Raw genomic sequence first — 57,671 nt, 5'->3', positions numbered from 1 at the left:
TTCCCGATGGCGTCAGCGGTCGGTCGGATATGTTCTATTTCATTGGAAAGTATAAGATTCTCAATACGGTGTTCCAGTTCATCCGGCAATTTCATCCCGTCATTCGAGAAAAACTTTATGCCATTATCCTGATAGGGATTGTGAGAAGCAGAAATCATCACCCCGGCATCGGCTCTCAAGCTACGGGTCATGAACGCAATCGCTGGAGTGGGTAAGGGTCCCACTAATAAGACATCCACACCCATAGAGCACAGTCCCGCAGTTAAGGCAGACTCCAGCATATACCCGGACACACGAGTATCTTTGCCAATGATGATTTTATGTCGTCCATCACGTTTACGAAAAACATGGGCTGCCGCCCGTCCTAATTTCATGGCCATTTCGCTAGTCATCGGATCCAGGTTCGCGACCCCACGCACCCCATCCGTACCGAATAGTTTCCCCATGTGGTTCCCTTTTTTTTTAGTATGAACTCAGACCATAAAACAAAATGAGTGACGGGAAATATATGTTATCGCACCAGTCAAAAGCGCATCAAAGGCCTGGAAAGAGAATTCAAACAATCCAGTCCAAGCAATTGTCGTAAATCGGACAAAGCGGTGAAAACGCCGCGAGGGGAGATCTTACCACCGACCCTATTACTTGTCGCACAAATTTTGTAAAGCTTGAGCCACCTGAATAGCATCGTGCATGGCCCCCACCTCATGAACTCGTACAATATGTGCTCCCTGCCAGACAGCAGCGGCCACCGCAACAGCATTCCCGAATTCCCGCTTTCCAACCGGCTTTCCTATTAATGTGCCTATAAAAGCTTTCCGTGACACCCCAATTAAAATAGGGTGTCCCAATGGAAGGAATTCCCCAATGTTACCAAGAATTTTTAAATTATGATCAAGGGTTTTCCCAAACCCGATTCCCGGATCAATCATAATATGATCGGCCGGAATCCCCATCGATCGAGCCATGGAGACCCGCTCAGATAAAAAGTCTTTAATTTCAACTACGACATCTTTATATTGTGGGGCACGCTGCATATTTATACTATGCCCTTGCCGGTGCATGAGGACCAACCCCGCTCCGGTTTCTTGAATTAATTGAGCCATTCGAGGATCATCTTGAAGAGCGCTCACATCATTGATGATATCGGCTCCTAGATCCAATGCGGTTCGAGCCACAGCAGCTTTGCGTGTATCAATAGAAATCGGGATATTGGTGAGTTTTCTCAACACGGTCAGAATGGGAGCAATGCGATTTATTTCCTCATCCTTGTCCACATATAACGCTCCAGGCCTCGTCGATTCTCCCCCGATATCAATTAAGTCTGCTCCCTCGGCAATCATCTGTTGTGCCCGTTCAATGGCTGCCTCAGGGTTGAGGAAATGTCCATCATCAGAAAAAGAATCCGGGGTCATGTTCAAGATACCCATGATTAAGACCTTTGACCCAATGGGCATTGTCTTTTCCCGGCATCGGATTACAGGAAAAGTAGGACCTGCGACAGCTGCGGATTTCATGCGCTTATGCCGTTAACCAACTCATTGACAGATGGGTTGTAAAGATCAAATAGGACTTTCTGCTCTATAAATTTCAACGAATTGAACAATTAGAAAAGCCGCGAATAGACAAAGAAAAGAATAGTGGGGGGTAAGGTTTGGTAGATAAATTCTTAAGGGGGAAGCCCTCACAATAGTGATGGGCCCAATTAACATGCTCTAAACCCACGGTGGATAAAGAATCATGATCTCAATGGAAACAAGGGGTTCAAACATTTGATTTTTTCATAAGGGGGTGTATAAAAAATAAACCAGCTCAACTGGGAACGAAAATTCCCTGGCTATTCCAATTGGTGAAAAAGCCTGGAAATCTCTCTTACACTGCTGCAGCTTGCTCAAGCGAAGATGACTGTTGAACAATTTTTTCAATTTCGATGCCGTCTAACACCTCTTTCTCCAACAAGGCTTCAGCGATTGCCCGTAATGTATGAATGTGTTCGGTTAGCATCCTGGTCGTTCGTTCATAAGATTCAACTACAAGCCGTTTGACTTCTTTGTCAATTTCTAAAGCCACTTGATCACTAAAATCTCGACGAGAACCAAAATCACGTCCCAGGAAAACTTCTTCATCTTTTTTTCCAAATGTCAACGGACCTAATTTTTCACTCATACCCCATTCGCAAACCATTTTTCTCGCCAAATCAGTAGCCCGCTCAATATCGTTCCCAGCCCCAGTCGTCACGCTTTTAAAGATCAATTCTTCTGCCACGCGTCCTCCAAACAGAATGGAGAGTGTGTTGTACAAAAAGTCCTTCGAGTAACTATGACGGTCATCGATGGGCAGTTGCATCGTCATGCCCAAAGCCCGCCCCCGAGGGATAATGGTGACCTTATGAACAGGATCCGTTCCTGGTAAGAGTTTCGCCATCAAAGCGTGGCCAGCCTCATGAAACGCCGTCGTGCGCTTTTCTTCCTCAGTCAGAACCATGCTCTTACGTTCGACACCCATTAAGACCTTATCTTTGGCGTTTTCAAAGTCTATTTGGTCAACAGTTTTTTTATCCAGGCGAGCAGCCCACAAGGCGGCTTCGTTAACCAGATTTTCCAAATCAGCCCCTGAAAAACCTGGAGTCCCTCTGGCAATTTGTTCCAAATCCACATCTGACGAGACAGGGACTTTTTTAGTATGAACCTTGAGAATTTCCCCTCTCCCACGAACATCAGGGCGATTCACGACAACTTGCCGATCAAACCGGCCTGGTCGTAACAAGGCAGGGTCCAGCACATCAGGTCTATTGGTCGCCGCAATCAGGATCACGCCTTCCGTGGTATCAAACCCATCCATTTCAACTAATAATTGATTGAGTGTTTGCTCCCGTTCATCATGCCCTCCCCCAAGACCGGCGCCACGCAATCGGCCTACCGCATCGATTTCATCAATAAAAATGATACATGGCGCATGCTTTTTCCCCTGCTCAAAGAGATCTCGAACCCGGGAAGCCCCAACTCCGACAAACATTTCTACAAAATCCGATCCACTAATGCTAAAAAACGGCACACCGGCCTCGCCAGCAATCGCTTTGGCTAACAAAGTTTTTCCCGTACCTGGAGGCCCAACGATCAGGACTCCCTTGGGAATACGCCCGCCTAATTTTTGGAATTTTGCAGGGTCCTTCAGAAAATCAATGATTTCTACCACTTCCTCTTTTGCCTCATCCACCCCCGCAACATCCGCAAACGTGATTTTTTTCTTCTCCTCGGTTAGGAGGCGGGCACGGCTTTTCCCAAATGACAGAGCCCGATTGCCGCCCATCTGCATTTGACGCATCAGGAAAAACCACAATCCCAAAAAGAGTACAAATGGTCCCCAGGAGAGCAGGAAGGTGATATACCAGGGATTATCTTCAGGTGGTTTGGCTTCAATTTGTACGGATTTTTCCTGCAAAACCTTAACCAGGTCTGGATATTCAACCGAATAGGTTTGAATGCGGGTACCATCTTTCAAAATCGCACTGATATTATTGTTCTTGATGATAACTCGTTCAACATCCCCTTTTTCCAAGTGAGCCATGAAATCACTAAAGATGACGGGATCTTCCGGGTGCTGATTAGGCACCGTAAAGAGATTGAACAACAAAATCATGAACAAACACACAAACACCCAAAACAGTAAGTTTTTCACCCGAGAATTCATACCGAGGGTAACCCCCTTAGCAATTCAAATGTCATAAAGAGCCGAACCGTCCAGCCATTAGCTTAACCAATTGATTCTATCACGCACTTTTTAGAACTGACAACCGCATCAAGACTGCGAGTCTTCTCGAACCAACTTTGGGTCGAGTTTAGCCAGGTAAGGAAGATTTCGATATTTTTGCTTAAAATCCAGCCCATACCCCACAACATAGGTCGAAGGCACTTCAAACCCCACATACCGCAAATCAACCTCCACCTTGCGATTGGCAGGCTTACTAATCAACGCGCAGACAGCCACAGAGGCTGGCTTCTTCTTCATCAACGTTTTGACTAAAAACTGAGCAGTTACTCCAGAGTCCACAATATCTTCTACCAGCAACACATGGCGATTATTAATCTTTTCTGTCAACTCTGACCACACTTTCACCTTTTTGGCCGAACTACCGATGGTTTTGTGACTTTTGGCAATCAGAAAATCAATTTGTATAGGCAATCGGATGACTCGAACCAAATCGGCAAAAAACACATAGGCCCCTTTGAGCACCCCGACAACCAAAAGATCCTTGTCTTGATAATCCTGAGAAATTTGCTTTCCCAGTTCCTTAATGCGCGCCCTCATGGCTTCTTGCGTAACCAGGGGTTTTCCAAAGATTTGATCCATAGAGACTTCCATATTACATGATCATCCTGGCCACGACGACCGAGGTCGTAGATGATGAAACCTGGAAACGTTCATCTGCTCGTAATCCAGCAACCCAGACAATTCCCTCAGGCGCAACCAATAAAGGTACCTTGTTCCGCTGGGAACGGGGTAATTTAAGATCCGAAAAAAAATCCTGGATTTTTTTTTGTCGGCCACCAAGTCCCTTGGGACAAAAAATATCTCCAGGCATCCAACTTCGTAACATTAATTCAGGAGTAAATCTCGCCGGATCAAGATAAATCTCTGAGTGGTTCGCATGGCCATTCATTACTGGAGATAATGTTCTTGAAACCGAAAAATGGTGCCCCGTGGGGAGCCAAACCACCTCACCAGGAATGGATAAAGGCATCGCGCTCACCCTGGAATAATCCTTTTCAGGTTGATGCATTTCCTCACAGGAGCAAATCACCAGACGATCATATTCCTGTCCAACCCGCACGCCGTGATATTCGATCGTCCAACCCGACTGCCCATGCTCTAACCGATCTAATACCCGTTCCACAAAGTCGAACCTCGGACTCTGCTGGTGTCCGACAATGATCTGAAGACTCTGGCGGACCACCCTCCGACGAATAGGTAACGGTACGTTTAAAAGCGCCATACGGTCAAATTTCCGTTCTCCCATGGTGTCTGACACACACGTGCGCTGGAACGCTTCATCCGCTAATGTCTCCAGGTATGCATGATCATCCCGTAATATATGTGCCTGCCGGGTCAACACATTCACAATTCCTGGCGAGTACTGTTTCAATTGAGGAATCAGGTGCTGACGAATGCGATTCCGGAGGTACACCGGTTGAACATTGGAGGAATCCAATCTGTATTCCTCCTCCCTCTCCTTCAGATACGCCACAATCTCACTTCGATGGAAATCAAGCAAGGGACGAACGACATACATTCCTCGCTTGGGAGGAATGCCGCCTAATCCACCGGTTCCACACCCGCGTAGCATCCACATAAGAACCGTCTCGGCTTGATCGTCTGCCGTATGACCAAGCACTAACTTTGTCGCCTTTCGGTCAAGGACCATTTGCTCTAATGCCCGGTACCGCGCTCTTCTCGCATATTCCTGAAGTGATTCCTTCTTCAATTTTGCGTCATCTTTGTTCAGATGGAGCCGGCGAACCATAACGGGCACCCCAAATCTCTCACCTAAATCCTGCACAAATTTTGCATCCCCTTCACCTTCAGCTCCGCGAAATCCATGGTCCACATGTCCAATACAGATGTCCCAATGCCACTGGGTGCACAACTCCACCAAACACCTAAAAAGGGCCACAGAATCAGGGCCCCCGGAAACCGCCGCCACGATCCGATCTCCTGACGCCAATAACTCCTTAGCCCGAATAGCCTGGTCAACTTTTCCTTCCATTCCAACAAAGGGACCTAAACGATTCATCTATACACTTTCCCCCTGGACGACCGCAGGAATTCGGGGTCTTCCTGAATAGTTCCGCAAGATCTCCCTGGCTCGCCGACCATCCTGGTCCATTTGACTCACAAGGTCCTGAGAATTGGCAAACATCATATCTCCTCGCACTTTTTCAATAAAATGCACTGAAATGCTTTCCCCATATAGCTGGAGAGTCTTATCAAACATATGCACTTCCAATAAACGTTCCTCTTCAGAAAATGTCGGCCGCGTGCCGATATAGGCAATGGAATCCAGACATTCTCCTTTCAACACTGTCAGAGTGGCATACACGCCATCCGCAGGAAGAACACGATGCCCGGGGAGTCGAAGATTGGCCGTCGGCCATCCAAACTGTTTCCCTCGCTTCTCCCCGGAAATTACAATACCCTCTAGCATATAGGGGCGCCCCAAACATTGTGCACCCTGCCCAACGTCCCCAACGGTCAGGCATTGGCGAATGCGCGTCGAACTCACCACCTTCTGTCCCACAATTACGGGCGCTATCGGCTCAACCGAAAAATCTGCTTGTGTCCCCAATTCAATCAGATCCTTCACTCCTCCACTTCGTCCCTTACCGAATACAAAATTTTCTCCAACAAACAGCTTTCGGATCCCAAGCCCGTCATGGAGAACCTGACGAACAAACTCATCCGGCCGAAGACCGGCTAACTCCTTGGTAAAATGGAGAATCACCAGCTCCCCGACTCCTAGACGTTCAAAGAACGCAATCTTTTCATGGTCATCAGATAAAAATTTATGGACAGATCCGGGACGCAACACCTCGACAGGATGCGGAGCAAAGGACAACACCATAGGATATCCATTGACCTGCCGGGCGCAATCCACGACAGCCTGTACAAGAGCACGATGTCCCAAATGCTGGCCATCGAAATTGCCAATGGTGAGAACAGGACAGGGAGCGGGACGAACCGTCGGTAATCCTCGAGAAATTTTCATACACCGTCACGGGTGAGGAGACATGCAGCCTCTTTGGCAAAATACGTGAGGATCAGGTCCGCCCCTGCGCGTTTAATCGCGAGTAAACTTTCCATCATCACCGAAGCTTCATCGACCCAGCCTAACTGCGCACCGGCCTTGATCATGCTGTATTCCCCACTAACTTGATACGCCGCCACGGGAACGGCCGCAAGTTCGCGAACTCGCCGCAGAATATCCAAATAAAACAAGGCTGGCTTCACCATCACGATATCGGCCCCCTCCTGAATGTCCAGTTCCACCTCACGCAACGCTTCCCTCGCATTGGCTGCATCCATTTGGTAGGACCGTCGGTCCCCAAAAGATGGGCTCGAAAAGGCCGCATCACGAAACGGGGCATACAACGCCGAAGCATACTTGGCAGAATAGGCCATGATGGGCATTTCAGAAAATCCCTGTTGGTCCAATGCCTGTCGAATCGCGGCAACCCGGCCATCCATCATATCGGAAGGAGCAACCATATCCACACCCGCTTCCACATGACTCAGCGCCATTGCCTGAAGGCACTCCAGCGTTTCATCATTGAGAATCCGGCCGTCTCGAACAATTCCGCAATGACCATGCGAAGTATATTCATCAATACACACATCGGTGATCACCATTAAATCGGGCAAATGGTCTTTAAGCGCCCGAACTGCACGCTGAACAATCCCATCCTTCTCATAGGCGGAAGATCCACGCTCGTCTTTGTGTTCAGGAATCCCAAATAAGATGACGGCCGGAACCCCTAATCCCCAGGCATCTTTGGCTTCCTGAACGACCCGATCCACAGACCACCGCCATTGACCAGGCATCGAGGCAATCGGTTCTTGCTTATTCTCCCCAAAGGTCACAAACAAGGGATAGATGAAATCAGCCGGACTCAGGTGCGTCTCCCTGACCATGCGGCGAAGGGATTCATGTTGCCGCAAACGACGTAAACGATGAACGGGAAATCCCATACTCGTCCTTACTTTCGAGGAAGATTTGTTAAAAAGACCACTAGATCCCGAACAGAGATCATCCCCACCATGGTTCCAGCCTGTGTAACTCCCAGATGCCGAATATGTTCTTTAGCCATTAAATCATTTGCATCTAACAGGGTTCGATCGGCCTCGATACTGACAATTGGAGCGGACATAATTTTTTCGACCGTCGTCCGCATCGGGTCCGCACCCGCGGCGACCACCCTTCGAACCAAATCCGTATCAGTTAAAATGCCGATAATTTCCTCTCCACTGGTCACAATCACACTCCCGATTCCATTATCCCGCATCATTTCTGCAGCGGTCTTGACTAAAATATCCCGGTCAACTTTGACAATTTTGTCTACCGGAACCATACAAGATTTTACAGGAACCATGACGCTACTCCTCCCATCTATCGGTTAACAAAACGTGGTGTCTAGAACCTCCTCCACCATAGAATATTTATGAAGAATTTATGAAGACGATACCAATCGCGTATCCTTCGGATTTTGCTGGGCGTGAATGATCATGGCATCGACCAACGCCGGAACTGTATTCTCCAACGCCATGACATCCACCGACAGCCCTTCTTCCTGAACGGTTTGAGCGGTGATCGGGCCAATAACGGCCACGATCAAATGCCGCGTTAATTCCTGCAATTCCTGGCGATTCTCAAACAACTGACAAAAATTTTTCACTGTTGAAGAACTGGTAAAGGTCACATACTGAATTTCCCTGTTGCGCAGTCGATCACGAAGAGGGCCCATATCGACGATAGGAGGAAGAGCTTGATAGACATGAACGACATCAACGGTGGCACCCATGGCTTTCAACTGGTCAGGAAGAATTTCGCGTGCCACTTTGGCTCGAGGAATCAATATCCGTTGACTTGCGACCCCTAACCCACCGAGGGCCTGCAAAATCCCCTCTGCCTGAAAATCTTGGGGAACCAGATCCGAGGCAATTCCCCAACGAGCAGCCTCTTCCCGGGTGCGAGGACCTATGCAACATACACGGATTCCGGCCAAGCTCCGCACATCTTTGTGATGAAACCAGAGACGCTCCATGAAGGATTGCACGCCATTTACACTTGTGAAAATCACCCAGTCGTATGTCGAAATCGCAGCAATCGCCTCATCCACAGGTGCCCACCTATCAGGAGGATGAATCTCCAACGTAGGACATTCCACCGGTTCCGCACCCTGCGCCGCCAGCAAATTTGAAAGAGCCGGCGCCTGGGCACGAGGTCTAGTCACTAACACCCCTTGTCCAAACAGAGGACGTGATTCATGCCAGTTCAGTCGTTCACGTAACCGAACAACTTCACCCACGACAATCACTGATGGCGGACTCATGTCTGCCTGAAAGGCTAATTCCACAATGTCGGATAACGTTCCCACCACTGTTCGTTGACGTGCATAGGTCCCCCATCGGATCACCGCAACGGGAGTCGTTGCAGGCTTGCCTTCCTGAATGAGCCGGCCCACAATCTGCGGAAGATTTTTCATGCCCATTAAAAAGACAAGGGTCCCTTCAGCCGAAGCGAAACGCGGCCATTCCATGGCACTCGATGGTTTGGTCGGATCTTCATGGCCGGTCACAAATGCGACCGTCGAGGCGAGAGTCCGGTGTGTCACGGGAATACCAGCATACGCCGGCACTGCTACGGCAGCCGTCACTCCAGGTACCACTTCAAAGGGGATCCCTGCGTCAGCGATCACTTCGGCTTCTTCACCTCCACGGCCAAACACAAAAGGATCCCCCCCCTTGAGTCGCACGACACATTTGCCTTCTTGAGCTTTGGTAACCAACAAGGCGTGAATCTCTGCCTGATCCCGATAAGCACCACGCCCTTTTCTGCCGACGTAAATACACTCGGCGTGAGAAGGGGAAAATTTCAACAATTCTGGATTAGCCAAGTGATCGTAGAGCACCACGTCAGCCTGCTCGAGACACTCTTTCCCTCGTAAAGTCAGCAACTTGGCATCGCCGGGCCCGGCTCCAACCAAAAACACCCGACCATGAATTGCAACTAACTTGGTCATGCCATCCCATAAATTTCCTGGAGAATGGGCTGCGCCCCACCGTCCAACAATTGTTCAGCCACCTGCGTGCCTATCGATTCGGCTTCCCCCGCTGGTCCCGATACCACTTGACGGATATATCGTTTCCCATCAAGGCTTGTGACTAACCCATCCAGAGTCAGGGTGTCCCCTTGGAGAGTCGCATACCCTGCAATAGGAACCTGGCATCCGCCTTCTAACCCTGCAAGCAACGCCCGTTCGGCAGTGACCGCAATCCGAGTTGGCCGATGTTCAAACTGAGCCACCAGATCTCGAATCCAGGAATCATCTTTCCGTCCTTCCAGACCCAACGAACCTTGCCCAATTGCCGGCAGACTCACATCCACGGGCAAATACTCCGTCACTTCCTGATCCCATCCTAAGCGCTTGAGCCCGGAGGCGGCCAGAATAATGGCATCATACTGACCCTCTCGAACCTTGCGAAGTCGTGTATCAACATTCCCACGCAACATCGCAATCTCAAGATCCGGCCGAGCATGTAACAACTGCGCTTGTCTTCGCAAACTACTGGTTCCGACTCGTGCACCAATCGGCAATGTCGCCAAGGTATGGCCTTCACGGGCAATCAACGCATCCCTGGGATCCTCCCGCTCGGGAACACAAACAATTCCCAGTCCTTCAGGCAATTCTGACGGTACGTCTTTCATGCTATGCACGGCCAGATCAATATCTCGTCTGAGCAACGCTTCTTCGATTTCTTTGACAAACAGGCCTTTTCCTCCAATTTTGGCCAAAGGCACATCTTGAATTTTATCTCCGCTGGTTTGAATGCGCTTCAGAATGACAGAGATATCCGGAACAAGGGCTTTGAGCTGACCTTGCACCCATTCGGCCTGCCATATAGCCAACTGGCTACCTCGTGTTCCCACAATGAGCGTAGACCGTGTTCGACTCCCCTGATTCATACGCCATCCCTCTGCGGCAGGGGCTCCTCGCTCACGCCATCACCTGTCTCATCTTCCAGGAGTGGGATCTCTCCGGAGTGAATCTCCCGCTCGCGAAGTTCAAAAAACCGGCGGGCGGCTTCAATAAACGCAAATCCATTTTGAGATTGCGCTTCCGATTTTAAGGTCACAACCGGGCCATGGAGTAATTTATTCACAATCGCCGAGGCCAGTCCTTCGATAGCAGCTCGCTCCTTTGGCGACAATTCTCCCAGACGACCGAAAACTTTCTCCAACTCGCCTTGTTTGATCTCTTCCGCTTTTTTTCTCAAGGCCACAATTGTTGGCGTTGCTTCCAGGCCACGAACCCAGGCGACCATACTTCCGACTTCTTCCCTGACCATGTGCTCGGCGGTTTCGGCTTCTTTCAATCGTTCTTCCTGATTATGCCCCACATGGGCTTTGAGATCATCAATGTCAAACACATAGGCGTTATCAACATCCTTGACCGCCGGATCAATATTTCGAGGCACCGTGATATCAATCAAAAACATGGGACGGTTCATTCGATGATACACCGCCATTTCGATATCATCCTTGGTAATAACATAGTGGGGAGCCCCCGTGGCGCAAATCACAATATCCACCTTGGGTAGCGTGCTTCGAAGCTGTTCATAGGGAACCGCCTGTCCATGAAAGCGCTCGGCCAGAGTGAAAGCACGATGATGATTCCGATTGGCAATGAGAACCTCCTTTACACCCTGATTCACCAGGTGTTGCGCCGCCAACTTTCCCATCTCCCCGGCACCGACTAACAACACGACTCGTTGCTTCAGATTCGAAAAAACTTTTTTGGCTAATTCCACAGCGGCATAGCTGACAGAAACCGCATATTCCCCAATCCGCGTGTTCGTCCGGACACTTTTTCCTACCGAAATAGCTTTCTTGACGACCTTATTAAGAATGACTCCTGACGAACGATGGGTCAGAGCCAGCTCATAGGCCTCCTTAACTTGCCCAAGGACCTGTGGTTCTCCCACGACCATGGAATCTAAACTAGCCGATACACGAAATAAATGCGCGATGGCTTCGTCATCACTATATCGATACAGGTGAGGGAGTAAATCCTCAGAAGATAAGGAGAAATGTGTTGAGACCAAAAAATCTTCCAATTGACGAAAACCCCATTCTCCCTTTTCCACGACGGCATACACTTCAACACGGTTGCAGGTCCCCAGATACATGGCCTCTTTAATTCCGGAATACGCCATGAGCCGACCCAACGCTTCTCCCATCCGGCTATCCTGGATGGCCAGTAATTCACGAAGTTCAACGGAAGCCGTCCGATGATTGAGGCCTAACACGATAATATTCATAACGGTGACATCGGTTGAGGACTTTTGATAAGGATGCCGACAAAAGTCAAAATTACTCCGGCAAATCCCACAATGGTTAGATAGGCAGCTTTTTTCGCCCTCCATCCGGCCGTCACCCTTCCCATCAGGACAGCAAAATAAAAGAACCAGGTAATTAACGCCCAAATTTGCTCAGAGTTCCAACTCAAATACGACCCAATCGTTAATTGGGCTGAAACGGCCCCCGTCAGAATTCCTAAGGTCAATAGGGGAAACCCAAAAAGGATAGATCGTTGATTGAGAGAATCTAAAAAATCCAGCGGTGGGAGCTTGAAAGCTAACACATTAAATTGTTTGGACTTCAAGAGACGCTCCTGCATCACATACATCAGCCCGGCCACAAAGGCAACAGCAAATCCGATGGTACCCAGGATACTCAGGGTCACATGAACCCAGACCGTCTGAAAGACCGGGGCAAGGGTGCCGGCTGACTGAGGGGCCAGGGTTGCCGAAACGAGAGACAGAAAGGCCAGTGGGAGGATAAAGGCGCCCAACACTTCTAAACCCCGTTTCAGGCCAACAACCAAAAAGACCAGCACTAACCCCCAAGCAAAAAATGACATCGCGTCCTTAAATGTCATGATAGGAACATGCCCCGTCGATACCATAGCCATTATGAGCGCCGTGGTATGAGAAACAAACCCCAAACCTGTGGCCATAAGAGAAATTTTTGAGATGGCATCAGAACGGTGCCAGAGATACAGAAGAAAAAGGAGCGTGCCTCCAAAATAAAGGCCCATGGTGAGATATGACAGTAATTCAGACATTGAACAACCTAGTAAAGGAACATGCACAATGACCCATTGTCGAGTATAGATCTGGACACAGAGAAGGTCAAGAAAATCAATGAGTTACCAGCATTCCTTAGTTGCCAAGACTAGGAAAATCACACCCCATATCCGCCTATACAGTGCCTGCGGTAGTTCCACCACAAACAAAAGCTTGACCAGTTATTGCACTAGCCGCATGTGAACAAAGATACAGGACGAAACTGGCCACTTCCTCGGCTTCCGCCATCCTTTTTATCGGAATCGTACTTATCGCGATTTCACGAAATTCATCCGGTGAAACCCCAAGGCTGGCGGCAGTTTCTTCGATACCCTGCCTGGCCATGGCGGTATCCACCAACGTTGGGAAAATGGCATTCACCGTTATGCCCTGGGAGGGGACTTCCAGTGCCAGAGCTTTTGTGAACCCTAAAATGCCATGTTTGGCTGTACAATAGGCTAAATACCCTGCCACGCCAAATCGTGTCCCAAGACGGAGGAGATATTAACGACTCGTCCATAGTGGTGTGTGAGCATATGTAAATAGCGAGCTTGGAAACCAAGTAGCTGCCTGTTAAATTCACCTCAAGAATATTCTGCCATTTGGAATCATCCGGGTCATGTATCGATGTTTGACCTGAGGCTCCTGCGTTATTAACAAGAATGTCCAGCCTTCCAAACTTCTGGATCACCCTCTTCATGGTACGCCCAACATCGAGCCGTTGGGTCACATCGCATGGTACCGAAACCACTTGGCAATGGCACGTCCAATGCCCAATCCACCTCCCGTAACCAGAGCCACCTGACCTTGCAAACTATGGATGTCACCCATCCTTCATATCCTTATCATTTGGCAACTGAGTGAGGAGGCGGGTACGACTGAAACCTCCTGGACAATGGCAGGCTCACGCAGTACCATCTCCAACCTTGCCCTACATCATTTTCCCTCAATAGGCCATGACCGGAACGCTCTATATTGTCAGCACACCTATCGGAAATCTGGAAGATATGACCTTCCGGGCTATCCGCATTCTACAAGAGGTAGCCATTATTGCAGCTGAGGACACACGTCGCACACAAAAACTCTGCACCTATTATCACATCGGCACACCACTCACCAGCTATCACGATTTCAACAAGGAGGAGAAAACCGACATTCTCCTCCATCGGCTCCAGGAAGGAAGCTCCGTTGCCTTGGTTTGCGATGCGGGGACCCCTCTTATTTCGGATCCGGGGTTTTATCTGGTTCGCCAGGCGATCAAGTCCAATATTCCACTTATCCCAATTCCAGGACCATCCTCCGTTCTTACGGCATTATGCGTGTCAGGTTTGGCAACGGATCGATTTATTTTTGAGGGATTTGTGCCCAGAAAACCAGGGGCCAGAGAAAAGTTTTTCCAAAATCTTAAAGAAGAAAAAGGTACCATTATTGTCTTTGAAACCCAGCATCGGATTCTCAAAACATTACAAGTCATCACTACCGTCATGGGAAACAGACACATCGTAGTGACACGGGAACTGACAAAACTCAACGAAGAAATTCTACGGGGAGAAAGTGAAGAAGTGGTTCAACAGTTAAAAGGCAAATCGATTAAAGGAGAAATAACGCTTTTAATACAAGGCTTACCTCAAAGGAGTAAAAGGCAATTGGAACCATTACCTGAAAGCTCCAGGCCGACCTCCATCACACACTTACCTTCTGAATAACCACACGGTAATATTGGTCAACTTTTTCTTGTTTAAGGATCTGGTGACCCTCATTGGTAATGCTTTGCGGGACATTTCGAATTGGTTCGCCTTCATCCAACAACACCCTCAACTGATCACCGCTTTCTAAAGATTCCAGCTTAAGCTTCGTCTTCACAAAGTTATAGGGACAAATTACACCTCGCAGATCCAATTCCTCCATGGTCTCTCAATCTTCTCCCGCCGACGGCTTATTAACAGATAAAATTTACTTTCTTTAATCCTTATTGATTTCATGGGCCAAATAACAAAAGAGCGTACCGGACATTGACCGGCACGCTCTTTTACACTACAAAAATGGCTTGTTATCAATAACCTATTGAACGGTACCCTTGTTAAAGTTCTTGCGATCATCCCCGTAGTCAGTGGCAACGGTCTTATCTGTCCGTTCATTGACTGTGGTCGGTTGAGGGGCACATTGCCAGCAAGGCGCGGCACCAGTCATCATACCAACGTCGCTGGTAATTCCTGACTTGACTTCACCTGGCTGTACTGCACCCTCAGGCATTCCAGTATAAGATCCACTCTTAACGGTGAGACCCCTTGAAGCGTATGGGTCTGGTTTTTGACCAAATCCGCCACCAAAGCCTGGATTATCGGCTCCTCCCAACAATTGACTTCCCTTTAACACATACACATCACGAACCAACTTCCGCCCAGTTCCAAACTTTTGATCCTCGGAGGTTTCATTCGCTGCTTGGATCGTAACGTAATCACCCTTGCCAATAGCTTTGAGATTCGCCATGTTGGTTTTGTTGTCAAAATACAGCTCTTTTAAGTTCAAGGCACCTCGAAGGGTTTGCCGTTCATCGTGGGAACTTCCTCCCATATCAAGCCACAGCCTTCCCCCTGCGTAATCAATACCGACAACTTCACCCTGAATCGTTTCATCTGCTGAAAGGTACCGCAACATGTCGTCTTGGTCCATCACCCGTGACCTGTCTCCTACACCTTGAGAATCTCCGACACCAGTCCCATACCCTACATGCTGAGGTGGACGCTCTTGCGCCACCGCCACGCTCACCGAGCCTGCAAAAATCATTGCTAATCCAAAATACCCTACCTTCCGCATGTGGCTCCTCCTTGGAAGTGTGAGTGAATAATCAAAAAAACAAACGAATACAAATATACGATTTTATTTCATGATCAAGGGCACCAACTATAGTCAAGGCCGTAGCCCCTGTCAAGTCAATTCTTGCCATTAAATCCTTGTTTAACATATCAGAAATTTCACTTAAAGGCTTACACTGTTTTTTTCCATTTTCTCAATTTAAATTGAACCACAAAGACCATAATGGTGCCCGGAGGGAGGGTCGAACTCCCACTCTCGTGAAAGAACCGGATTTTGAGTCCGGCGCGTCTGCCAGTTCCGCCATCCGGGCAAGGCCATTTTCTCATGCGATATCTACCATGAACCTCTATGCAGGTCAAACAGGAAAAGCTGACCCCCCTTCTCCTATTATAAATAAACCATAGCGGGGCTATTCTCATTTATTCCCCATTAAGACCAGTCCCAAATTTTATCCAATGGAACCCAGTGCGAACTTTTCACCCCATTTTCGAAACAATGTTTCCTTGAGGATGCGATGATCAGGCAGCGTCAACCGTGGATCACATTCCAATATTCTTCCTGCCATTTGTTTCGCTTTTATTAACAACACGGTATCTCGAGCCAAATCCGCTACACGAAAATCCATTTCCCCCCATTGTTTGACCCCTAAGACATGCCCAGGCCCACGAATTTTCAAATCTTCTTCCGCCAGTGCAAACCCGTCTTCACATTGTGCAAATACCCCAAGGCGTCGCCTCGCCGTAGAAGGGGAAAACGCTTCTCCGTGGGGACGCCTCCCGATCTCATCGAGCGACATTCGATTGGACTCAAGCTTCAAGGGTATTTGCTGGGAATAGGGAGGAATTTTCCCCAGGCCATGAATCAGCATACAATAGCCTTGAGAAAGACCTCGCCCGACCCGGCCCCGCAATTGATGCAATTGCGCCAACCCAAACCGTTCCGCATGTTCAATGAGCATGACCGTCGCATTGTGAACATCCAAGCCGACCTCGACGACAGTGGTGGCCACCAACACATCAATCTCTTTCTTTTTAAACTGGGCCATGACCACTTGTTTTTCGCGGGATGGCAATCGGCCATGCAGCAAACCGACCCGAAATGGAGCACATTCTTCCCGTAATTGCTCGGCAGCCTCAATGGCTGCCTGCAAATCAATTTTTTCTGATGGTTCAACGAGCGGATACACCACATAGGCCTGCCGCCCCGCTTCTAATTCTTTTCGCATCAAACGATGCGCGTCTTTCCGTTGACCGGTCGGGAACAACATTGTCTTTACGGGTTTTTTCCCTGGAGGAAACTGATCAATCACCGACACATCCAAGTCCCCATACAACGTCATCGCTAAGGTCCTGGGGATAGGCGTGGCGGTCATCACCAACACATCGGGATGCCATGGCGCTTTCCCCCGAAGCTGCGCGCGCTGCAGCACACCGAATTTGTGTTGCTCATCCACAATTACCAACCCAAGCTTGGCAAAGTGCACATCCGGCTGTAACAACGCGTGTGTACCCACCACCACCTGCACCTGACCTGACTGCATTCCAGCAAGTATCTTCCCGCGCTCGCGTCCTGTCTGCCCGCCCTTCAACAAAAGGCACCGGACACCCAGAGCATCGAATAGGGGAAGCAACGACAGATAGTGCTGTTCGCTCAACACTTCCGTGGGTGCCATCAAGGCCGCTTGATATCCGGACCCACAGGCCATCACGATGGCATGAAGAGCCACCACGGTCTTCCCACACCCTACATCTCCTTGCAGCAAGCGGTTCATACTGATTGGCCGTCCCATATCATGGCTAATTTCCTTGATCACCCGCTCTTGCGCCGAAGTGAGCGAAAAGGGCAATACGGTTTTCAGCTGTTCAACCAACGGGTTGCGAACAGCAAATGTGATGCCTTCAAGGTCCTGAGTCTGCCCTTGGCGCCGCATGGCGAGTGCTAATTGCAGGAGAAACAATTCTTCAAACGCCAGGCGTTGGTGCTCTGGCGTCGCGTAGGCATTTAAGGCCTCCACCGAACGCTCCTGACTGGGAAAGTGTAAGACGGGTAATGCCTCCGGAAGGGTTGGCACTCCAAGTTGTGTTCGCATGGTTAAGGGCAACATTTCTTGTAACTGACCGGCATAATGGTCAAAAATTGATCGAATAATTCGTCGAATCTGCTTGGAGCTCAACCCATTCGTTTCATGATAGACGGGAACAATCCGGCCCCCACACATGTCCGGCAATTCGTCCTCATCCAACAATTCATACTCCGGCCCACGCATGGTCATCGGTGAACTTCCAGACGAATTGGACAAGACTGGGCCGGTCAATAACAGAGAGGCACCAGGCACAAAGGTTTTCTCCAAATAGGGCTGGTTGAAAAACACGCATTCGATAAGACCCGTCTCATCCCTCACCGTCACCGTGACCACGACCAGACGTCTTCGATAGGTTGTTTTTACCCACACTTTCTGCACTCTGCCTTTAATGGTGGCCTTCATGCCAGGGAGAAGGTTCCCGATGGGCAACACTTCCAATCGGTTTTCGTATCGCCAGGGTAAGAACCAGAAAGCATCCTCTAATGTTTGCACCTCTAATTTTTCCAGCAGGCGGGCTCTCCGAGGCCCCACCCCTTTGGCAAATTGAATGGGAATCTCAGAAAGAGAGGAAGGAGTCGGCATGATGATTACAAAAAGCCTCTTTCACAAGAACCGGAAGACTTCCACCGAACAACCGTGGATGAATACTCAAACCGGCCCAATCTACTTTAAAGGCATACGAGGCAATGTGAGGGCGAAAAACGAACAGTCCAAGCAACACAGACTACCTGTGAAACGTATGACTGTGAATGAATTGGTGTCAAGAGAAAATGGGCCTGAGTCATCTTTGGTCAGACGTGTTGTTCCGTGCTTCAGGCGGGGTAGCGACAACTGGCCCTCCCATAAGGAACATCAGCCAACCGATTAAGTTCCTCCTTGTTATAGGGGGTTTTCTTGCCTCCTCATCTCATCCCTAGACACTCGCAGACAATGGACAATATTTTCGCATTGCCTCTTTCCAATTTAATGAGCCTAGCAGGGGCTGATTTTACTGAAAAAGGAAATATGTTGAGCCTGCTATGTATCCGCGTGGATTTTCACTGGAAATTCCCGGCTATCTGAAACGAGGACTTGTGCGTGGATTGTTTCTGCGATTCCGTTGATCTTCTTCCGGAACCCGATTCCGGTGATCAGCAACAGTTAATCCTGTAAGGAATTGGTGGAATTTTCCTCTTCAAATCACCATTGGCACGTTAGTTCAAGAATATCTGTAACTGGTGTAATCGACACAATCACACTTAGTAGTTTACATATCATGAATATACTGTATGCCCCCACATTCTGTGAGATGGTGGGGGCATCAAAAAAAGGTTTCACAAAGACCTAACCAAAGAAGGGGAAGAAACTACTTCGCGCCTCGCAGAGGCTCCAAGAGTTTGGAACGATACACCTTCGCCGGATGGCCCGGAGCGGTTTCTTTCGCGGTGAAATTATCAAGAATGTCATCGAAACGTTGGGCACAACCCTTCACATCATTTGGGTCGACTCGGCAGGAGACACAGGCGGCATAACTTAATGCATAAATGCGATTGACATCTCCAGCGTCCGGATAATTTTCTTTGAGTGCGCTTTGCAAATCGGTATCCAGCTTGCCTCCAGCCAGGCTAGACATGAGACCTGATATCTCCGCACCAAATTTCTTAACCTTATGTTGATCTTCTGTCGACAAGTCTTCCGGAAGCGGGCAGGTATTGGGTTTAATGACAACCGAATCGACTCTGTGCTGCTGCTGGCATCCGAAGAGCATGGTCAGCATGCTCACCATCGCAAGACCCATCATAAACGAATAACGCCGATCCCTTACAGGAAACTTCAGATTCATCATGAATCCTCCTTTGTCGACATAGGTTGAGTAGCACACGTTCAAAGAGTCGCATTATGAGTAGAGGCATCCGGATTGGCAATTGTCTTCCTGATGACATATTGAAAAGATCCGTAAGGATATCGATGAGATATTAAAGAGTCACTCTCCATGGGCGTATTAATTGGGGCATTCCAATGTTGATTCACCGGGTTCAATGATCGTCACCACATGCGACACATCAAAATCATCGTAGTATTCCGTGATGACCGAACAGGTGTGATGCACCGTCTTGAAACAATTTTTTACAGACTCCACCTTGGCGGTTAAATCATGCTTTTCAGATCCGAACGCCGCGACTTCGGTGATCACGTCGACATGGCTAAAGCACGCATTGTGACTATCAGGCAGGGTTTGCCCTTTTTGCAGAGTGATCAATAGATGAAAATCCTTGGTATCCCTTCCGAAAGCAGGCACCCCCTGTTTATGCGTAAAAATTTTCGGCTCGGCGCCAGGCTGGATTTCCTGGTCATTCACATACATGCCTTTTCCTTCCCACAGCGTCGCATACACTGGAGTTGAGGTTTTATTGTGCACATAAAATAAGACTTCGTCATCGCCCATTGCTAACGAGGTGGAGGCCAAGAGCAACAACAGGGATACCGGTATGGCGAAACAATTCATGGACATACCTCCTCATCAGAGATCAAACGAATAAACCAACACAGGATAATTTGAAATGGGAAGGGAATCAAATGGCTGTAAATACTCCCTCCTCCCTTTTGCATGTATGTTGCCCAATGATCTGCAGATCACTCAAAAATTCTAAAAAATGAAGATCCCTTCAGGAATGAGTTGCACTTCCTTTGTATCAGGTTTAACCTAAAATTCTTTCTAGAACAGGAATTTGGACTTGGAAACTGGCCAACCTACCAGTAATAGAAAGTTGGGAGCATAATCGGCGATCGCTCATCAGCAGGATGATCTGGGCTTTTGGTATTGAACGCTCGATTAGCTATCACTCAGCCACTCTGCAAAAAAGAACACAAGGAGGTGTCCTGATGATCCCATCACAAACAACGCGAATTCGGCATTTGCTCGGCAAAGCCATCGTTACAAGCGTTGTGGCCTTGATGATGGTAGCGGTGACGTTTGAGGGTCAGGTAGGCCGAACCCTTGCCACAGAAGAGGTGAAGAACGGCCTTACCTTAGGAACGTCATACGCTCAAGAAGGTGAGGGGCTCGATATTGGTACTGTATTTGATATTGCCGGTGCCGTCGATACCTTATTTTCGGCTTTGTATACCGGTTTTGATTCCTCATACATCGATAAATATTATGGCGGGAGCGTCGCGGGGTATTTATTCGCGATGCTGATCGACCCTGATGCGGCAGAATTTGACTATATTGATAATCAGTTGGAAGTAGTCAACCAGAAACTCAACCACCTCATTGCCCTTGATGGTGAAATCATCACGGCAATCGGGAAGCTGGAAAAAGAACTGGCCATCGATACCACCAAAATTCAGGAAGCGGTGGAGGCCGCGGATCTAGTGACTGCTGAATCGGCTATCAGGAGCCTTTCTCGTGATCAACTTTTAACCAGATATCAAAATATGTCGATGAAAAATATCACGCCCGCCAATCGCAGTTATATCTCCAGTACATGTCAGACCCTATTAAATGGGACCAGTACTCTTGGCAATTCAGGGAACATCGATATTTGGTTGCGCACCATCGATAACCATATGACCGAAGCGGGTCCATTCAATGTAGGACTCCTTCAACTCATGGCCAATCAAGTCCAAGAGTCCCTGGGTTCTAATTCCACGAACGCCTACCAATACTACCAATGGATAGAGTCAATGTTTATGCGATATGTCTTGCTGCAATCAAAGGGCATAAATTTATACGTGAACTGTGCCCATGTCCTACCAGTGCCGTTGGAGACACAATCCATCAAATCTCAGTACCTGAACTATTTAAAGTATATCCTGGACCAATTTGAATCCTTCCGGGATGTAGTGGAGGGAACGGTAATAGGAACCAACTATGCCATTGCGCGGGACGCCTTCAATGCCACAAACGCCAGCACCACAGACCTAGGGTTACAATTGGAGAATAGCACCAGACTTATTTTGCCACGGGTGGATTTCATCACGCATCGCGTTCTAGGGAGGAGTAGTCTCTCATCGGTCAATGCTTCCCCTGATCCAAACGCCCCCCCCCCAGGGAGCTCTGACGGCCAGGGTTTTGTCAGCCAAGAATCAAAACAAAACGGGATTCGAACTTGACTTCACCTATTCCGGACCGTATGTACCTGCCCCCACGATTGCCGATTGTCCCGCAGGGTTACAGAGGACCAAAGTCTGGACGATTGCAAATGCAGGGTCCGATCGATTCATCATTACGTCCCTAGCCGGTTACCAGGGGAAGCCAACGCCTTGGGCAGAAAATCCGGCCAAAGCCAACACCTATCTTGGGAGCTCCAGTTATCAACTCGCCGTCTCTACCATTAATCTGAACCCAGGAGAAGTGGGATCAGTAGGACTATGCGCCAGCACATTTGGCGCGAAAGAGAAGGATGGCTCCCTATACCTGGCCTACCATTTGCTGCCTCCCGGCACACAAACCCCAGGACCCACGGAAACGATAGGATGGGCCGGGACAGGAACCGTTGGAACGTCAAAGTATACACCAGACCGATTTACGGTCGATGAAAAAACCAACACCATCACGATCAAGGGACAACCCTATAATAGTTCTGGCACGGGTACGGCCAGCACGCCTTACGGACTTCCTTATATCAACTGGAAGGAGTCCAGCGATACTTCGACCATTATCGGAAATGATATTAAATACCGACTCATTCGGTATGGTTTCAGCAACGTGCCATTGGGTAGTTATGAGGTGACTGGTGGTCCCAAGGGTGTCCAATTATTGCCAAATCAAAAGGTCAACGTAGTCTTGAGAGATCGGAATTTTAACCAAATCACATTCGTATCAAAGAGAAAAGATGTCGTGATGGCGAATAGTCGGACTTTAGGCGCATGGGAGACGTTTACATTTGAATATGCCGGACTTTCAGCAGACAAAAATGCTCTAGGTTACTTGCGTGGGGCTAATGGCCAATATGTCGTCAGGCAGGGAGACACATTGATTGTTCAGGCCGACGAGGGCCAACCAATCGAGTTTGTCGGATGGAACTCTACTGCAAACGACTCTAAGTTTATTACCAATTGGGGACGGCTGGCTTTCGATGGCAGTTATGTCACCATTGATCCTTTGACCTTTGACCTCACGTTCACGAAGGATAGTGACAAGGGGACCAACTTTGCGAACACCTTTATCGACAAAGGGAAGAAAGCCCTAACAAAAGGGAGCACGTACACTGTAAGTCTGACCTATGGGATTGCCGATGATTCATCTCAGGTCACCTGTTCTCATCTTGGGGCGGATCCACCTGCCCCCTGTTATCAATATTACTTGTATGCCAATCTGGGCTATCCCTACGGCTATTTTAGCTATTCCCCAGTCACCGTGGCGGGCGGGTTTGGCAAAACACTTGGCATTCCGGTAGAGCAAGGAGGCAGCCCGTTTAGCTTATGGAAGTTTGAGGCCAAAAATTCTCAACCCACACCTCCAACATGTGACAAAATCAATGCCGCTGTTCCTTCCTCCCGGTCAATTGAAGCACGTGCTGGCAAGGATGCCGGAATAGATGTGAAAATTAAGTTTGACGACAATTTATTTTCGGTTTGCTTTAAAGGCAAGGCCGAGGGGTACGCGACCACCACGTTACAGCTATTAGATTCCGCGTGCGAGTATCATTTTACGTTAGCAATGGAAGGGACTGAGGCGTCCGTTGCAAATTTTGTACAGGAGTGGGATCAAATGGATCACAGTGATCTGAAGGCGGCGAATGCATTTTTGCATTTTGACCGGATAGAGGATGAGGGGACCGAGAAACTGGTTGGAAATGTCACCAATGATTGGAACGCCAAATCCCACAAACCCTATACTATGGACATTACGTATTCGGCAGGGACATCCGACAAATGGGATTCCGACAACACGGCCTATATTCGGTATGGAGGATTCATCGATTTCAATGCCCCGATAAAGGTCTTTTCGGTACGGCGGTCTTCAATGTTTTCCGTCACCATGGTTCCCGATACTTTAGAATTTAATTTGAGGGGAATCACGTGTTCCTCTGATCAAAAGGGTTCAAGTAGTTAGTAATTTCAGTTGTCAAGATGCCGTTTGAATTATGTATTTTATTATTAATAAATGGCCCATTCTCCTTTTCATGTAAGAAATTATCCAAGATAAAATATTGTCTCTTGCCCGTAACTTAGTAGTCGGTCGATCTTATGATTTCCACTTGCATTTGACCGTCGAGGATACTCACGCAGTTTTCTGGAAAGATGTGCGATGTATATAAGGATACGATACGTGATTCTCGTTATTCGATGCCATTAGCCCGTTTGAATGCCAGGGCAACACCAATTGCCAAGCACACAAGACAAGATCGTTATCCCAACTTTTTTGTGGGATTTGGTGGAGGGAGCATCGCCTCAAAGTTGCTCAGCGATATTGAGATGACAAACCGGATAGCCGGTTTCGGCGAATTCCCAGCACGAGTGAGAGACCGGTTAATTCCCAATTAAGGTCACCTACATAGGTTTACTCAAGGTATCGCCTATCGTCTCAGGCACTGGACTGAAAAGGGCCTGCACCAATTCCTCAGGTTCTCTGAATGGAAAGAGTTTTCCCTTCTTAACCTTCAATTATCCTGTGCAACTGTCATCCGTCCCAAAAAATTCCAACCAGATAAGGATATCCTGGATGCCACTCACCAAACTTCTATGATATTCTGGGACTTGTGTGTACAACAGCACCTGTGGTAACAAACAGATTCTAATCGACAGTTCGGTCATTTTAAATATCAGGGAGAAGACAATGGCTTTTTCATGTGACGTGTGCGGAAAAAACCGCTTAGTGGGAAATAATGTAAGTCACGCGAATAATAGGACAAAACGGATCTTCCGGCCGAATCTCCGGACGGTTCGCGCGCTCGTGAAGGGTGCGGCACAACGCATTAAAGTCTGCACCCGTTGCCTGCGGTCCGGATTGGTTCAAAAAGCCGTCTAGTCGTTTCTCAGGCCGTTCATGCGAGGTGAACGGTATGTCCCATTTGATGTTCGTGTAGCCCTGAATCGTATTCACCTATTCGACTGTCATCATTACTTCATTCCTTTCCAGCCGATTTTCCAACTGATCCTTGGGTGTCATTCTGAAATACGCCCACTTCTGATGAATCAGCAGGGCTCGACCCTGGAAACGACCGCTGGTCCCTATTAACGTGGGGCAGACCATTCCACCTTCATCCTTTCCCACTCGCAGGACCGCCGCCCTTTTTTTTGCTTTCGCCTTAATCGGGATTCTTCATCCCCTGAGTTTCCCCCCATTTGATCTTGGATGGCTGGCCTGGTTGGTGTTGATTCCCCTCCACATGATCATTCATGACCTCCCGCCAAGCCGGGCCTTGTATTTTGGATGGCTGGCCGGAACCATCGCCTTTGCGGGAACCGTGACGTGGGTCATCACAGCCATGCATCAATTTGGTCAAGTCCCGTTCATCATGAGTGCCTTGTTGATGCTCCTTTTGGCTGCTTATCTTGGCCTATATATGGGCATCTATAGCTGGGGGTATGCCAAGTTCCAACACACATGTCCCAACCTCGTGTGGCTGGCAGCTCCCGCCTTGTGGGTTGCCCTGGAATTTGTCCGAACCCATGCGTTGAGCGGGTTCCCCTGGGCGCTCTTGGGCTATTCCCAATACGAATGGCTCCCGCTTATTCAATTTGCCGACGTGACCGGAGTCTATGGGGTTTCATTTTTACTCGTCATGGGAAATGTTGCTCTGACCTCTCTCCTGTTATGGATCTACGGCAAAAGACGGGGCCTGGCCCTACCAGGGCCCTGGGTGTCGGTGACAGGCTTTGGGTGCGCACTGACTCTCGTCCTCGCCTATGGAACCTGGAGGGTGCAGGAACAGGCCCACCTTGACGCCTCGGCACGCACTTTGTCCATTGGGTTAGTCCAAGCCAATATCGATCAAGCCGTTAAATGGAACGAGGCCTACCGGGATGAGACACTTCGACGCTACGCCTCACTCAGCCAAGAAGCCGGGAAGAATACCGACCTGCTCATTTGGCCGGAGGCGGCCACACCCTTTCTCTTCGAGCAAGAGCCCGCCTACCAGAAACAGGTCCTTGATATTGCGAAAGACACACACAACTCGTTGCTATTTGGCAGCCCCACACTTCGATTTCAACAGGACGGCCGTCCGTATTTGTATAACAGTGCCTTTCTAGTGACGGCTGAAGGACGGGCCTCAGACCGGTATGACAAACGTCATCTTGTGCCATTTGGGGAATACATACCCTTGCGATCAATTCTCTTTTTTCTGGATAAGCTCGTGGTAGGGATCGGCGACTTCAGATCCGGCCAGGGAGTCATGACCATGCAAGTCCCAACGGTGCCATCCGGCAGTGGTCCGAGATTCGGGGTGGCTATTTGTTTCGAAGTGATTTTCCCTGATCTGGTTCGCCGGATGGCCCAGGAGGGCGCGAATTTTCTCGTCACGATTACCAATGATGCCTGGTTCGGGGATTCTGCTGCCCCGTATCAACATTTCGGTATGGTCGTTTTTCGTGCCGTGGAAAATCACTTAGGGTTTGCCCGGGCCGCCAACACCGGCATTTCCGGCTTCATTGCCCCGGACGGACACATTCTTTCCCAGACATCAATTTTCTCGGAACAGGCGGTGACAGGATTACTCCCACTCCGTTCCTCATCACCCACCTTTTACACGCAATTTGGGGATGTCTTTAGTTGGGGTTGTGTTATAATGACAGGTATTTTGTTCACCTGGTGTCGGTTTACCACACCGCTTTCCACCCCCAAGCCACGGTCTTCACCGATATAGCCGCGAGAGGAGTGCTGCCCATGCTCGAAGATATTCGCATTCGAATGGACAAAATCAACGACTACATTCTGGAATTCCGGAGGTATCTTTGACGTTCCTCGGCTAACAACTGAACTGGAAGAACTCGAGCGGGAGACCTCCCAACCGGATTTTTGGAACAATCCCCGTCGGGCCGCCAAAGCCGGACGACGTCAAGCCGAGATCGAACGCCAACTCGCACGCCTTCACCAACTCGACCAGCAACGGGATGACCTTCTCGCCATTCTGGATCTGATTGGCCAACAGGGGGATCCGGAATTAGAAGCCGAATGGAGCAAGGGCATCAAAGACATTGAGGCCACGCTGGAAGCCTGGCGATTGGAACAATTGTTATCGGGCGAACATGACCAGAACAATGCCATTCTCAGTATTAATCCCGGAGCAGGCGGAACCGAATCCCAGGACTGGGCACAGATGCTCATGCGCATGTATCTTCGGTGGGCTCAGGAACGGGGATACAAAGTGGAAACCATCGATCTGCAACCCGGCGATGAAGCCGGCATCAAAAGCGTGACCTTGGCCATTGCCGGGCCATTGGCTTATGGATACCTGCACTCAGAGGCGGGCGTGCACCGACTGGTTCGCATCTCCCCCTTTGATGCCAACAAGCGTCGGCATACCTCGTTCGCCGCAGTGGGTGTCTATCCGGAATTGGACGACGACATTGACATTGTGATTGATGATAAGGATCTGAAAGTCGATACCTTTCGCGCGGGTGGCGCGGGCGGGCAAAATGTAAACAAGGTGGAAACCGCAATTCGCATGACCCATCTTCCCACAGGAACCGTGGTGCAATGCCAAAATGAACGGTCGCAATTGCAAAACCGGATCGGCGCCATGCGGGTGTTAAAAGCGAAGCTGTATGAGCTGGAACAGCAAAAGAAAGACGCTGAATTTCAAAATATTGTTGGGGAAAAGAAAGATATCGCCTGGGGTAGCCAAATTCGTTCCTATGTGTTCCAACCGTATCAAATGGTCAAGGATCACCGGACCAACTACGAATCAGGCAATGTCGCCGCGGTCATGGATGGAGGGTTGGACCCTTTTATTGAAGCGTATTTAACCATGAAGGCCTCGAAGGCTTCACATATGCCGGCCCATTAACACGCATCCACATTCGAGACTCGGCCTTCATGAATTATCACCGTCATACTCGTGTTTCCTGTGCTGACCAGACGACCATCGAGATATTCACCCCTTTGAATCCAGTAGAGTCATGTAAGTTATGGAAGAATTGAACGAACAACAACAACAACGGCTGGAAAAACTCCACGCGCTTCAGGATGGAGGTCTCCATCCCTTTGGTACACGTTTTCCCACCTCCCACACGCTTGAGGCCATTCTTCAATCGTATACGGCCTCGACCAAAGAAGACCTTGAAGGCACACCGATTTCGTGCACGGTGGCCGGACGCATTGTGGCCATGCGCCGTTTTGGAAAGGCCGCTTTTGCGGCCTTACAGGAAGAAGGCCATCGTCTCCAGGTCTACCTCAAGAAAGATCTGCTTGGGGATCAGTCCTACGAACTTTCGCAGTCGTTCGATTTAGGGGATTGGATCGGAGTCGAAGGCAAGCTATTTCGCACCAAAACCGACGAACTCACGGTAGAAGTCCATCGCCTCAACTTTCTCACAAAGGGGTTACGGCCGCTTCCGGAAAAATGGCACGGGCTCACCGACATTGAAACCCGGTATCGGCAACGTTATGTGGATTTGATTGCGAATCCATCGGTACACCAGGTATTCCGCACGCGCAGTCGGATCATTAATATCATTCGTTCGTTTCTCACGGAACGAGAATACCTCGAAGTGGAAACGCCGATGATGCATTCCATTCCTGGAGGAGCCACGGCACGCCCGTTTGTGACCCATCATAACACCCTCGACGTAGACTTATATTTGCGCGTGGCACCGGAATTATACCTCAAGCGCCTCATTGTCGGGGGATTCCGGCGCGTCTTTGAAATCAACCGCAATTTCCGCAATGAAGGCATTTCCACCATTCACAATCCTGAATTTACCATGTTGGAATTTTATCAGGCCTATGCAGATTATCATGATCTGATGGACCTGACCGAACAGTTGTTTCACACTTTGAGTCTGGAAGTATGCGGAGGCCCGATGGTGGAATACCAGGGTCAAAGCATTTCTCTGGCGCCACCCTGGCGCCGGGTGCCGTACTTGGATTCGATCGTAGAGGTCAACCAGTTGGACCCTGAGGTCCTATCCGACCAAAAGAAAGCCATAGACGCGGCAAAACGGTTAGGCGTTGATTATGTGCCGCAAGCCAGCCATGTCGACATCCTTGTCAACCTTTTTGAAGCCACAGTCGAGCCAACCTTGATTCAACCAACATTCATTACCGATTTCCCCATTGAGATCTCTCCCTTGGCCAGGAAAAAAGAATCCAACCCGGCCTTGACCGACCGATTTGAACTCTTCATTGGTGGACGGGAATTAGCCAATGGATTCTCTGAGTTAAACGACCCATTAGACCAGCGACAACGCTTTGAGGCCCAAGTGGCGTTGCGGGATGCGGGAGACGACGAAGCCCATTATCTGGATGAGGACTTTATTCGAGCCCTCGAATATGGCATGCCTCCCACAGCAGGAGAAGGTATTGGGATTGATCGACTCGTCATGCTACTCACCAATCAGGCCTCAATTCGCGATGTCATTCTTTTCCCCCAACTTCGACCGGATCGGCCTTTGTGACCCTCCCATATGAGATATTAGTCGGACTGCGGTATCTTCGGGCCAAGCGTCGGCAGCGAACGATTTCGCTGAACACGTTTATCTCCATCACCGGGATCACGCTTGGTGTCGCAGCACTCATTGGCACACTTGGCATCATGACCGGCTTCAAGGAAGATCTCCAGGCGAAAATCCTTGGTACCACTGCGCATGTGATCGTCCAGGAACGAGGCAGCAATGACATGAAAGGCTATGCGGACCTGGTCGATCAGATTGAAGCCGTTCCCGATGTGGTAGCCGCTGCCCCGTTTATTTTCAAACAAGTGCTCGTCACCTCCAAAACGGCCGTGCAAGGGATCATCCTCCGGGGCATTCAGCCCTCGCAGGAAACACGCGTGACCGATATAGAAGCCAACATGAAATTTGGGGATTTGGCTGACCTGACCCGCCCTTTTGCCCCACCCACACCGACATCTCCTGATTCCGGTCGGGACAACCCCAATCCTGCGCCCTCCAACCCGCCCGGCATTATTTTGGGGAAGGAATTGGCCTTTCGGCTTGGCGTGTTTATCGGCGATACCATCAACGTCGTCTCACCTGTCGGTCCAATGACCTCGTTGACCATGACACCGAAAATTCGGCCCTACACCGTTGTCGGCGTGTTCGAATCCGGCATGTTTGAATATGATTCTTCATTGTCGTACATCAGCCTGGAAGAGGCCCAGAAATTTTTTAATCTCGGTGAGACGGTCACCGGGATTCAAGTCAAAGTCAATGACGTATTTTTGGCCCAGCAAATTGCCCAACGTTTGGAAGCCACACTCGGTCACATCTTTATCGCCCGTGATTGGATGCAGCTAAATCGAAATTTGTTTTCGGCATTGAAACTTGAAAAGACCATGATGTTTCTTCTGCTGGTCTTGATCACCCTGGTCGCCTCGTTCAATATCGTGGGGACCTTGACGATGATTGTCAACGAAAAACAACGGGAAATTGCCATCCTCAAAGCCATGGGCGCCACCCCAGGAGCCATCATGCGAATTTTCATGTTAAACGGGTTGGTAATCGGAATTGTGGGAACGGGCATTGGGGTCCCTCTCGGCTATACCTTTTTGTGGCTCATTCAGAACTATTGGACCTTCGACGCCTCCGTCTATTATATATCCCGCATTCCCGTGCACATCCTGCCATTGGATGTACTGTTAGTCGCCACCTCGGCCATCCTGATCAGTTTTGCCGCCACGTTCTACCCCTCATGGCAAGCGGCGAAGTTAGACCCTGTCAGCGCTCTTCGTTATGAATAACCCAACCGACTCAGAGTTCACGCCCCAGGTGCCATTGGTCTCTATCGACAATCTCTGTCGTTCATTTCAGATGGGCAAGCAGACGGTGCATGTCCTCAACGGCATTTCCATGACCTTAGCGCGAAAGGAAATGGTGTCGATTGTCGGAGCATCGGGCGCAGGAAAAAGTACTCTGCTCCACATCATGGGAACCTTGGATCGCCCGACAAGTGGAAAAGTATTGTTTGAAGGAAAGAATATGTTCCAGGTAAGCGAAACCGCGTTAGCGGGGTTTCGGAATCGATCCATCGGATTTGTCTTTCAATTCCATCATCTTCTTCCGGAATTCACCGCGTTGGAAAACACCTATCTTCCGGCGCTCATTCAAAAAATTCCCAAACAGCAGGCCATGGACGCCGCAAAATCTCTCCTGTCTGAAGTGGGGCTTTCTCACCGTCTGCACCATAAACCTGGGGAATTATCAGGAGGAGAGCAGCAGCGTGTCGCCGTGGCCAGAGCCTTAATCCGGCACCCTGACCTGGTGTTGGCGGATGAACCGACAGGCAATCTGGATACGCATACCGGTGATGAATTATTTGAGCTTTTACGAAAACTCAATCATACCCATGGAACAGCCTTCGTGATTGTGACCCACAACGAAAAACTCTCCCTTCAGACCGACCGCCTGATTCAACTGCAGGATGGACAAATTATCGAGGATCGCTGTCTGACGGATCGCTCAACCGCGACGGACAGGTCGTAAGACTACACCACAAAAAACAAGGGGAACTCCACCTCTGTCGATGAAGTTCCCCTTGTTAAGGAATGCTGGGAGTGGTTAAAAATGCCCGTCCAGTCCTGACCGGAGTCATGCCGAAGGGAAGGCCGCAGCTGCTTGGACGACCGGAGCGTACGAAGAAGGACGTGAGCTCGGTCAGGCAACGAGACCACCGCTGGCGGCATTTTTCACAATCACGGAGAAGCCGTGATACGGTCCTTTATCTCATCAAATGTGGTCTTGGGAATGATGTTTTTCGCCACAAGTTCGCCACGGAGCCGATAAGGCCGGTTTGAAACCACTTCCTCAGCTACCTCCCGAGTTAACCCCAGCGTCAACACCAGATCACTCACCGGCGCCTTATTAATATTGACTAAATCCCCTCCGATTTTAGGCAGGGTTGGGGGCGTCACAATCTTGGGCACAGGTGGTTTGGACGAAACGATCGGGCTGGAATTCACTGACGGGGAAATTTCGGTCTTGGGCATGTCAGGCTTCTCCGAGGACTTCATCACTCCGGCAGTACTTCCTATGGAAGATTCACGGGTATCTTTGAGTTCCTTCTGATAGCGCAACACGGTCTCTTTCAGGGCTTTGTTTTGGGCTTTTACTTTTTGATATTGGTCCACGACCACACGCAATTTGGACGTGAGCTGCTCTTTTTCCTGATCTAATTCCCGCTCACGCGTTTCCAATAAGGTGTGCTCATTTTTTCGCCCTTCTTTAATCCGTTGCACCTCAGTAGTCATCGTCTCCAGATCTGTGGAAACTTTTTCGTTCAGCCCCTTTAAATTGCGTATTTGTTCTTCAAGGGCTTCCTGATGCATCCGGCTTTTTTCCAACTCAGCCTTGGCCGACTCCATATCCGCCACCGATGCCTCATATTTCGACTTCGAAACCATGCACCCTGGCAATCCCAACAGAAGTACGACCGCAATAACCAACCACCTGTTCATAATATCCTCCTCGTCCCTGCCAATAGAAAGATTCATCCTTGAGAAACTCTTCCTGCCCCTGTCCGGCTCCTGGGTTTACACCCTTATTTCAGGATTTATGGCATCCTCACGGTTATGTCAAGCCTAGCGGCGCCCTGGCCTGTGAATTCCGCTACTGGGACTGTTGAAAAAAGCCGCCAGAAGCGGTCTCGCCATTTTTCCGTGCTCACGTACTGGAAGTATGCTCTGCGCGTAAAAATGACGGCGGCCTTCCCTTCGGCATGACTCAAGGCAGGACTGGACGAACTTTTTTGAACTGCCCCGAGGCCTCTCTCTAATAGGCAACGTGCCTGTGGGTATATGCCCTTGGAAATTATTATTATTCAACACTCCCCTACTTACGGATTACATGACATACCATTCAGGGCGTCGGTCTTTGAGCAAATCGTTATAAGGATTGATTCGTTTGTCGCGGGCTTCCGCCATATCCATCGCGTACAGACCAACCTCTTCGTCTTTAAGGGAAGAGCGACACAAAATCTGTCCATTGGGGGCCACAATCTCACTCATGCCAATAAATGGCAATGCGGGTTTTTCCCCGCGCTGCTCCCGACCGACTCGATTGGCTGTTATGGCAAACACCCCATTTTCCAAGCATCTCGTCACCATGGCATCAGGACAATAAGGCAACACTAAATTGCTGGGGTGACATAAAATATCGGCGCCTTTAATGGCCAGACTTCTTGCAGCTTCAGGGAAAAACCAATCAAAACAGACGAGAAGCCCCACCTTAGCCTTACCAATATCCCAGACAAGAAATCCCGTATCTCCAGGATCAAACCAGAGGGTTTCCTCAAAAAATAAATGGGTTTTGCGATAAGTCCCGATATACCCCCTCGGTCCGATCAGCACGGCCGAATTATATAACCGGTCAAGGTCCCGTTCAGCCAACCCGACCACAACGTGCAGATCACGGCCCCGAACGGCCTCTTCCAATGCTTTGATGGTGGAGCCAGCAGGAATTTCCTCTGCCAACTCCCGAACTTCGTCTTTTGAAAGAAATTGATATCCCGAAAGGGCTAGTTCAGGAAAAACAAGGAGATGCCCTTCAAAGCGATGGATGGCGCGCAGAATCGTCTCTAGATTGCGTTGAATTTCTCCAAACCCTGGAGAAAATTGAAAATACCCTCCATTGATCTTGGACATCACCACCCCACAAAAAAAGCGGGCAGAGATGGACTCTACCCGCTTCTTCATCAGATTAAGGCTTTATGATTACTTAACCTCTTTCAAATGCATCACGGCGCTCTTCGCATGTTTGGTCCCGACATCGGCATGACCGGCTTTCCCATGTTCCACCGCTTCCATGAGTTCGTGAACCCCCTCGTCTAAATGAGGATTTTTCACGTCTTTTTGAGCAGCTTGGGCGTGAGTCAAGGCTTCTTGTGCATGCTCAACCAACGCATCAGCATGTCCCTGTCCGCCGTGATCGGCAGCGCCCTCAGCATGGGCAATTGCTTCAGCCACATGTGGATTGGCTCCTGCAAGGGCGACAGACCCCCACGACCCCGCAATCAGTAACCCCAGAATCGCGAACAGACCAATTCCCCCAACAACCGCTTGCTTTTTCATCCCTGACCTCCTTGAAAAAGTAAATAATATTGAGCTGAGAGTTTCAAATATCCTCTCATCCCTCACACACAAGATCAAGATGATCTCATTTGATCCTGATTGGTGACCCGATATAACAACTTCACGTCTTTTTCCGCCGGTGCCGCGAAATCACGGGACCATTCCCACCATGACCCTGGGTAGACTTTCACTCGTGGAAACCCGACGTATCGCAATAGACAAAAGACCCAAGCCGCCCGCACCCCACCCAAGCAATAGGTCATGATTTCCTGATTGTCCCGTAGCCCGTGATCCTCAAATATTTTCTTGACCTGCTCCGGAGGTTTCACTGTGGCATCCGGTTGTAAAAACCGGTTCCAGGGGATATTGATGGCAGAAGGAATATGGCCGGCCCGAGGCAACCCATCGATCTCCTTCCCCGCATATTCCTCAACGCTTCTGGCATCAAGAATGATGGTATCCGGATGAGGGCCTTTGACCAGTTTTTTCAATCCATCCTTATTCACAATGAGGTCCGGATTGGCCTTGATTGTAAAATCGCCCGGCTTGGGTTGAATCGCTTCATGTTCAAAGGGGCGCTGCTCTGCAGTCCACTTGACCCACCCACCGTCCAGTATTCGGACACTTGAATGACCCAGATACGTCAACATCCAGAACATGCGTCCCTCATCACCCCAATTATCGAAGGGATTGCAGTAAATAACCACGTCACTTGACTGGTTAATACCGAGCGCTCGAAGGCGCTGTTCAATTCTCCCAAGGTCAGGATCTAAGACCCCCTTTGCCACGGCTGAGGGATCGCTGTACTCATGCCATGTGCTGTGAACGGCACCGGGAATATGTGTGGAATAGGCGGCGCGACCTCGTACATCAAGAATGACCAAGTCTTCGCGGCCCAGATTTTGGGCAAGTGATTCGGTATCAATGAAAAAATTTTCGGCCACAGTGCTTTCCTTTATGAATGAAGTGAAGACGTATCTGCCGGGGGATGAGGAGTAAGCCCATCGGACGGTGCCTTACACCCTACCCGAAGATCGGGTTCCTGATCCTGTACAACCGCAGACAGGGTCGCATCCAAGGGGTACTCCCGTTCATAGATCGTAAAGACATATGGATCATCAGCCGTCAGACCATACTGATCTCTCAACATCTGATTTTGACTATCCGTCTGAATATGATACCGAATCCGCGCCTGAACGATCCACCCTTTTTCATGTTCCGGGATTTCATATTCAAAGGAATAATCCCGGCTGGCCAGGGGCAGCAATCGGTTATCGTATACTTCCACAATCACGGGCTGCCAGAGGATCCAACGGCCCATGGTATCAGATTGCTCATGCACCACCGTGCCGTTCGAATCGCGCACCGTAAATTCCACAGTAAAAAACCGGTCAGGGTCCCCTGTCGGGATTTTGTGCCCAGCCCCTGCATTAATCAGGGTCAACGTCAATTTAACATCGTCACCCGGTTGGGGTGTCGGAGGGTCTGCCTGCACTTGGACAGCGACCGCTCGCTTGACCATGTCCGGATCATGACCTCCCCGCCAAAGATGTCGTCGACCGTATCGGATAGGGCCCCCCTTGGCTACCGGCCGCTCGACTTCCGGCATATGACAACTCTGACAAATCAGTCCCTTTTCCTTCATGAAAAACTTGCCTTCATACTCAGGATACGTGCCACAAGGCCCTGCATTGTAAAATTGCATGGGTCCCGAAACCACATTATGGCAGCGATAACAGACTTGGGTCGTTCTGAAGGAAGGATCAAATTGTGTGGGATGCGGCGCTGCCGAATCGTCATATGGACCGAGAATCTTCCCATCGCGAACATGGCAGGCTGCGCACGTCACCCCTTCTTGTTGATACTCCGCATCGTACCGGTAATTAGGAATTTGAATGGCTTTTTCGACACGCCCACGGGGAAGGTCTTGAATAAGAGTCGGTTGCTGATTTTCCAATGGCGTATGGCAATTCAAACAGACCCAGATATTGTCATCTTTTTTCCAATAGGCTTGAAAGAACGGATCGTGAAAGGCCTTGGCATGAATACTGGATTTCCACTCTTCGTAGATTTCGACATGACAACTTCCACATTCCTCCGCTTTCAAGCTCTGCAATCCCACTGGAATCTGTTGATAAGGAATGGGTTTCGCGTAATCCTCCCGTAAGCCGAATATGACGGTGGGACGAATCTCCGTATAAAAAATGTAGATCCCTACCCCCAGCACCAACAGGAGCAACAACCACGCTTTTCCTCCCCATGATCGCTTTGATTTCATCGCGTTAATTATCCAGCAGAGCCTTGAGGTGACGGTCCACGGATCCCGCCAACGCCTTGAGGTGATACCCACCTTCCAAACATGACACAATTCGCCCACTTGCAAATGTTTTTGCAATCTTCGAGACAATCGTTGTCATATCGGCATACCCTTGCTCCGTTAAGGCCATACTCGCCAATGGATCATCCCGGTGACCGTCAAATCCGGCGGAAATCAGAATACATTCAGGTTGAAAATGTTCGGCGGCTGGGACCAAGACCTTCTGGAATATTTCGCGATACTCCTCATCCCCTTGTCCTCCGGAGAGCGGCACATTGATAGTCAGACCTTTCCCTTGACCCGCCCCGGTTTCCGTTGCCCGGCCCGTCCCGGGATAAAATGGAGCCTGGTGGGTACTAAAAAAAAGGACTGTGGGATCGTCATAGAAAGCCTGTTGCGTGCCATTACCATGGTGCACATCCCAATCCACAATCATAATTCTCTGTAGTCCATATTGTTGCTGAAGATAGCGGGCGGCAATCGCGACGGTATTAAAGAAACAAAACCCCATCGCTCGATCCGCCTCCGCGTGATGCCCGGGAGGCCGCACGGCGCAAAACGCCTGATCAATGTCGTGGTTCATAATCGCATCCACCGCCGCCAACCCCCCGCCGACTGCCAGATAAGCGGCCTCCAGCGTTCCCGGACACATCGACGTATCAGGATCCAGGGAGACATACCCGGTTGAGGGGGAGCGTCGTTTAAGACTCTCCACATAGGATGAGTCGTGGACGAGTTCGATCCATTTCAGATCGGCCCGTCGTGGAGCAACCTGATGCAGCCGGGACCACGTTCCCGAACTCTCTAATTGTGCGCGTATCGCACGAAGCCGTTCAGGTGACTCCGGATGGCTTCTGCTCATTTCATGGAGCTCATAGGCCGGATGAGATACGTATCCAACACGTCCCATGCTACAGAACTCCCAAACTTGAAAAGGAAATCATGCTAAAGAGGAAAAACCTGATCACCGTTACCGGGAATAAACCTTGCGCCTACTGACAAGCAGGAGGGAAAAGCGAAAAAGATCCTAGCACAGGGGAATGGCTTAGACAACGAATACACCCGCATGATAGGCTCGATTTCATTCACGTTCCGTCACCTTTATTTCTGATCGGATCTCAGCCATGGCCAATCCTAAGATCGAACAATTCAAGAAAGTGCTCCAAATGGATCCAAAGGACGAGACCATGTGGTTCGGCCTGGGGAAAGCCTACATGAATGACGAAAATTGGGAAGAGGCGATTCCCGCCCTGGAGCAATGCATTCAAGTGAAACCTGAATACTCAGCCGCCTATTTTGCGTTGGCTCAATCGCTTCACCAAACAGGCCAATTTGAAAAATGCCAGACAATATGCACCCAAGGCATTGCGGTGGCAACCAAGAATGGTGATCTTCTCGTCATTAAAAACCTGGAAGCCCTCAAAGCGTCCCTGCCTTCATCCTAACCGCTCGTACTTTTCCAAACCTTTCCCGCAGGTTCGCTTCACATCCTTTCCTTGATACTCGCGAGTTCTTGGGAGCTAAGGCGATATCGAGCAACCGGGTTCACCGCCAGCAATCGAATTCGAGGGTCGCGTGCATCCCCTGGTGGTCGAGTCACCCACGTGACCTGACGAATACGAATGGGATTACGTAATTCCTGCGCCGGTGCCTTCCATAAGGTCAGCAGGATCGCACTGAACTGAGGGACGTCGACGACCACTCCGACCAACATCGCAGCCAATCGCTGAAGATCCAAGGGAGGAATGTCCTGAGGGCGCCCATTCCTCCATGGTAAATCGGGGACACTGACTGCCAGCAACACGGGTGCACAGTACCGTTCTAATTGCCTGGCTTTTTCGGCCATGCGTGACAACAGTCGCCTGACTAAAGCCTGCTCAAAAAACTCATCCGAGGATTCCAGAATCTGGTGAGGTTGTAGACGCACCGCCGGTGATTTGCGAGTAGGTCCTTGGGTCGATTGGATCACCGTGACTTCCACAAAAAATCGATGCGTACCTTCATAACACTCCAGGTCCGCCGTTCGCCCGCCAGAAGCCTCTAAAAATGCCACGGAAAAGCCTGCTTGCGCGAGAAAATACGCGGTCTCGATCTCGGCATGCGCGGACGCCGCCTGCCTGACCGGAAACCGATTAATGTGCTCCCACAACATCGCCAGTCGAGTCTGACTTTCTCCGTCATCACAGGCTTTGGCAAGAGTCTGCCATTGGTGGAGAATCAAATCCGACTTGGGTTGTCCCTTCACGGTCCTCCCTCATAAGCATGGAAATCAAACCAACAAATGCGTGTGTTGGCAATTGCGGCCCAGGCATACCCGCCGACACTCAAACGGTAGTATATCAATCTAAAGCGGCACCAGGCTGCTTTCCCATTAGGCAGAAAAATCGGGCACCACCTTATCCCTCACTGGTATTGACTGATATTCAGGAAGAGGAAAAGGACGTGAGAGGCTCAAGCCAAGGGCCTGGTCGGCATTACGCGTTGGAAGCTTCCGAAGGATGTTTCAACTCTTCGAGTGAAAAATGTTTCGGGAGCATGACCGGGAACACCACACCAATGGGATCGCCACGCAAAATGGTCGTGGTCTTGTCAGGAGAAGGGTCCAATTGCAGCAGAAAATTCGTCACGAAGGCATCGTGGTCAGGCAGAAAATCATAGGGGTTCGGGGTCAGTTTATATTCTTGGGTTTTGATCCCTTCCCAGATGGAGAAGGTCCGGTTAGGAAAATGATAAAAATGATTGGGAAGATCCTTCATCATCATGCCGACTTGCTTGGGGTAATAAAAACGAATGCCACAATAGAGCTTGGGAAATCCACTATTCAAAATCGTATCGACATACATTCCAGAAAATGACTTATACCCCAAGAGCCGCTCTTCAGGAAGAATAGGCGGAGACTGCCATTCAAAACCAGTGCCTTTTCTACGAAACCGGCAATCCGCCGGTGAACGGATGAGCCAGCCATATTGCCCGACGCCCCGAACCGGCCCGCAATCATCCGGAAGGACTTTGTACCCAGAGGCTGCCAGCTCCCGTTGCTCAGGCAAAGGCATATTGGTCATCAATGGACGGTGGGGATGAAAATCAAGCTTAAGTCGTTCCGGAGCAAAGGCGGTGGAGTACTCACGCTCCCAATAAATAACCCATTTGTCGTCTGTGGTTCCCGGTATCGAACTCATGGAATGCCCTTCATGATTGCTCTGGAATCGCCTGCCCCCGCTTGATCATCCACGCCACTTCAGCCACACGCTTTCCCAACGCCCATGCATCGGCACGCTCCGCATCATTAATTCCAGGGCTATCGCCTTCCGTCGTCGCTGAAGCGCCAAACGCTCCTCCGTCACTCACGACAATCATCTTGTTCCCAAGCATGGCTGCAAGGATGGTCAACATCGTCACCTCTTTTCCGCTGGATATTTGCCCACCGGTCGTAAAGGCTGCTCCAACCTTATTACGCATTTTCCATTCAGGATATACGCCAAATTCAAACTGCCACCGGTCAAAAAACGCTTTGACTTCACCTGACATATTCGACCAATAGACGGGCGAACCCACGATGACGCCATCGCTGCCAAACAACTCATCGGCGGTCACCTGCCCCACGGTCTTCAGGAGGACGGTGGTCCCTGGTATCGATTCAGCACCCTTTTTCACACTCTTGGCCATCTCGGCCGTATGACCCGACAGAGAATGATAGGTGACTAAGACCTGAAGGCCATCGCTAGCCTGAGGAGATGCCTGCGGAGATGAAGGTTGAGCGGAAACTTGCACATACCCACACCACCAAACAAGGGCAGCCAGAGCTACCCATAAGGTATTTCTTCGAAAAATCTTCATAGGAGAATCAAACTGGAAGAGAGAAATCAAATGTCCGGACCTGACAGACCAATCCTTAAGAGCATCAAACCCCGCTACCGTCGTTCAATTTCTTCGTCTATTTGCTCTTCCACCGATACATGGGTCAAGGCCCCTCGATAATCACACTTATGACATCGTACCCGGAATTCCTCCAACCACTTCTCTTGCACAAAATGTTGATGACATTTTGGGCACGCAAACACCCCCTTCACATAATGCACCTGCTTTCTATACTTCATAACCAACCCCTCCAAAAATTTTTAAAATAAAAGTTCGGTGCTAGCCTGCCATAGGCCTTTTTCCAATTGCAAATTGGAATCGGGCCATTACCGCAGGGTGGCACCCGGGCAAATATCCGCTCAAGACTCAGGATCCTGGGGGGCTCCAAAGACCCTCGTCCGTTGTTTACGGGGAAAATATTGGTCATGAACCTTTTTGAGGCGGGCTTGCTCCACATGAGTATAGATTTGTGTCGTGGCAATGCTGGCATGGCCGAGCATCATTTGGACCGAACGAAGATCGGCCCCATGATCCAATAAATGCGTGGCAAAGGAATGGCGAAGCATATGAGGTGAAATAGGCTTGGTGATGCCTGCACGAGCCGTACGATCCTTGAGAATTTTCCAAAAACATTGCCGGCTCATGGCCCGACCCAGCCGGGTAAGAAATAACGCGGAAGACGTTCGCTTTTTGACAAAGGCCGGACGGGAAGACTGCAGATACTCCGAGACCAACTGGCGTGCCTTGTCTCCGATCGGAACAATTCGTTGTTTGTCCCGCTTGCCAGTCGCTTGCAAAAACCCCACATCCAGATTGAGATGCGCCATTTCCAAATTGATGAGTTCCGATACCCGAAGACCGGTGGCATAGAGCAGTTCCACCATGGCGGCATCACGTAGATCTTCCCTGGTATCCATCAGGGACAAGTTGAGCAATCTGGTCACTTCGGCTTCGGATAACAACTTTGGCAATTGACTCCATTGTTTCGGCGTCCCTTTCAATATACCCTCAAATGTCCGATCATCCTTTCCCCTCTCAAACGATTTATAGAAACCCCTTATAGAAGCCAGGCACCTGGCAATTGAAGAGGAGGACAGCCCTTCGGCTTTCAAACTGTTTAAGAATTGAAACCACAGTGGCCTGGAAAGATAGGTGGGATCGGCAATGTCGTGTGTTCGAAAAAAGATTTCGAGTTTCCTGAGGTCCCGGCGATAGCTCTCAATGGTATTCGCCGCATAGCCCTGCTCGACTTGCAACATGGTGAGATAACGATCAATACATTCCTGCATCGGCTCTTTATGCCATCCTCATCTTCATGATTGAAGAACCACAAACCTTTTCATGCCCCCACCGGCCATAATCCTATCCAGATATTTTCTTGCATTCTTCTATTTTGGTAAGCGGACTTCCTGGTATACTAAACAAGAAAAGCATTGTCGTCACCGTATTCTGCTTGTGAATTATCTACCCAAGCTTTCGGGTGTTGGCCTGTTTCCATACGAACAATCCCTTCCATTTCCAAGGCGTTTAGGTACATTCCCTTTGACGACTGTCAGACTTAAATATCTGTTGCTGCGAACCCTATTGTGTCTCATCCTGGGAAACTCGGGATTGCTGGTGGACCAGGGATGGTGGCCCTTCTTGGGCGGAGACATCAACCTCGCATTTGCTCAACAATCTTCAACTTCTCCTCTTCTGGATCAGGCAAGATTGGAGCTGGAAGCCGATAATCCTGCAGCCGCCATTACGACTCTCGAGAAGCTGATTGATTCATTCCCTCCTCCAGAGATCCTGGAAGAAGCCTATCTCTTGCAAGCAACCGCACTGAAACATGATCACCAGCCGACGGATGCCCTTACGGTTTTAAAGCAACTCCTGGAAGAATTTCCCTTTTCGCATTCCACAAACCCGGCTCGGGTCTTAATGGCCGAACTCTATATCGAGCTACAGAACTATGAGCCTGCCCTGGATCAATTGTATCAGGCATTGGATTATGCCACGGATATGGACCTGCGCCGGTCCATATTCCAATTGATTCGTCAAACCGAGTTAAACAATCACAACCCGCTAGGCGCGGTAAAAGCCCTGTTAAATGAAATGAGTCTGGCCGATCAGACCGAACGGCTCGAGTTAGAAAGTCTCACTCAAACTCTGATTTTACAGCAGTTGGACGAACCCGCGCTCCAGGAACTGGTTGAGAGTTATTCCTCCCGGTATCCGGGTGACATCGCAACCATCCGGCTGATTGAACTGCATACCGCCAACGGGGATGAGGTCCTCGCCGAACGGGATATCCGGGGATTCCTCAAACGCTTTCCCACCCATCCCTATGCTCAAACGGCAATGGCCCTCCTGCAATCATTTATCAGCAAGATTAAATATCATTCGCATATTTTGGCAGCCGCCCTGCCTTTCTCCGGTCCCATGAAAACCTATGGCACGGATTCGTTAAACGGCATTCGACTCGCTCTCGAAATCGCCAAGGAACAATGGGAACTGGCCTCAGTTGGGCTGGTCGTAAAAGATACCACAACCCTCACCGCCCCGTTACGCGTCGAGATACAACAAATGCTTGATGAATTTCGTCCCCTTGCGGTCGTTGGGCCCTTATTGTCCCGTGAGATACAGGGACTCGGCCGACTCCCTGATGACTATGTCACGCCGTTTATCACCCCTTCATCCACGCTCTTAAATGTTCGGCAGTTTGGATCATTTTGGTTTAGTACCGCCATGACCTCATCCGTCCAGGCCAAACGACTGGTGGAATATGCCATCCTAAAACTGGGATACCACCGTTTTGGCATTATTTATCCCCAAACTGCCTATGGACGAGAAATGGCTGATATGTTCGCGAAGGAAGTGTTGCACTCCGGCGGGGAAATTATCGCCTCAGAAGGCTATGCTGATGACCAGACCGATATTGGTGAACAATTACGCCACTTGAAGGAAAAAGATCTGGCTAAATACGGTACCACCCAAAATGAAAAAACCCGAACCGGAGAAGATCGCTTGGTCTATACACCCGGGTTTGACGCCGTGTTTGTCCCGGGACAGCCAGTACACTTGGCCCTTATTGCGGCTCAACTGGCATTTTATGATATGAATGTGCCGATTTTAGGCGGCAATAGCTGGCATAACTCTGAGTTATTTCGGTGGGCCAAACACGATCTGGACGGTCATATTTTTGTCGATGGATTTTTCCCCAACAGCCCTGATCCTAATATTCAGATGTTTGTTCAGCGGTATCGCAGTCAGTTTCAAAAGGAACCATCCCTCTTCGCCTTCCAGGCCTATGATGCGGCAACCATGGTGATGGAAACCATTCGCCAGGGTGCTCAATCCGGACAAGGGGTCTGGGACCAACTTGTGCGACGCTCTGACTTGCCGGCGTTAAGCGGATTTGCCTCTTTTAGTTCCGCCGGCATACTGAACCGAAGGCTCTACCTCCTCCAGGTCAAAGACAAGACCTTCACCCAACTTAACTAAGCCACATGGATTCCCTTTCCTCTATTCTCTATAACCTCTCTTTCATGCTGGTTCCACTCATGGCCGCGGTCGTGTTACATGAATGCGCCCACGGGTGGGTCGCAAATTTCTTTGGAGACCAGACGGCCAAAAACCTGGGACGACTCACCGTCAACCCTCTTCCACACATTGACCTGTATGGAAGTATTATTGTCCCGCTGATGTTATCCCTGATACCGGGTGGGTTTGTTTTCGGGTGGGCCAAACCCGTTCCCGTCAATCCTGATCAACTCCATAATCCCAGACGTGATATGGCATTTGTGGCCATAGCCGGACCACTCATGAATTTGTTTTTAGCCATTGTCAGCAGCCTGCTGCTCGCCCTATTTCTTTATCTTGACCCCACCCTCCAAGCCAACTGGCCTCCTCAGCCTGGTGTTGAACCTCGCCGCGATCTTCTCGGCATGATCCTGGTTCCCCTCACGGCCATGGCCTTATCTTCCATGATCATTAATATCGTGTTATTTTCGTTCAATCTTCTACCGGTTCCTCCTTTGGATGGGAGCCGGGTTCTCCGTAGTCTCCTCCCGGTCAGATCCGCGGAAGTCTTAAACCGGGTAGAACCCTATGGGATGTTTCTAATTTTAGGACTCTTGATGCTGAATTCGTATATCCCCATAATCAGCAGCTTTATCGGAATGGTGTTTCAGGTATTTCAACACCTCTTTTTACCTGCTTTCATAACTTAACGAGAACCGGAATACTGACTATGACCACACGAGTACTCAGCGGCATGCAACCGAGCGGACTCATGCATTTAGGCAATCTTCTTGGGGCCCTGGAAAATTGGAAATCCCTACAAGCTCAATACGAATGTTATTTTTTTGTGGCCGACTGGCATGCCATGTCGACAAATTATGCCGACACCGGCCGGATTAAAGAATTTACTCAGGAATTGCTGATTGATTGGCTGTCTGCCGGCATTGATCCGGAACGGGCTACGGTATTTGTCCAATCCAGCATTCCCGAACACGCCATTCTCCATTTGCTGTTCTCTATGATTGTGCCAATTCCCTGGTTGGAACGAAATCCTACGTATAAGGAAAAGCAGGAGGAGATCAAAGAAAAAGATCTTTCAACCTATGGATTTTTGGGCTATCCGGTACTCCAGGCGGCAGACATTCTGTTATACAAACCCGATATTGTCCCGGTCGGCAAGGATCAGCTTCCCCATTTGGAACTCACGCGGGAAATAGGCCGCCGGTTCAACAATCTCTATTCGCCCGTGTTTCCTGAGCCCAAGGCACATCTCACACAGTTTCCCAAAGTCATGGGTACCGACGGACGAAAAATGAGCAAAAGTTACGGTAATACGATCAATCTATCCGATACCGAGCCGGTCGTTCGACAAAAGCTTAAAACCATGGTGACGGATCCGGCACGCGTTCGCCGGACCGACAAGGGCAATCCTGATGTCTGCCCGGTATTCGACTTTCACAAAATTTATTCATCATCCGACGTCGTCAAACAAGTTGACCAGGATTGCCGCACCGCTGCCATTGGATGCATCGATTGCAAGCGGCAGGTTGCCGACGCCATGGTGGAACGCTACCGAACTATGTGGGACAAACGGGCCACAATCCTTCAACATCCTGATCAGACCCAGGAAATGGTAGAAGAAGGACGAAAACGCGCCTCTCACGTAGCACAGGAGACGATGCAGGAAGTGAAAACCGCGATGAAAATTCTCTAGCAACCTCAAATCGCACAATCCTCGAGTCACCTTCTGAAGAAGAATTCTTCTCCTACCAGAGCGACCGATATGGCGCAAAACCTCACGTTCCTCAGTCCAAAGTGCACAAACAGAAACCATGTTCACGGGAATAGCGTGGGGAATAGCGTGACTTTACAAAGGCTCATTGCTCTCACAACCCAGGCAAAGGAGGAACTTTCTTGAGCCAGACTTGCGATATTTTCTTGACTTCATGCTATTGTGAAATTACGATCATATACCTATAAAAGATTCCCTTATTTTCATTTAGTTAGGTATATCAAATTATGAGTATCCGCGTTGCCATTAATGGGTTTGGTCGCATCGGAAGAAATTTTTTTAGGACCAGTTTCAATGATCCTGCCATCGAGATTGTGGCCATCAATGATTTGACTGACTCAAAAACTCTGGCCCATCTCTTAACCTATGACTCGATTCATAGAAAATTTCAAGCCGAGATTCAACACGGACCAGACTTTCTGACAGTCAATGGGAAACAGATTCAGATCCTGGCCATTAAAGACCCTCAGGCCCTGCCGTGGAAAGAACACCAGATCGATTTCGTCATTGAATCCACTGGTCGTTTTACCGACCGAAAAGGCGCGGGACAACACATTTCAGCCGGAGCCAAACGGGTCCTTATTTCAGCACCCGCCAAAGATCCGGATATCACGATCGTGTTAGGCGTGAATGACTCCGACTACAATCCTCAACAACACACCATCATATCCAACGCCTCCTGTACAACCAATTGTCTTGCTCCTGTGTCGAAAGTCCTTTTACAGGAATTCGGCATCAAGCACGGATTTATGACCACCATTCATTCGTATACCAACGATCAACAACTGCTTGATTTGCCTCATAAGGATTTACGACGGGCACGGGCGGCCGCCTTATCCATGATTCCTACATCAACCGGAGCGGCCAAAGCGTTGTACCTGGTCATCCCGGAATTGAAAGGGAAAATCGATGGCATGGCCATTCGAGTGCCAACCCCCAATGTATCGCTCATTGACCTTTCAGTTGAAGTCGAACGCGATTGTGATGCCGCAACGGTGAACGCGGCCTTTCAACAAGCTGCCCAGGGCACGTTAAAGGGTTATTTGCAGGTCTCTGAAGCCCCCATCGTTTCAAGTGATCTTAATGGGTGTTCATACTCAGCCACCGTGGACGCACCTCTCACTTCCGTCATTAATAAACGGCTCGTTAAGGTATTTGCCTGGTATGACAATGAATGGGGATATTCGTGCCGTTTGCACGATCTGATCAATGTTCTCGCTCAACACCGTTAAATATCGCATCACCGCAGAGTTATTATCCGGCTTTCCCCCGCGAACCATCGGCATCGGAAGGGAAAGGAAGGCATGAAGCATTTAAAAAAACAAACCATTGATCAGGTTGATCTTCGCAACAAACGCGTACTCATCCGCGTGGATTTTAACGTTCCCCTCGATGACTCCTGCCAGATCACGGACGATTCAAGGATACGGGCCGCCCTTCCCACCATCAACCGTGCTGTAGATGAAAACGCTGTCGTCATTCTCTGTTCCCACCTGGGACGCCCGGATGGAACCATCAACCAGGCCCTCAGTCTGGCTCCCGTGGCCAAGCGACTCCAGAGACTATTAAATAAACCGGTTGAATTTGTCGGCGATTGCATTGGGCCGACCGTTGAAACTGTCGTCAATAAAGCCAAACCCGGCGACGTGGTGGTCTTAGAAAATTTGCGCTTTCATCCGGAAGAAGAGAAAAACGACGACCATTTCTCGGCACAATTGGCCTCATTGGCAGAGGTGTACATCAATGACGCATTTGGAACCGCTCACCGGTCTCATGCCTCCACTGTCGGCGTCACCAAATATGTGAAGGTATCTGCGGCAGGATTTCTCATGAAACGGGAAGTCGAAGCCCTGGAAGGCACAGTGGAGAACCCTGTTCGTCCGTTTGTAGCCATTTTGGGAGGGGCCAAAGTTTCGGGAAAAATCGGGGTCATTGAAAATCTTGGCAAGGTGGTCGATAAAGTCATCATCGGTGGAGGCATGGCCTTTACCTTTATTAAGGCCATGGGATTGGAAATCGGCCAGTCTCTCGTCGAAAAAGACATGCTGGACTTTGCCAAACGCATTCACGAACAGGCGATGGCTCAAAAAATCAAATTTTATCTTCCCGTCGATTGTGTTGTCGCCGCCAGTCTCGACCCTGAAGCGGAAACAAAAATTGTCCCGGTGCAGGAAATCCCCGCGGGCTGGTATGGCATGGACATCGGACCCGCGTCGGTCCGCCTGTTTAGCGAAGCCGTCCAAAACGCCAAAACCATTTTGTGGAATGGCCCCATGGGAGTCTTTGAACGTGATGCATTTTCACGCGGGACCTATGCAATGGCCCATGCTGTGGCCAATGCCTATGCGAAAACAATTGTGGGAGGAGGAGATACGGCTCTCGCCGTGTATCGAGCTGGAGAATCGGAAAGTATGTCCTTCATTTCAACCGGTGGTGGTGCGGCACTCCAACTCCTGGAAGGCAAGCATATGCCGGGGCTTGCAGCCTTACCCGATCGTCTTTGATCCCAACGCCCCCCCTTTTTTGAATTCCAAAAGTTAAGAGGTCCTCATGCGCAGTCGATTCATTGTCGGCAATTGGAAAATGCACAAGACGGTTTCCCAGGCCGAGTCCCTTGTGACCGATATTCTCCGGATATATCAACCGCAAGCTTCGGTAGAATTGGCCATCGCTCCCCCCTTCGTGTCGTTGACAGCAGTTGCACGCCTGCTGGCTTCGACTTCTATCAAATTGGCTGCGCAAAATACCTGCGCGAGTGACGAGGGCGCGTTTACCGGAGAAATTTCGCCACCCATGCTGCGGGACGTCGGCTGTCATTATGTCATTATTGGGCATTCAGAACGACGGCATATTTTTGGAGAAACCGACCAGGATATTAACAAAAAAGTCCACGCCGCCTTCCGCCATGACCTCCTACCGATTTTATGTGTCGGGGAACGTCTGGAGGAACGTCAATCCAATAACACGCAGGCCGTCATTCAACAGCAATTACAAACCTGCCTTGAAGGTCTCGAATCCAAAGATTTTGCGAGGATCACCATCGCCTACGAACCTGTCTGGGCCATTGGGACCGGCCAGGCGGCTACCGTCGACCAGGCAGCCGAGGTCCACGGCCACATCCGGTCTTTTCTTGCCATGCAATGGGGCATCAAACCTGATCAAACCAGAATCATATACGGTGGCAGCGTGACCCAGGACAATGCCAAAAGTCTCTTTCAATCTTCACAAATTAATGGGGCTCTCGTGGGAAAAGCTTGTTTGAATTCCAAATCCTTTGTTAAGATAGCCGAATTAGCTTCTTCCAATTAACCAGAAACACTCCAACGAACACGCACACATTATGTATACCCTGACCGTCATTCTTCATATCATTGTCTGTTTTCTCATGATTGCCGCCATCTTGCTCCAGGCAGGAAAAGGCGCCGAGATCGGTGCTTCATTTGGAGGGTCTTCTCAAACGGTATTTGGAAGCCGAGGCCCCGGTACATTTCTAAGTAAGATCACAGTGGGAGCCGCTATTGTGTTTATGCTGACATCACTCAGCCTGGCCTTACTTTCTAAACAGGCCAATACCTCGTCCACCGTGATAGATCTTCACCCAACCTCACACCATGAAACGTCTTCTCCAACGACCATGGAGGCAGCTCCTCCAACTGAAACCAACGCAACTGAACCCACGTCAGAGACGACTCCCGCCCCGACCGCTCCATAAATATTCTTTACTGAGTCGGCAACTATTTTGACAATTGGTGGAATGGCCCAGGATCGTGGGGCCACATGATTAGAAGGGCTGACTCCTAAATAGGAGTCAGCCAATTGGCATACGCAGCTTCTTCGCCACGCACAATTCTAAAGAATTCATCCTGCAGGGATTTAGTAAGAGCCCCTGGCTTACCTTCGCCGATTTTTCGATCATCCAATTCGCGAACCGGTGTCACTTCCGCAGCGGTCCCGGTAAGAAATATTTCGTCTGCCACATACATCGCATCACGGGTAAACCGCTCCTCAATCACCTGGATGTTTTTGGCTCTCGCCATTTCAAGGATCGAATTCCGGGTAATCCCGTCCAGGATCGAGGTCAAGGGAGTCGTTTTCAAGACCCCCTTTTTCACAATAAACACGTTTTCTCCGGTTCCCTCAGATACATATCCATCAGGATCAAGAAGAATACATTCGGCGTAGCCGGACTTCTTCGCCTCCCATTTGGCTAAAATCGAATTGACGTAATATCCCGAGATTTTTGCCCGGGTCATGGATACATTCACATGGTGCCGGGTGAAGGATGAAATTTTTGCTCTGATGCCTTGCGCCAAGGCATCCTCCCCTAAATACGATCCCCACGGCCAAGCCGCAATAGCCAGACGAATCGGGTTGTCGCCAGGGTACACCCCCATTGCGCCGTATCCCACATAGGCGATCGGTCGGATGTAGCAGGAGACCAATTGATTGACCCGAACCGTCTCAACAATGGCGTCCGACACCTCTTTTTTGGTAAAAGGCATGGGCATCATCGTAATATGGGCAGACTCAAAGAGCCGGTCTACATGCTCTTGTAATCGAAAAATGTTGGATCCGGCCTTGCCCTCATAACAACGGATCCCTTCAAAGGCCGCCAGACCATAATGGAGAGAATGGGTAAGAACATGAACCGAGGCCTCATCCCAATCGACGAGGGCTCCGTCCATCCAGATTTTTTTTGAACCAGTCACCATAGAAATATTTCTCCGATTGACAGAAGCTGAAATAGACAAAGCATGTGAGCGAAGGGTATCACGTGTTTTTTTTGCTAAGCATTAAGAACGCGTGATGATATACTAAAATCTTGACATAAATGTAAACATACTGGCAAAATGCGTGTTTGTTTGTTAAGGAGCTAAAAAACATGTATGCAATTATCGAAACAGGTGGAAAACAATACCGGGCGGAACCGAACGGTATTCTACAGGTCGAGTCACTTGAGGGCGATGTCGGGTCGATCATTCAATTCGACTCAGTGCGATTTGTCCAAACGGACCAAGCGCCTATTGTCGGCTCTCCCATGATTTCAGATGCAGTAGTCAAAGGAGAGATTATCCGGCATGCGCGAACCCGGTCCATTACCATTTTCAAAAAGAAACGACGAAAAAACTATCGACGGACCAAGGGCCATCGTCAGGGATTCACGCAAGTTCGAATCACTGAAATTGTGGCGTCTGCCTAATATTGGTCTTTAGAATTCTTTGGAGGTTTGACTCATGGCGCATAAAAAAGGTGGCGGATCATCCCGCAACGGTCGCGATAGCAATCCACAGTATTTAGGCGTCAAAGCCTATGCCGGGGAAAAGGTGAGCGGCGGAAGCATCATCGTTCGTCAACGCGGAACAAAATTCTTTCCTGGGACAAATGTCGGACTTGGTAAGGACTACACCCTCTTTGCCAAAGTAGACGGGATCGTTAAGTTTGAAGGAGGAATCGCCCGCCGGAAGGTGAGCGTCTATCCCCCCGTCTAGCTTCCCTTCCCATTTTCTGCTTTTTCAATTCATCGCCTTCATTTTTCCCTGGTAAGTCCGGTAGGATTTAAGGATTAGTATGTTTATTGATCAAGCACGCATATTTGTCAAAGCTGGAGACGGGGGAACCGGGCATTGTAGTTTTCGACGTGAAAAATTTGCTGAATTTGGTGGTCCCAATGGTGGCGACGGCGGTGATGGGGGAGATGTGGTCTTTGTGGCCTCCAATAGAGTCTCAACCTTGCTGGACCTGCGATATCAAAAACATTATGAGGCCACTTCTGGCGTCAGAGGCCTCAAGACCAACTGCCACGGAGCCAATGGCTCCGATATCGTGATTCCCCTTCCTGTCGGAACTCTCGTGAAAACCGAGGACGGTGAAATCATCGCCGACCTTATTGCGGAAGGACAAACCGCCATTGTTGCAAAAGGGGGCAAAGGCGGAAAGGGCAACGCACGTTTTGCCACGTCAACGAATCGAGCGCCACGTCAATTCGAGCCAGGGACTCCCGGCGAAGAGCGATGGGTGAATCTGGAATTGAAACTGTTAGCCGATGTCGGCTTGGTGGGCTTTCCTAACGCCGGTAAATCCACGTTGATTTCAGCGATTTCTTCTGCACACCCGGAAATTGCGAGTTATCCCTTCACTACGCTGCGGCCTCATTTGGGAGTCGTGGAATGGATGGAACATTCGTCATTTGTCGTAGCCGATATTCCAGGATTGATCGAAGGCGCTCATGAGGGGAAAGGGTTAGGTATTAAATTCCTGCGACATATCCAGCGAACCGCTTTTTTGTTATATCTGGTGGATATCACCGAATGGATTGCAGAAGACCCCGTCGAGATCGTTGAAACCTTACAAAGGGAACTTCAGGCCTTTGACCCCGAACTCCTTGAACGGCCATTTGCCATCGTGGCGACAAAAATTGATTCTCAGGGAAACGGCCAGCACTTGGAAGCCCTTCGGGATTATTGCAGCGCACACCATTTTCCATTCTTTCCCATTTCGGCCGTTACCAGGGAAGGCCTTCCATCACTCGTGACCTATTTAGGAAAAGCCGTTCTGGAAGCAAAGACCTCATGCGCGAGCAAGTGCTAGCGGCGTCCAAGAGGATCGTCGTCAAAGTGGGAAGCAGCCTGGTGGCTTCCTCGCAAGGCGGTCTACGTTTCGACCGCATCAACCGTTTAGCCCAGGAATTGGGCACCCTGCAAGCTCAGGATCGACAAATTGTCGTGGTTTCCTCCGGAGCCATCGTTGCGGGCATCTCACACCTCGCCATTTTTTCCTATCCCGCTGAATTACCCCTACAGCAAGCCGCCGCTGCCGTCGGACAAAGCCGGCTCATGCGAGCCTATGAGATGGCGTTTGAAGAAACGAAAAATAAGATTGCCCAGGTCCTCCTAACTCACCAGGATTTATCCGACCGTCGACGATTCCTGAATGCCCGCCACACCCTAAATACCCTTATTCAGCTAAGGGTCATTCCAATTATTAATGAAAATGACACCGTGGCTATCGAGGAAATCAGATTTGGTGACAATGATACCCTCGCTGGGGAAGTGGCCCACTTGGTTGACGCAGATCTGCTGGTGATTTTATCAGATGTTGATGGGCTCTATAACCAGGATCCTCACCTCAATCCTTCGGCAGAATTAATTCCTCTGGTTGCCAAAGTCACCAAGGACATTGAAGACCTCGCCGGAACTTCCCGAACGCAAGCCAGCCGTGGAGGCATGGTCACCAAGATCCGAGCCGCCAAACAGGCAGGACGCTTTGGAGTCCCGACCCTTTTATTAAATGGAGAAACTCCCCATGCGTTGGAAGATGTCCTGAAGGGAAAGCCAGGGGGAACGTTTTTTGTGTCCGACCAATCACCCCTGACCAGTCGAAAACAGTGGATTGCCTATACCCTTCGACCAAAAGGGGAGGTCCGGTTAGACGAAGGAGCGGTGGCCGCCCTCACCCTTCGAGGAAAAAGCTTATTACCCTCAGGCATTCTGGACATCACTGGCATCTTTCTGACAGGAGACCCCATTACATGCGCCACCCAGGAGGGAATGCCGTTCGCGCAGGGACTCACGAATTATTCCGCCGAAACTCTCCATCGCATCAAGGGGAAAAAAACATCAGACATCAGGCAACTCCTGGGCTCATTGGAGTATGAGGAAGTCATTCACCGGGACAATCTGGTTCTGACAAAGCACCAGGTTTCTTAAACAGGGAAATCTATTCACAAAACTTAGCCTGCGTTCATTTTGACCCAAACCCACAATTCTCCCTTGGCATAGTCATTGACGTGTTTTTTCTTTTAAAATTAACACATGAGAAAATTCTAGACTGATGGGTATTGGCCTTCTAGGCGGCTCATTCAATCCCATTCATAATGGGCATTTGCATATTGCCCAGTATGTCTACAGCACAATCCAGCTCGATCGGATAATTTTCATTCCGACGGGAGATCCTCCTCACAAACCAACTGGGTCTCTTGCACCTGCCCACCACCGGCTAGAAATGGTAAAGCAGGCGATTGCCCCATTCCCCAATTTCACGGTATCCGATCATGAAATCCGATCACCGGCGGTGTCCTATAGTGTCGACACCGTCACTCATTTCAAAAAAGAATGGCCGGAGGGAGCGGAGTTGGAATTTATAGTGGGCCTTGATGCTTTTCTGGATATCTGCAGTTGGAGACAGGTGGATCATTTACTCACCCTGTGTCATTTTATTGTCTGCTCGAGACCGGGGGTTGCCTTCACACAACTTCAAGCCCTGCCGTTCTTACCTGCGACAAAGCCTCAAGCATTTCAAAGCCTTGACCAACAGGACACGACCCGTCTGGACATCCTGCTCCCATCTGGAAAGACCCTTTATCTCCTAGCGGTACCACCATGCGAGATCTCAGCCTCGACAATTCGGGAGCAACTGGCCAGTGGTTCCCGCGTCAGCCAGTGGTTGCCGCCCACAGTGGAGTCCTATATAATTCACCATCGATTGTACCAATGGCCCGTCTAACCCACCCGAAACCATCTCCTACCCTCGAACAGGCGGTCTTCATCGCTCAAGCGGCTCAAGAAAAGCAAGCAGGAGAGGTGTTGGTGCTTGATGTGGGAGCAATGACGTCAATAGCAGACTATTTCGTCTTTGCATCTGGCGATTCCGTACCTCAGGTACGAGGGATTGTCTCGTTCATTGAAAAAGTCATGTCCACACGCTATGAAATAAGCCCGGATATTGAGGGAAAAGAAACGGCCAATTGGATATTACTCGACTATGGAGACATCATCGTCCATATATTTAAATCAGACATCCGGAAGTATTATGCTTTAGAAAGTATGTGGGCAGACGCTCCGCAAATTTCTATTCCTGAAAGCCATAAACCTTTTCCACAGGTCGCACAAGCGCCTAAAACACCCGGAAAAGTCGCCAGGCTTTCATAAACAACGAGAAGATTTCATCTTTTTATCCGTAGGTTGGAAATCGAATTTTTTAGGAAAAATAATGGAGAACCCCATGACCGCAATTCAAGATTTGGCAGACCGCGTACTGGAGGGAATCGTCCCAAGCCGGGAAGAAGGCGTGGCCATTCTGGACACCCCTCAGGATAAACTGCTCGATCTGGTCAATGCGGCCTATCGAATTCGGTCGCGATATTTTGGGAACACCATCCGTCTGCAAATGTTGCTCAATGCCAAAAGCGGAGCCTGTCAGGAAGATTGTCACTATTGTTCCCAATCAACCATTTCCACCGCCCCCATCGAGCGATACGCACTCGTCTCTCCGGAAAAAATGCTGGAAGGCGCTCGACGGGCCGCACAGGCCAAAGCCCAGCGGTATTGCATCGTGATCAGTGGCCGCTCCCCGTTGCAATCGGAAATCACACACATCACCAGCGCCGTCAAACAAATTAAAGAGGAACTGCCGATTCAAATCTGTTGTTCACTAGGGCTCTTGAATGGCGAACAGGCCAGCCAGTTAAAGGCGGCAGGAGTCGACCGCATCAACCATAATCTCAACACCAGTGAAGCCTATCATCCTGCTATTTGCACGACACACACCTATCAAGATCGTATAGACACACTGAAACATGCCCGCGCAGCCGGATTGGAACTCTGCAGCGGCGGTATCGTCGGCATGGGCGAACGGGACGAAGATCTGGTGGACCTTGCCCTGGCGTTACAGGACATCCAACCCGATTCCATTCCCTTAAACATGTTGTACCCGGTCGAAGGCACACCTTTTGACGAAATGAAAAACCTCACACCGGTCCGTTGCTTAAAAATCCTCTGTCTCTTCCGGTTCTTCCATCCCAAAACAGAAATCCGTGCGGCCGGAGGACGTGAAAAGAACCTCCGCTCACTTCAACCCTTGGCGCTCTATGTGGCCGATTCCCTCTTCGTGGATGGTTATTTGACGACCCCGGGCCTTGCCCACCAGGAAGTCTGGAAGATGATTGAAGACCTGGGCTTCACGGTGGAAGTGAAGTACGAGGGGATTGAAGCAGAAAAAGTCGAAACCTGCTCTCCTCTCACTGATTGATCTAAGGTGTTTTCATAACTTAAACCTTGTCCCCCTCAATCGGCTGTCGCCGCTTCTTATCATACGCCCGAAATGTTTTTAAAATTCATTTTTGAATCGTATCCACTAGACATTCAAGTTCTTAAGCCTTTGCGCATATCTGTGAGCGCAACCCTTGTTTGGTAAATAAACCAAAACTTTTCCCCTTCCACCAGGGGCGCTTTGGTCCTCTGGTGTAACCTGCATACAGACATTTTTGTTTTTTTTTCAATGCTTGATCGCTATTGAGGGTGGATTTGATGGGGAAAAAACAAGCACATTAGAGTTAGTTTGAATCGTCTGCCCAAATTAAAGAAAGCTTGATTGATTCGAAATATTGAAAGTTATTCTGAAGCCCTAGATGCATTGGGGTTGGATAATGATTCAAAGCGCATTAATAGGAGTGAAAGTATTGCGCAAAACGGAAGCGCTAAGAAAAAAAACAATATAGCGTTCAAAACCAATTTTTTATAACTTAATGTTTTTTGTCTCGTGGAGGAAAGGGATCATTCCCTTGCGGAACTGTATCGGAATCTCTCCACCTTCCTTTTTGATCTTGGATTCTGACTTCTCCTCCTCCCAGGTTTGAGACAATATTCTTGGCGGCGCGTTCAGCCTCCAATTGCGTGTTGTGAATGCTACTCGCTCTTTCCGCTCCCGATTTCTTAACATCCCATCCATCGTCATGTTTGACAACGTAACGATCATTTTTCCCCATTCTTACCCTCCTCCTTTTATTAACCACATCACCTCGGTTATCTCACAGCCCTAAGCTGCGGACGTTTTGAGGTGGGTGAGCCACCCAATGCACCTGAACCTTTCAACGCCATGAGGGTTAATCCAAAGACAAGCTGATCAATCTCTTCGATGTGAACACGAAGTTCATTGGCAATATCTTTTTTTGTGATCCCTTCATCACGAAGTGCCCCAAAAACTTTGGCCAGCACCTGGGAACTTTCACGTTGCGCCTCTTCCGGCTCACATTTGCGATACCCGCGGGATGACATCTCGATGCAAAGCGTACGGTAATTCCAGTCAGTAAGAACACCTATCGCATGAAGCCGATAGGCGAGGGCCCCTACAGAAACATTCCAATTTCTTTTCAGATTAATGAGGTGATCAACCGTCACAAGTCCAGGTGCATGAGCCAGCACGCTAGCTCGGGGCATCAGAAAAGCAGAAGCGAAGGCATTTGCTTCACGCTCGGCATTTTGTCCTTGTGGTGCACCATGCCGATGCATGACCAAGTGTCCCAACTCATGTGCCGCATCGAACCGGCTGTGTTCTGCTGACTTTTTAGTGTTGAGAAAAACAAAAGGCGTGTTTACACGCCACATTGAGAATGCATCAACTTCAACTGCATCGATCGATAAAGAAAACACTCGTACACCCTTGGACTCAAGTAAATGCACAGTATTTTTAATGAACAACTCACCAAGGCCCCAGTGTTGCCGTATGGAGATGGCAGCAGCCTCAGGGCTAACCTCTTGGCTGAGATTAGGAATATCTGCAGAAGGAAGTTCGAAACGGGCTTCGATCCATTTGTTGAGAAGAAGGGCAATAGCCCCAGCACCAAGCGCTGTGTCTCGCTGCCCTGCTGTCATTTTGGACAAGGCGCGGAAACTCGCACTGTCAGGAGACAGCTCTTCCAAGTCATCGCCGAAAAAATAGTTCACTGGAAAGCGCAAAGCTTTACCAAGGTGTTCGAGCTTTTCTGTATCCGGTTTAAACTCGCCTCTTTCATATGCCGACATAGAACGCTGCTCGACGCCGATCATGGCGGCAAGGCGTGTCAAAGTTAAACCACGTCGTTTCCTGGCAAGCGTTAGTCTTGATGGATTGAATTGTAGTCCTTGACTCATGCTCGCCGCTTCACTTCAATTGTGATATCAGGTTGTGTAGGCGGAACGACCTCAATTAGGTCGCCGTCAAGTGGGACAGATTTAAGAAGAATCCGCTCGCGCCACTGGTTTATGTGGCCGTCTTGAGCGATCGAAAACGGTAATGATAACTCACAACAAACTTCATCCACAGTACGATGAATCAATAGAACCCAAGTCATTCGATCTACATTCGAATCAATAGGTTGTGCGGGAACCGGATTTGATTCCTGTCCTGTGAACAACTGCAACTCTAGCTGTAATTGGTTCGCATTTACGGCATTAATCGTGCTTGGCCCTTTCCGGGCTTTGTTCGAGGGTAGAG

Annotated in this window: 58 protein-coding genes, 1 tRNA gene and 1 pseudogene (2 of these 60 cut by a window edge); 25 read left to right on the top strand and 35 right to left on the bottom strand. The window is 49.5% G+C overall.

What is annotated here, in order from left to right; genetic code table 11:
* The 14 genes and pseudogenes from glmM to ACTRXD_RS07580 all read right to left on the bottom strand — a co-directional run.
* Positions 1–446, bottom strand: partial view of a phosphoglucosamine mutase gene (glmM, locus tag ACTRXD_RS07645; protein ID WP_442431235.1) — the 5' portion only. The gene continues 904 nt to the left of window position 1, outside the view; the window shows 446 of its 1,350 coding nt (coding positions 1–446); the start codon lies at positions 444–446; its stop codon lies beyond the left edge, outside the window.
* A 192-nt stretch (positions 447–638) separates the two neighbouring features.
* Complete coding sequence (folP, locus tag ACTRXD_RS07640; RefSeq protein ID WP_442431234.1) at positions 639–1,427, bottom strand: dihydropteroate synthase; 789 nt, start codon at positions 1,425–1,427, stop codon at positions 639–641.
* A 442-nt stretch (positions 1,428–1,869) separates the two neighbouring features.
* Positions 1,870–3,687 carry an ATP-dependent zinc metalloprotease FtsH gene (ftsH, locus tag ACTRXD_RS07635; protein ID WP_312646477.1) on the bottom strand — a complete coding sequence of 606 codons (1,818 nt, stop codon included), beginning with the start codon at positions 3,685–3,687 and terminating at the stop codon, positions 1,870–1,872.
* Positions 3,688–3,795: 108 nt separating this feature from the next.
* Entirely contained in the window at positions 3,796–4,347 is a 552-nt protein-coding gene (gene hpt, locus ACTRXD_RS07630) for a hypoxanthine phosphoribosyltransferase (RefSeq protein ID WP_442431233.1), read from the bottom strand.
* A 13-nt stretch (positions 4,348–4,360) separates the two neighbouring features.
* Positions 4,361–5,788 (bottom strand): tRNA lysidine(34) synthetase TilS, encoded by a 1,428-nt coding sequence (tilS, locus tag ACTRXD_RS07625; protein WP_442431232.1) that lies wholly within the window; start codon positions 5,786–5,788, stop codon positions 4,361–4,363.
* Entirely contained in the window at positions 5,789–6,760 is a 972-nt protein-coding gene (locus tag ACTRXD_RS07620; protein WP_442431231.1) for a bifunctional riboflavin kinase/FAD synthetase, read from the bottom strand.
* Positions 6,757–7,740, bottom strand: a complete 984-nt coding sequence (hemB, locus tag ACTRXD_RS07615) for a porphobilinogen synthase (RefSeq protein WP_442431230.1) — start codon at positions 7,738–7,740, stop codon at positions 6,757–6,759. Before hemB ends, ACTRXD_RS07620 begins: the two co-directional genes overlap by 4 nt.
* Positions 7,741–7,748: 8 nt before the next feature.
* Positions 7,749–8,141 (bottom strand): CBS domain-containing protein, encoded by a 393-nt coding sequence (locus tag ACTRXD_RS07610; protein WP_312744432.1) that lies wholly within the window; start codon positions 8,139–8,141, stop codon positions 7,749–7,751.
* Positions 8,142–8,219: 78 nt separating this feature from the next.
* Entirely contained in the window at positions 8,220–9,791 is a 1,572-nt protein-coding gene (gene cobA, locus ACTRXD_RS07605; RefSeq protein WP_442431229.1) for a uroporphyrinogen-III C-methyltransferase, read from the bottom strand.
* Complete coding sequence (hemC, locus tag ACTRXD_RS07600) at positions 9,788–10,735, bottom strand: hydroxymethylbilane synthase (protein ID WP_442431228.1); 948 nt, start codon at positions 10,733–10,735, stop codon at positions 9,788–9,790. Before hemC ends, cobA begins: the two co-directional genes overlap by 4 nt.
* Positions 10,732–12,090, bottom strand: a complete 1,359-nt coding sequence (gene hemA / locus ACTRXD_RS07595; RefSeq protein WP_442431227.1) for a glutamyl-tRNA reductase — start codon at positions 12,088–12,090, stop codon at positions 10,732–10,734. The genes hemC and hemA overlap by 4 nt, the downstream gene beginning before the upstream one ends.
* A complete protein-coding gene (locus ACTRXD_RS07590; RefSeq protein WP_442431226.1) occupies positions 12,087–12,896 on the bottom strand; it encodes a cytochrome C assembly family protein in 810 nt (269 codons plus the stop codon). The genes hemA and ACTRXD_RS07590 overlap by 4 nt, the downstream gene beginning before the upstream one ends.
* Before the next feature lie 136 nt (positions 12,897–13,032).
* Complete coding sequence (locus ACTRXD_RS07585) at positions 13,033–13,371, bottom strand: SDR family NAD(P)-dependent oxidoreductase (protein WP_442431225.1); 339 nt, start codon at positions 13,369–13,371, stop codon at positions 13,033–13,035.
* A gap of 121 nt (positions 13,372–13,492) precedes the next feature.
* Positions 13,493–13,597 (bottom strand): annotated as a pseudogene (locus tag ACTRXD_RS07580) (SDR family NAD(P)-dependent oxidoreductase); the annotation flags it as partial.
* A 256-nt stretch (positions 13,598–13,853) separates the two neighbouring features.
* Here ACTRXD_RS07580 and rsmI point away from each other — a divergent pair.
* Entirely contained in the window at positions 13,854–14,603 is a 750-nt protein-coding gene (gene rsmI / locus ACTRXD_RS07575; protein ID WP_442431224.1) for a 16S rRNA (cytidine(1402)-2'-O)-methyltransferase, read from the top strand.
* Here rsmI and ACTRXD_RS07570 read toward each other — a convergent pair.
* The 6 genes from ACTRXD_RS07570 to ACTRXD_RS07545 form a co-directional block, all read right to left on the bottom strand.
* Complete coding sequence (locus tag ACTRXD_RS07570; protein ID WP_442431223.1) at positions 14,581–14,805, bottom strand: sulfurtransferase TusA family protein; 225 nt, start codon at positions 14,803–14,805, stop codon at positions 14,581–14,583. The two genes, rsmI and ACTRXD_RS07570, sit on opposite strands and share 23 nt — an antisense overlap.
* Positions 14,806–14,958: 153 nt before the next feature.
* Entirely contained in the window at positions 14,959–15,714 is a 756-nt protein-coding gene (locus ACTRXD_RS07565; RefSeq protein WP_312646454.1) for a hypothetical protein, read from the bottom strand.
* 223 nt (positions 15,715–15,937) lie between these two features.
* Positions 15,938–16,024, bottom strand: a tRNA-Leu gene (locus ACTRXD_RS07560).
* A gap of 138 nt (positions 16,025–16,162) precedes the next feature.
* Positions 16,163–18,379 (bottom strand): ATP-dependent DNA helicase RecG, encoded by a 2,217-nt coding sequence (gene recG, locus ACTRXD_RS07555; protein WP_442431222.1) that lies wholly within the window; start codon positions 18,377–18,379, stop codon positions 16,163–16,165.
* Between the two features lie 763 nt (positions 18,380–19,142).
* Positions 19,143–19,622, bottom strand: coding sequence for a hypothetical protein (locus tag ACTRXD_RS07550; protein WP_442431221.1), 480 nt, complete (start codon positions 19,620–19,622; stop codon positions 19,143–19,145).
* A 156-nt stretch (positions 19,623–19,778) separates the two neighbouring features.
* The gene (locus ACTRXD_RS07545; protein WP_442431220.1) at positions 19,779–20,282 is read right to left on the bottom strand and encodes a hypothetical protein; all 504 of its coding nucleotides are present in this window, start codon (positions 20,280–20,282) and stop codon (positions 19,779–19,781) included.
* 377 nt (positions 20,283–20,659) lie between these two features.
* On the opposite strand from ACTRXD_RS07545, the gene ACTRXD_RS07540 reads away from it, so the two are divergent.
* The 9 genes from ACTRXD_RS07540 (at position 20,660) to ACTRXD_RS07500 (ending at position 31,369) form a co-directional block, all read left to right on the top strand.
* On the top strand, positions 20,660–21,892 hold the full coding sequence (locus ACTRXD_RS07540) for a hypothetical protein (protein WP_442431219.1): 1,233 nt from the start codon (positions 20,660–20,662) through the stop codon (positions 21,890–21,892).
* On the top strand, positions 21,852–23,837 hold the full coding sequence (locus ACTRXD_RS07535; RefSeq protein WP_442431218.1) for a hypothetical protein: 1,986 nt from the start codon (positions 21,852–21,854) through the stop codon (positions 23,835–23,837). The genes ACTRXD_RS07540 and ACTRXD_RS07535 overlap by 41 nt, the downstream gene beginning before the upstream one ends.
* A 188-nt stretch (positions 23,838–24,025) precedes the next feature.
* Positions 24,026–24,268, top strand: a complete 243-nt coding sequence (locus ACTRXD_RS07530; protein WP_442431217.1) for a hypothetical protein — start codon at positions 24,026–24,028, stop codon at positions 24,266–24,268.
* Positions 24,269–24,560: 292 nt separating this feature from the next.
* A complete protein-coding gene (rpmB, locus tag ACTRXD_RS07525) occupies positions 24,561–24,752 on the top strand; it encodes a 50S ribosomal protein L28 (protein ID WP_312646448.1) in 192 nt (63 codons plus the stop codon).
* Positions 24,753–24,963: 211 nt separating this feature from the next.
* Positions 24,964–26,592, top strand: a complete 1,629-nt coding sequence (lnt, locus tag ACTRXD_RS07520) for an apolipoprotein N-acyltransferase (RefSeq protein ID WP_442431216.1) — start codon at positions 24,964–24,966, stop codon at positions 26,590–26,592.
* Positions 26,593–26,612: 20 nt separating this feature from the next.
* Positions 26,613–27,735, top strand: a protein-coding gene (gene prfB / locus ACTRXD_RS07515) for a peptide chain release factor 2 (RefSeq protein WP_442431215.1) whose coding sequence is annotated in 2 segments (ribosomal slippage) — positions 26,613–26,681 and positions 26,683–27,735 — 1,122 coding nt in all. Because the reading frame shifts where the segments join, the coding sequence is not laid out codon by codon here.
* A 121-nt stretch (positions 27,736–27,856) separates the two neighbouring features.
* Positions 27,857–29,344: a lysine--tRNA ligase gene (gene lysS / locus ACTRXD_RS07510; protein ID WP_442431214.1), complete on the top strand. Its 1,488-nt coding sequence runs from the start codon at positions 27,857–27,859 to the stop codon at positions 29,342–29,344.
* Positions 29,341–30,627 carry an FtsX-like permease family protein gene (locus tag ACTRXD_RS07505; RefSeq protein WP_442431213.1) on the top strand — a complete coding sequence of 429 codons (1,287 nt, stop codon included), beginning with the start codon at positions 29,341–29,343 and terminating at the stop codon, positions 30,625–30,627. The genes lysS and ACTRXD_RS07505 overlap by 4 nt, the downstream gene beginning before the upstream one ends.
* Positions 30,620–31,369, top strand: a complete 750-nt coding sequence (locus ACTRXD_RS07500; protein WP_442431212.1) for an ABC transporter ATP-binding protein — start codon at positions 30,620–30,622, stop codon at positions 31,367–31,369. Before ACTRXD_RS07505 ends, ACTRXD_RS07500 begins: the two co-directional genes overlap by 8 nt.
* A gap of 209 nt (positions 31,370–31,578) precedes the next feature.
* Here ACTRXD_RS07500 and ACTRXD_RS07495 read toward each other — a convergent pair whose 3' ends face one another.
* The 6 genes from ACTRXD_RS07495 to ACTRXD_RS07470 all read right to left on the bottom strand — a co-directional run bounded on the left by ACTRXD_RS07495 (position 31,579) and on the right by ACTRXD_RS07470 (position 37,178).
* Positions 31,579–32,340 carry a helix-hairpin-helix domain-containing protein gene (locus ACTRXD_RS07495; RefSeq protein ID WP_442431211.1) on the bottom strand — a complete coding sequence of 254 codons (762 nt, stop codon included), beginning with the start codon at positions 32,338–32,340 and terminating at the stop codon, positions 31,579–31,581.
* A gap of 384 nt (positions 32,341–32,724) precedes the next feature.
* The gene (locus ACTRXD_RS07490) at positions 32,725–33,525 is read right to left on the bottom strand and encodes a nitrilase-related carbon-nitrogen hydrolase (protein ID WP_442431210.1); all 801 of its coding nucleotides are present in this window, start codon (positions 33,523–33,525) and stop codon (positions 32,725–32,727) included.
* A gap of 69 nt (positions 33,526–33,594) precedes the next feature.
* A complete protein-coding gene (gene smbP, locus ACTRXD_RS07485) occupies positions 33,595–33,951 on the bottom strand; it encodes a small metal-binding protein SmbP (protein WP_442431209.1) in 357 nt (118 codons plus the stop codon).
* A 74-nt stretch (positions 33,952–34,025) separates the two neighbouring features.
* Positions 34,026–34,895, bottom strand: coding sequence for a sulfurtransferase (locus tag ACTRXD_RS07480; RefSeq protein ID WP_442431208.1), 870 nt, complete (start codon positions 34,893–34,895; stop codon positions 34,026–34,028).
* An 11-nt stretch (positions 34,896–34,906) separates the two neighbouring features.
* Positions 34,907–36,229: a hypothetical protein gene (locus ACTRXD_RS07475; RefSeq protein WP_442431207.1), complete on the bottom strand. Its 1,323-nt coding sequence runs from the start codon at positions 36,227–36,229 to the stop codon at positions 34,907–34,909.
* A 4-nt stretch (positions 36,230–36,233) separates the two neighbouring features.
* Positions 36,234–37,178 carry a histone deacetylase family protein gene (locus tag ACTRXD_RS07470; RefSeq protein WP_442431206.1) on the bottom strand — a complete coding sequence of 315 codons (945 nt, stop codon included), beginning with the start codon at positions 37,176–37,178 and terminating at the stop codon, positions 36,234–36,236.
* Between the two features lie 214 nt (positions 37,179–37,392).
* On the opposite strand from ACTRXD_RS07470, the gene ACTRXD_RS07465 reads away from it, so the two are divergent.
* A complete protein-coding gene (locus ACTRXD_RS07465) occupies positions 37,393–37,713 on the top strand; it encodes a tetratricopeptide repeat protein (protein WP_442431205.1) in 321 nt (106 codons plus the stop codon).
* A gap of 38 nt (positions 37,714–37,751) precedes the next feature.
* Here ACTRXD_RS07465 and ACTRXD_RS07460 read toward each other — a convergent pair whose 3' ends face one another.
* The 5 genes from ACTRXD_RS07460 to xerD all read right to left on the bottom strand — a co-directional run bounded on the left by ACTRXD_RS07460 (position 37,752) and on the right by xerD (position 41,415).
* Positions 37,752–38,513, bottom strand: coding sequence for a hypothetical protein (locus ACTRXD_RS07460; protein WP_442431204.1), 762 nt, complete (start codon positions 38,511–38,513; stop codon positions 37,752–37,754).
* Between the two features lie 229 nt (positions 38,514–38,742).
* Complete coding sequence (locus ACTRXD_RS07455; RefSeq protein WP_442431203.1) at positions 38,743–39,447, bottom strand: hypothetical protein; 705 nt, start codon at positions 39,445–39,447, stop codon at positions 38,743–38,745.
* A 10-nt stretch (positions 39,448–39,457) separates the two neighbouring features.
* The gene (locus ACTRXD_RS07450) at positions 39,458–40,105 is read right to left on the bottom strand and encodes a flavodoxin family protein (protein WP_442431202.1); all 648 of its coding nucleotides are present in this window, start codon (positions 40,103–40,105) and stop codon (positions 39,458–39,460) included.
* 74 nt (positions 40,106–40,179) lie between these two features.
* Positions 40,180–40,365 (bottom strand): hypothetical protein, encoded by a 186-nt coding sequence (locus tag ACTRXD_RS07445; RefSeq protein ID WP_312744377.1) that lies wholly within the window; start codon positions 40,363–40,365, stop codon positions 40,180–40,182.
* Positions 40,366–40,485: 120 nt separating this feature from the next.
* Positions 40,486–41,415: a site-specific tyrosine recombinase XerD gene (xerD, locus tag ACTRXD_RS07440; RefSeq protein ID WP_442431201.1), complete on the bottom strand. Its 930-nt coding sequence runs from the start codon at positions 41,413–41,415 to the stop codon at positions 40,486–40,488.
* Positions 41,416–41,668: 253 nt separating this feature from the next.
* Between xerD and ACTRXD_RS07435 the strand changes: the two genes are divergently transcribed.
* The 7 genes from ACTRXD_RS07435 to secG all read left to right on the top strand — a co-directional run bounded on the left by ACTRXD_RS07435 (position 41,669) and on the right by secG (position 49,134).
* Positions 41,669–43,612, top strand: coding sequence for an ABC transporter substrate-binding protein (locus ACTRXD_RS07435; RefSeq protein WP_442431200.1), 1,944 nt, complete (start codon positions 41,669–41,671; stop codon positions 43,610–43,612).
* A 5-nt stretch (positions 43,613–43,617) separates the two neighbouring features.
* Positions 43,618–44,340 (top strand): site-2 protease family protein, encoded by a 723-nt coding sequence (locus tag ACTRXD_RS07430; RefSeq protein ID WP_442431199.1) that lies wholly within the window; start codon positions 43,618–43,620, stop codon positions 44,338–44,340.
* 20 nt (positions 44,341–44,360) lie between these two features.
* The gene (trpS, locus tag ACTRXD_RS07425; protein ID WP_442431198.1) at positions 44,361–45,344 is read left to right on the top strand and encodes a tryptophan--tRNA ligase; all 984 of its coding nucleotides are present in this window, start codon (positions 44,361–44,363) and stop codon (positions 45,342–45,344) included.
* A 305-nt stretch (positions 45,345–45,649) separates the two neighbouring features.
* Complete coding sequence (gene gap / locus ACTRXD_RS07420; protein ID WP_442431197.1) at positions 45,650–46,654, top strand: type I glyceraldehyde-3-phosphate dehydrogenase; 1,005 nt, start codon at positions 45,650–45,652, stop codon at positions 46,652–46,654.
* Positions 46,655–46,726: 72 nt separating this feature from the next.
* On the top strand, positions 46,727–47,926 hold the full coding sequence (locus ACTRXD_RS07415; protein ID WP_442431196.1) for a phosphoglycerate kinase: 1,200 nt from the start codon (positions 46,727–46,729) through the stop codon (positions 47,924–47,926).
* 46 nt (positions 47,927–47,972) lie between these two features.
* Positions 47,973–48,731, top strand: coding sequence for a triose-phosphate isomerase (tpiA, locus tag ACTRXD_RS07410; protein WP_442431195.1), 759 nt, complete (start codon positions 47,973–47,975; stop codon positions 48,729–48,731).
* Positions 48,732–48,762: 31 nt separating this feature from the next.
* Positions 48,763–49,134, top strand: coding sequence for a preprotein translocase subunit SecG (gene secG / locus ACTRXD_RS07405; RefSeq protein WP_442431194.1), 372 nt, complete (start codon positions 48,763–48,765; stop codon positions 49,132–49,134).
* An 85-nt stretch (positions 49,135–49,219) separates the two neighbouring features.
* Here the strand turns inward: secG and ACTRXD_RS07400 are convergent, their stop codons facing one another.
* Complete coding sequence (locus ACTRXD_RS07400) at positions 49,220–50,134, bottom strand: branched-chain amino acid transaminase (protein ID WP_442431193.1); 915 nt, start codon at positions 50,132–50,134, stop codon at positions 49,220–49,222.
* Between the two features lie 170 nt (positions 50,135–50,304).
* Between ACTRXD_RS07400 and rplU the strand changes: the two genes are divergently transcribed.
* From rplU to bioB, 7 genes are all read left to right on the top strand, one after another.
* A complete protein-coding gene (gene rplU / locus ACTRXD_RS07395) occupies positions 50,305–50,622 on the top strand; it encodes a 50S ribosomal protein L21 (protein WP_442431192.1) in 318 nt (105 codons plus the stop codon).
* Positions 50,623–50,656: 34 nt separating this feature from the next.
* Positions 50,657–50,911 (top strand): bL27 family ribosomal protein, encoded by a 255-nt coding sequence (gene rpmA, locus ACTRXD_RS07390; RefSeq protein WP_442431191.1) that lies wholly within the window; start codon positions 50,657–50,659, stop codon positions 50,909–50,911.
* A gap of 79 nt (positions 50,912–50,990) precedes the next feature.
* Positions 50,991–52,010, top strand: coding sequence for a GTPase ObgE (gene obgE, locus ACTRXD_RS07385; RefSeq protein ID WP_442431190.1), 1,020 nt, complete (start codon positions 50,991–50,993; stop codon positions 52,008–52,010).
* On the top strand, positions 51,992–53,128 hold the full coding sequence (proB, locus tag ACTRXD_RS07380; protein WP_442431189.1) for a glutamate 5-kinase: 1,137 nt from the start codon (positions 51,992–51,994) through the stop codon (positions 53,126–53,128). Before obgE ends, proB begins: the two co-directional genes overlap by 19 nt.
* Positions 53,129–53,252: 124 nt before the next feature.
* Complete coding sequence (gene nadD, locus ACTRXD_RS07375; RefSeq protein WP_442431188.1) at positions 53,253–53,924, top strand: nicotinate-nucleotide adenylyltransferase; 672 nt, start codon at positions 53,253–53,255, stop codon at positions 53,922–53,924.
* Positions 53,912–54,349 (top strand): ribosome silencing factor, encoded by a 438-nt coding sequence (gene rsfS, locus ACTRXD_RS07370; protein ID WP_442431187.1) that lies wholly within the window; start codon positions 53,912–53,914, stop codon positions 54,347–54,349. The genes nadD and rsfS overlap by 13 nt, the downstream gene beginning before the upstream one ends.
* Before the next feature lie 73 nt (positions 54,350–54,422).
* On the top strand, positions 54,423–55,448 hold the full coding sequence (gene bioB, locus ACTRXD_RS07365; protein WP_442431186.1) for a biotin synthase BioB: 1,026 nt from the start codon (positions 54,423–54,425) through the stop codon (positions 55,446–55,448).
* A 493-nt stretch (positions 55,449–55,941) separates the two neighbouring features.
* Here the strand turns inward: bioB and ACTRXD_RS07360 are convergent, their stop codons facing one another.
* The 3 genes in view from ACTRXD_RS07360 to ACTRXD_RS07350 are tightly spaced (at most 37 nt apart) and all read right to left on the bottom strand, a layout consistent with a single transcriptional unit that may run on beyond the window.
* Positions 55,942–56,184 carry a DUF2188 domain-containing protein gene (locus ACTRXD_RS07360; RefSeq protein WP_442431185.1) on the bottom strand — a complete coding sequence of 81 codons (243 nt, stop codon included), beginning with the start codon at positions 56,182–56,184 and terminating at the stop codon, positions 55,942–55,944.
* 37 nt (positions 56,185–56,221) lie between these two features.
* The gene (locus tag ACTRXD_RS07355; protein WP_442431184.1) at positions 56,222–57,328 is read right to left on the bottom strand and encodes a helix-turn-helix domain-containing protein; all 1,107 of its coding nucleotides are present in this window, start codon (positions 57,326–57,328) and stop codon (positions 56,222–56,224) included.
* On the bottom strand, positions 57,325–57,671 hold the 3' portion of the coding sequence (locus tag ACTRXD_RS07350) for a hypothetical protein (RefSeq protein WP_442431183.1). The gene runs 310 nt beyond the window's last position; only the last 347 of its 657 coding nucleotides appear in the window; its start codon lies off the right edge, out of view; the stop codon is at positions 57,325–57,327. Before ACTRXD_RS07350 ends, ACTRXD_RS07355 begins: the two co-directional genes overlap by 4 nt.

This window comes from Nitrospira sp. T9 (assembly GCF_052156535.1).
GTDB lineage: Bacteria > Nitrospirota > Nitrospiria > Nitrospirales > UBA8639 > Nitrospira_E.
This window is presented reverse-complemented; position numbering and strand designations above follow the sequence as displayed.

Coding starts and splice junctions, on each gene's coding strand:
- folP (WP_442431234.1), bottom strand. CDS start 1,427: ATGGGTATCTTGAACATGACCCCGGATTCTTTTTCTGATGATGGACAT.
- ftsH (WP_312646477.1), bottom strand. CDS start 3,687: ATGAATTCTCGGGTGAAAAACTTACTGTTTTGGGTGTTTGTGTGTTTG.
- hpt (WP_442431233.1), bottom strand. CDS start 4,347: ATGGATCAAATCTTTGGAAAACCCCTGGTTACGCAAGAAGCCATGAGG.
- tilS (WP_442431232.1), bottom strand. CDS start 5,788: ATGAATCGTTTAGGTCCCTTTGTTGGAATGGAAGGAAAAGTTGACCAG.
- ACTRXD_RS07620 (WP_442431231.1), bottom strand. CDS start 6,760: ATGAAAATTTCTCGAGGATTACCGACGGTTCGTCCCGCTCCCTGTCCT.
- hemB (WP_442431230.1), bottom strand. CDS start 7,740: ATGGGATTTCCCGTTCATCGTTTACGTCGTTTGCGGCAACATGAATCC.
- ACTRXD_RS07610 (WP_312744432.1), bottom strand. CDS start 8,141: ATGGTTCCTGTAAAATCTTGTATGGTTCCGGTAGACAAAATTGTCAAA.
- cobA (WP_442431229.1), bottom strand. CDS start 9,791: ATGACCAAGTTAGTTGCAATTCATGGTCGGGTGTTTTTGGTTGGAGCC.
- hemC (WP_442431228.1), bottom strand. CDS start 10,735: ATGAATCAGGGGAGTCGAACACGGTCTACGCTCATTGTGGGAACACGA.
- hemA (WP_442431227.1), bottom strand. CDS start 12,090: ATGAATATTATCGTGTTAGGCCTCAATCATCGGACGGCTTCCGTTGAA.
- ACTRXD_RS07590 (WP_442431226.1), bottom strand. CDS start 12,896: ATGTCTGAATTACTGTCATATCTCACCATGGGCCTTTATTTTGGAGGC.
- rsmI (WP_442431224.1), top strand. CDS start 13,854: ATGACCGGAACGCTCTATATTGTCAGCACACCTATCGGAAATCTGGAA.
- ACTRXD_RS07570 (WP_442431223.1), bottom strand. CDS start 14,805: ATGGAGGAATTGGATCTGCGAGGTGTAATTTGTCCCTATAACTTTGTG.
- ACTRXD_RS07565 (WP_312646454.1), bottom strand. CDS start 15,714: ATGCGGAAGGTAGGGTATTTTGGATTAGCAATGATTTTTGCAGGCTCG.
- recG (WP_442431222.1), bottom strand. CDS start 18,379: ATGCCGACTCCTTCCTCTCTTTCTGAGATTCCCATTCAATTTGCCAAA.
- ACTRXD_RS07550 (WP_442431221.1), bottom strand. CDS start 19,622: ATGATGAATCTGAAGTTTCCTGTAAGGGATCGGCGTTATTCGTTTATG.
- ACTRXD_RS07545 (WP_442431220.1), bottom strand. CDS start 20,282: ATGAATTGTTTCGCCATACCGGTATCCCTGTTGTTGCTCTTGGCCTCC.
- ACTRXD_RS07540 (WP_442431219.1), top strand. CDS start 20,660: ATGATCCCATCACAAACAACGCGAATTCGGCATTTGCTCGGCAAAGCC.
- ACTRXD_RS07530 (WP_442431217.1), top strand. CDS start 24,026: ATGTGCGATGTATATAAGGATACGATACGTGATTCTCGTTATTCGATG.
- rpmB (WP_312646448.1), top strand. CDS start 24,561: ATGGCTTTTTCATGTGACGTGTGCGGAAAAAACCGCTTAGTGGGAAAT.
- lysS (WP_442431214.1), top strand. CDS start 27,857: ATGGAAGAATTGAACGAACAACAACAACAACGGCTGGAAAAACTCCAC.
- ACTRXD_RS07500 (WP_442431212.1), top strand. CDS start 30,620: ATGAATAACCCAACCGACTCAGAGTTCACGCCCCAGGTGCCATTGGTC.
- ACTRXD_RS07495 (WP_442431211.1), bottom strand. CDS start 32,340: ATGAACAGGTGGTTGGTTATTGCGGTCGTACTTCTGTTGGGATTGCCA.
- ACTRXD_RS07490 (WP_442431210.1), bottom strand. CDS start 33,525: ATGTCCAAGATCAATGGAGGGTATTTTCAATTTTCTCCAGGGTTTGGA.
- smbP (WP_442431209.1), bottom strand. CDS start 33,951: ATGAAAAAGCAAGCGGTTGTTGGGGGAATTGGTCTGTTCGCGATTCTG.
- ACTRXD_RS07475 (WP_442431207.1), bottom strand. CDS start 36,229: ATGAAATCAAAGCGATCATGGGGAGGAAAAGCGTGGTTGTTGCTCCTG.
- ACTRXD_RS07470 (WP_442431206.1), bottom strand. CDS start 37,178: ATGGGACGTGTTGGATACGTATCTCATCCGGCCTATGAGCTCCATGAA.
- ACTRXD_RS07465 (WP_442431205.1), top strand. CDS start 37,393: ATGGCCAATCCTAAGATCGAACAATTCAAGAAAGTGCTCCAAATGGAT.
- ACTRXD_RS07455 (WP_442431203.1), bottom strand. CDS start 39,447: ATGAGTTCGATACCGGGAACCACAGACGACAAATGGGTTATTTATTGG.
- ACTRXD_RS07450 (WP_442431202.1), bottom strand. CDS start 40,105: ATGAAGATTTTTCGAAGAAATACCTTATGGGTAGCTCTGGCTGCCCTT.
- ACTRXD_RS07445 (WP_312744377.1), bottom strand. CDS start 40,365: ATGAAGTATAGAAAGCAGGTGCATTATGTGAAGGGGGTGTTTGCGTGC.
- xerD (WP_442431201.1), bottom strand. CDS start 41,415: ATGCAGGAATGTATTGATCGTTATCTCACCATGTTGCAAGTCGAGCAG.
- ACTRXD_RS07430 (WP_442431199.1), top strand. CDS start 43,618: ATGGATTCCCTTTCCTCTATTCTCTATAACCTCTCTTTCATGCTGGTT.
- trpS (WP_442431198.1), top strand. CDS start 44,361: ATGACCACACGAGTACTCAGCGGCATGCAACCGAGCGGACTCATGCAT.
- gap (WP_442431197.1), top strand. CDS start 45,650: ATGAGTATCCGCGTTGCCATTAATGGGTTTGGTCGCATCGGAAGAAAT.
- ACTRXD_RS07415 (WP_442431196.1), top strand. CDS start 46,727: ATGAAGCATTTAAAAAAACAAACCATTGATCAGGTTGATCTTCGCAAC.
- tpiA (WP_442431195.1), top strand. CDS start 47,973: ATGCGCAGTCGATTCATTGTCGGCAATTGGAAAATGCACAAGACGGTT.
- secG (WP_442431194.1), top strand. CDS start 48,763: ATGTATACCCTGACCGTCATTCTTCATATCATTGTCTGTTTTCTCATG.
- ACTRXD_RS07400 (WP_442431193.1), bottom strand. CDS start 50,134: ATGGTGACTGGTTCAAAAAAAATCTGGATGGACGGAGCCCTCGTCGAT.
- rplU (WP_442431192.1), top strand. CDS start 50,305: ATGTATGCAATTATCGAAACAGGTGGAAAACAATACCGGGCGGAACCG.
- rpmA (WP_442431191.1), top strand. CDS start 50,657: ATGGCGCATAAAAAAGGTGGCGGATCATCCCGCAACGGTCGCGATAGC.
- obgE (WP_442431190.1), top strand. CDS start 50,991: ATGTTTATTGATCAAGCACGCATATTTGTCAAAGCTGGAGACGGGGGA.
- proB (WP_442431189.1), top strand. CDS start 51,992: ATGCGCGAGCAAGTGCTAGCGGCGTCCAAGAGGATCGTCGTCAAAGTG.
- nadD (WP_442431188.1), top strand. CDS start 53,253: ATGGGTATTGGCCTTCTAGGCGGCTCATTCAATCCCATTCATAATGGG.
- rsfS (WP_442431187.1), top strand. CDS start 53,912: ATGGCCCGTCTAACCCACCCGAAACCATCTCCTACCCTCGAACAGGCG.
- bioB (WP_442431186.1), top strand. CDS start 54,423: ATGACCGCAATTCAAGATTTGGCAGACCGCGTACTGGAGGGAATCGTC.
- ACTRXD_RS07360 (WP_442431185.1), bottom strand. CDS start 56,184: ATGGGGAAAAATGATCGTTACGTTGTCAAACATGACGATGGATGGGAT.
- ACTRXD_RS07355 (WP_442431184.1), bottom strand. CDS start 57,328: ATGAGTCAAGGACTACAATTCAATCCATCAAGACTAACGCTTGCCAGG.